Source organism: Pseudomonas sp. RL_105y_Pfl2_101 (assembly GCF_963970585.1).
Lineage (GTDB): Bacteria > Pseudomonadota > Gammaproteobacteria > Pseudomonadales > Pseudomonadaceae > Aquipseudomonas.
Map to the genome: position 1 here is coordinate 460,355 of NZ_CAXAPG010000001.1, position 56,575 is coordinate 516,929.

A 56,575-nucleotide genomic window follows, 5' to 3' on the forward strand; every position below is an offset into this window, starting at 1 on the left:
GCCATTTCATTGCGCCAACCTGCGCCCGTCTCTTTCTCCCGGAAAGAGACGGGCGCTCCTACCGCTGCTGCAGCCCAACTCGTACAAGGCTTTGCGGCATTCCCCCTCGTGACAATCGGCGTGACAAACACCGAAGTCACCAGCAACAGCGATGCAGATGATGGTGCCGCAGCCCACGGAATGGACTGCACCTGACTGACAGTCAGGCATGCCCCGGTCATCGCATAGCTGCCTTCACCCGACTCAGGATCTCGCGGCGCCGGTCTCGTCAGCCAGCCCAGCCTCCACCCGCCCACTTCTTCGGAAGTGTTCAGGAGGCCAGATCATGAGATGCCCAAGCTCCCGGTCGTAAAGAGCCGCCAGTCCCGCGTTAGTGGACAAACCCCACAGGTCGCAGGGGCCTTGATCCCTGATAACACTCAACATTCTTGGCGGGATGACGTGGGGAAGGTTTTAAAGGTTTGGCTTCGAGAGGAGTTTGAGCATGGCATTGGTAGGTAGACGGGATGGGCGGAATTTTGGCTATGGCCGGCAACTGAGTTATGCCGGGCCGCAGGCATTGCGAGATCTATTTGGTGGAGGGCATTACGGCACAGTCAAGGCGCACAGTGATCGCTGGCAGGCATTTGTACGCTGGTGTCGATCGGAGGAAGGGCCGGGATTTAACGATGCGCGGCAGATTGATCGGCAGACTTTGCTGGACTATGCCGGAGCTCTACGCCAGCAAGTTGAACAAGGTGAGCTCGCCATTGCCACCGCGCAAAACCGACTTTCCAGCGTCAACCGGGTCATGGCTGCTCTTCGCGGTGATCAGTATGTAAAAGTGCCGAGTCCGAGTAAGGCTTTAGGACTGCGGCGCACCACCGTTCGTACAACAGTTCCACAGGGTAAGGATCGTGATCAAGTGACACGCATAGTCAACGCACTCCGCGAACAGCATCCCCGTGCCGCGGCCATTGCGCAACTGGCGCGTGCCACGGGCATGCGTTTGCGCGAGACCATCTTGGCTGACCTTCCACGCCTGAGGCTTGAGGCTGAACACTGGGGCAAGATCAACATCCAGGACGGCACCAAAGGTGGCCGCTCTGGCGCATCGGCACCGCGCTGGATCAATGTGGATGAACATGTTCGCGAAGCGCTCAGATATGCCGAACAGGTCTCACCGCATGGTAGCCGCAACTTGCTAGCACCGAATGAAAGCTATCTCTCCTTCCAGCAGCGAATAGTTCGTTTAGCGCGGGAAATCCTCCATGAACACAATATCAAGGGCTTCCATGAGCTTAGAGCTGCTTATGCATGTGAGCGCTATCATCAAATCACTCATCATCCTCCTCCAGTTAATGGTGGTAGCGACCAGTTTGATCAACAATTGGATAATGAAGCCCGAGTAACAATCAGTTATGAGCTAGGTCACGGTCGTATCGAAATTGCTGCCGCGTATATCGGGAGTAAAAAATGAGCAAGAGTTTTGATATGGCGCTTTTTTTAGTTAGCGTGCTGAGTGGTTCGCAGGCCACCCGCAGACGACACCTCAAACAAGCCGCAGCCATTCAAAACGCAATTTTTCAACGTTGGAAGTTAGCCAATCCTTGGACATGGCGTCTCAAACACCTCCTGTGGTTCATGAATAATGCTCTGATAGGAAGGAGCCCAGCAACACGCTATCGCTATTGGTTAACAATCAAACTAATTGCACTTAAACTCGACAAGAAATTTCATAGATGCAGCCTCCTTTAAGATTGAAAACACAGCATTTTAAAAACAACTTTCTTGCACTGGTAAAAATGCAGCACAAAAGGCACCTACTACCTATTCATCTTTTGCTTAAATATGCTACAGTCAGTCAAGGGGTTTGAAAGAGGAACGACTAGAAATCGAACTCAGACACTCTAAAAGCAAGATACTATTTAATATGGAATTAGCCTTGCGCAGGCCTTAAATATGACTGTATATGTAGACAATGTTCGAATCAAGTGGGCGCAGAATGAATGGTGTCATCTTGTTGCTGACACGCTAGAAGAACTACATGAATTCGCTTTCCATTTAGGACTAAAACGCAAGTGGTTTCAAAGTTCCGCTTCTTACCCTCATTACGACGTCAAAGTAACCGTAAGAAACAAAGCAATTGAATTAGGAGCACTGCCAGGTTCGAGACGGCAAATAATAACATGCGCAAAAAAACTAAAAGAAGAACAACAAAAATACAAGCTAAACTTCACAGAAGCTCAATTTGAATTACCACTATAGCCACACAACCTTCAGCACTGCAGGGAGCTTTAATAGTGTTTATATTTGGGGAAACCATTGATGACATAATGCAAAAAACCTTTGATGCCATCTTAAAGGATGGAATTGAGGTAAATCCAACAAAAGGAAAAACCCAAGAACTTTCCGGTGTATTGCTAAAGCTAACAAATCCATTAGGGAGGCTGAGTCGAACCGAAGGAAAAGGTACGATCTACAGCTGTTTAGGCGAACTACTTTGGTACTTATCCGGATCAAATAGTTTGGCTCAAATCCAATACTACCTGAAAAATTATCATCAGTACTCCGATGACAACAAGACTATTTTTGGTGCTTATGGACCAAAACTTTTTGGCATAGAAGGTCAATTCCAAAATATTATAAATACCCTCAAGAAAGGTCCAGAAACTCGAAAAGCGGTGATACAGCTATTTTCAAATTCGGACATTCAGACATCACACAAAGATGTTCCATGCACATGCGTTCTACAGTTCATGATCAGAAATGAAAAACTGCATTTATACACGTGCATGCGTTCAAACGATGCTTACAAGGGATTACCACACGATGTATTCTCTTTTACAATGCTCCAAGAGTTGGCCGCACGCAAATTAGGTATACCTATTGGCGAATATAGCCACTACGTAACGAGTTTGCATATTTACATTGAAGATTTGGAAAAAATTAAACTTTATCAAAAGGAAGGCTGGCAAGAAAAAATCTTTATGCCTGAAATGCCCAATGGAGACCAGACAGAAAATGTCCTGCGCCTACTCAAACACGAAAGAGAACTAAGACTCAATAACGAAATAGCTTCTGCACACCACACTGAAGATTATTGGAACGACCTCACAAGTCTTTTACAAATATTCAACATATCAAAAAACAATAACTGCGATAGCAGGCTCACTCAAATCACATCTTCAATAAAAAACAATGAACTGAAAATTTTTGCAGCACGAAAAATAGGCTCTTCCCAAGCTAATGGAGGCAATTTTGTTTACCTTTGAACAAGATAAACCATCAAAAAATCCACAGCTGATAATTTTAGCTAGGATGATTCAGGAGCTTTCATACGAGTCATCCAAGCAACTTGAAATAATAGAGTGGGCCGCTCCGATCCCATATTTTGGAAACCCATCTAAAGCGTCGATTGCTACAGTTGGGCTCAACCCAAGTAACAGAGAATTTGTTTCATCTGATGGGCTAGAGCTTATGGAGAATGACAGGAGATTCCATACTCTAAACTCACTTTCTATAGAGAATTGGAAAAACCTAACTGAAACACAACTTGGATTAATACATAACTCCTGCACAGAATATTTTTTTAGAAATCCATATGATGGCTGGTTCAAGCCATTGGACCTCCTATTAAAGGGAACAAACGACTCTTTTTATAGTTCTTTGTTCCATGCATGCCATTTAGACCTGATTCCATATGCAACAGCAAAAAAATGGGCATTTCTAACATCAAAACAGCGCGAAACACTAATTCGCATTTCAGCTGAGTTCCTAGGAGAAGTACTAAAATATTCACCTATAAAGATACTGATACTAAATGGGAAAACAGTGATAGAAAGTTTCGAAAAAGCCACGCAAACTATTTTTGTCAAAGAAACGGTGGAAGACTGGGCCCTTCCAAGGAAAACCGGGATAGAAATAAAAGGTTTTAGCTACCAAGGAAAAATTTCGAAAATTTCCGGAATTGATATTGGAAGAGATGTGCACATTTTGGGCTACAACCATAACATCCAGAGTAGCTATGGCGTCACCTCCTCAGTGCGTTCCTCAATTCAAAAATGGATTACTTCTAAAGCAAGGGAGATATTAAAGTGAGAGAACAATATGAAGACCTCAAACAAGAATTAGGTCTAAAGCTCACGCGCGTAGAGCAAAATGGATTACTTCTACCTGGAATATCTGCCTTTGAGAATAAATCAACACTCGTAAAACAAATGATTGAGAGCATAAGACGCGTTGAATATGTTGCGGCTATAAGCAGGCGTGATATTAGCGCCGATAGAGCTGACCCGCGTAGCGAGCATTTTGACCCGATTCGCGCAGCAGTTTTAAAACGGCAATCTGGAGATATTGAGGAAGCCTGTTGGTTGGTTTTCTTAGCTACTCACTTTGGGAAAGCAAGCAGTACAGGCTGGCAATTAATAAAAGACGTTTATGGCGCCCTTGGAGGCAACCACACTTGGAATTGGGCCCGCGCTAGCTTTGATCCAACCGCTATGAGTAATTGGATTGGGCGCAACCAGATTACACTGAGAAGTGACGGTAGAAAATTTGGAAATCACCGGAAGTACGAATCCTTAGATCCTACAAAATCCAATTGGACAGGAGAGGTTATTGAAAGCTATGTAAACTGGGTAATGCAATATGGTTCGCATGTCGAACTTTTCAATAATGCATTGAACCAATTCAACGGGAATGAAAAACTCGCATTCCGGACACTTTACAGATCCATGAATGAAGTGAAACGATTTGGAAGAACCGGCAAATTTGATTATTTGACGATGATTGCTAAGGTTGGAATTTCAAATATAGATGCCGACTCAACCTACATGAGCGAAGCTACCGGCCCCTTAAAAGGCGCACGTTTGCTATTCGGAGGGAGGACCACAGCTAACCTTTCAGCAACCATATTAGAACAAAAAGTCCAAGAACTAGAAACCGTACTTGGTGTCGGAATGCAGGTTATTGAAGACTCATTATGCAACTGGCAAAAATCCCCAAGCAGGTTCATTAAATTTAGAGGCTAGCTAAACCATCCGACCAAGAATACTTGACCTTAAGTTTATTCATATGATTTCGTTTTACAATATTGAAATGTTGCATTTGACCTACGACAACACCAGGAGCAATACCAACAGACTTAGCAAACTTAATAATACTTCTATAGTTATCTGAGTGCGCCTCCATATTCACTCTAAACCTAGACGGAATGAGTGTTATGGCGGCAAACTCATTGGCCTCCCGCTCTTCCCGATCACATTCGAATTCCTCACCCTCTACAAAAGTAGAATCTTGACCATGAAGAATTAAGTGTCCAATCTCATGAAATAATGAAAACCAAAAATGATCATCCGATAAATATCTAAAGCTAAGCATTATTAGTGCTTTATCCTCGGACAAAAATTTTGCCATTCCACTAGCCGGACAACCTTCTGGCGTTCTAGATATAACGAGAATAACACCACAATTAGCCAATATAGCTTGAAGATTAGGAATGAACTCGGAAGGCTCGGGAATATTAGTAAGTGCACGTATACTTTCAATATTTTCTAGAAGTTCAGATTTATCCCATTTATTACACGATGCTTTAAGCGCCCTAATTTCGCCATATCGAATCCAAGCAGCTGTAGCACCAACTTTCTGATCGAATGACTTACTCGCTCTAAATCTCGAATCTTTTACAAACTCCGAGCTTTTATCTTTCCAAGCACTGATATCAGGAACACCAAAATAATCTAAACAGTCGATGACTTTTTTAGATTTACTCTCTGAGTTAGATATCCAACCAAAGGCCTGCATACTCTTCACGGGGAGTTCTAAAAGCCAACTCTCCTCCGATTGACTAACGTCTCTATATATACGAGAAACGTCCTCGCGATACTGACGCTCCCTAACAATCCAAAATTCAGGGTCAGGTCCAATTACTGCGGATAACCTATGCGCAAGTTGCTCTGTTATCTCTGCCGAACCATCAAAAAGCAATTCAACGGAGGCCAACTCACAGCCCATGCTATCGGCCAATAACTTCGGAGTTATTTCCCTGTCAGAAAGAATATCTAAGATAGTATCACCAGGGGGTGAAATCCAGCTTGGCTGAAACGCCTGACTATTCATCATCATTCCGTCCAATTTTAAGCAGTTTTATTCGACTAACCATATCCCAGTTTACATCACCAGAGGTCAGTATAGGAACTTTTTGATGAACGGCACTAAACATCAAATGGTGGTTATGGCTTAAGTTTACCAAAACTAATCCTGGAGGGGCGCCATCTATCTCAGTAGGCTTTCCTACAGGTAAATGAAGGATATTAGATGCAGCTCGAATATCTGCAAGCCTTTTAAATAGACTCTGGGCCACAGGAATGGGCAATTCACGACATGCGATGACCTCACTCGTACAGAGATCCCTGAGGTTTTCCGTCTCAAACGCCAATATCAACGCCATTCTTGCCGTTTCATCCATAGTCTTGCAGCGAAGGGTGGCGCAATGATACTGCTTTCGTGACAAATTCAACACTATTTCCTAACAACTTGAATTTGCTGACCTCGAAACGATTTTATTGCAGTTTTTCTTCCCGGTTCGATTCCATAGAACGCCATAACTATCTGATTTATTTATAGTTACTAGTTGGGGAGCGCCAAATTTTCCACCGACTTCCAGACCCGCAGAAAACCTAGCCTCCCCGAAACATACCGTTCGTCTGGTGCCGGTACCATACAAAACGAAGGCTCGCAGAAATGCGGGCCTTTTGTTTTTGCGCTATACGTAACAAGCGGCGTAATAAGCGCTACTTCAAAGGTGCGAACCCCATGGATTGGATGCAGTTTGTTTCGGCGCTAGTGTCCGCCCTCGCATGGCCAGCCGCGGTGGTAACGGTCGTTTGCCTGCTAAAAGATCCGATCCTAGGGGTCATTCCCAAAATCCGTAGCTTCAAATACGGCGAGCTTCATGTCGATCTCACCGAGGAGTTGAAGGCAGTCCAGGAGAGTCTCACGGGCAAGCTCCAGGAACCTTCTGGTGATGAAAAAGCTCCCCTTCCGACGCCTGTTGCTCTTCAACTTGCTGCAGTATCGCCACGTGGAGCCATCCTGCATTCATGGCTTGAAGTAGAGGCGACCGTAGACCTGTTGGCTAACGAACTGGGCTACGAGTTTTCGGCGAAAGCCAGCGCCGTAGTGAAGATGCGAGTGCTGCACGATGAGCGAGTCATCGACCCTTTGATCTACACAACCTTTCTACAGCTGTCCAAAGTTCGAAACGATGCAGTGCACCTGACGGATCGTGAGATGGAGTACCAGGACGCCGCGATGATGTGGGGATCCTGCTCCTGGCTGATAGAGCGACTGAATGCAGCGTTGCCTCCGAATTCCGCCGAAGCCTGACGGCGCAGTTCCCATTGCCGAGGATCGCTACCGTACGCCGCAGGCATCATCGTCGGGCTCATCATTGTGTTGATGATGCTTGCCTGCCCCCCACCTAGTGGTTTCTGTCTTTTCATGTTTACTCCTCGGCCGGTACTTTTGAGGAGCGCCTATTTTCGGATAAAAGACGTGGCCGCAAATCAAGCACACGAGTAACAAGAAGTACGGACATTCGCATCTCGTCGGAGATCTTCAATGCTTCTTCTTGAAGCATCGCTTCAAGCCCCAATACATCTATGCGCTCACCGGAATCTGGATGTTCCCATTGACGGTCTTGAGCCACCGTCACTAGCAGACAACCAGAGCGACACTCCTCTGAAGCCATGTATTTAGTCACCAGTTGCGACTTAATCGTATCTCGTAGATCACGCCCCGTACGTCCATCACCTAGCTTCAACTCAATCACCGCTTGTTGATCAGAAGCCGTAGCACGAAGCCTTATGTCGGTCTCTTTCTCGTCTGCTGTTACCCCTTCCTGATCTACGGTATATGCCTGATTAGCTGTATTTCGTAGTTCTCGCGCAATTTCACGACGCATTACTTTTTCTTCGGAAATTCCCGCCCAAGCAGCGCGAGGGGAATCATCACGTAGCAACAAATCTTCAATATCGTCGAGGCGGTCGACCAAGAGCGCAAACAACTCCGTTCGAGTTATCGGAGGGGCTTCGCCATTGCGAATGAGAGCGACCACCTCTGCCTCCGATAGCACAGCTACGTCCGCCTCTCGAGCAGCCCCCTCGCGGGCCATCAACAACGTGCGGTCTCGAATGCGAGCGAATAGAGGATCGTCAGCCATTTCGAGCTTCACGTTCCAAGCTTCAGGCCCCTTAGAATCCATAAGAGCGCTCAATAAAGCGTCACGTCCACGCTGAGCGTGATCCCGGCTGCTGGGAGAGTAGGCCCCCTCATGCGTAATATCTTCAAAAGGCCGCACATGCCTATAGGCAAGGCGCAGAAGCCTAAGCAATACCTGAGGACTATATTTAGGGGTACGAAGGTCAATATACATCTCATGGTAAGGTTCGCCAAAAAGGAGAGCCATCCAGTCAACACCCGATCCCAGCAGACCAGGTTCTAACTTGTTCAAGCCTTGCTCCAAGTGCTCAACACCTACCGCAGGATCCATCCACATTATTACTGGAAGCCATATACGAGCCGTTGCCGAACCAAGACCGCACGTCAGCTGGTTCGCCGCAACAGTGACGAAGTACTTAAGTAGTTTCTCGTCGCCATTCTTCAGAAGGACGTCGAGCACCCTCCGCATCAGCTCTGCGACTTCGTCGCTTTTCTCAAGCGTCTTGGGGACGATGTTCTCATCCATCCATGCTTTGAGTCGGGGTTGAAACAAGCCCGCGAGTGCTGGCGTGGCATGGGCTATATTTTCCAACAGCATAGAGTGACGCTTAGGCACGATTTCATTCAGCTCGTACGTAAGCTCCGCCCCCAAAACCTCATCAACTGCGACAGGCTGCGCTTCGGCAAGATTTGCCAACCAAGAGGGAAAGCCATTCAGTTCAAGAAGCGCGTAACGAGAGGCAAGCCTGGCTTCACCGATGGAAAGTGCCTTCGCCCAATTTGGATCCTCGGCCTCCGCTGCAATTCCGGCGAGGCCGAGTTGCCAGCGGGTTAGAAAAGTATCCCTCTCGTCTCTAGGTCGTTCGCTACGCATCGAGGGGCAGTCATTGCGCCATAGCGTCGTCATTGTCGAACGTAAACGGTCAGCAACTTCTTTGCTGAAATGCCGCTCAATGAAGCTACGGCTCCAACCTGACGCTCGACTCTCCTCGCCAGACCGGCTCATCGCGGTCCATAAATTCCAAGCCGTGCTACCGGCTCGATCAGGGCTGAAAGCGGTTTGGGGATTATTAGCAACCTCCATCCAAAACATAACCCAGGACTCATGATCTTTGGCTCGACGACGCTCACTTTGTCTTCGTCCTCGTTCAAATCTCAATTCCATGGCAATCAGTTCACGATTCAGCGGTGCTGGTTTGAGATGATCATTGATAGCTTTCGTAAGCGTCGGGGAGTCTGCGACGCGCTCCTGAACAAGGAGTAAATGATGTCGCCATTCGCTTTGTAGTGCGACTTCTAACATTAGGCTGCGTTGAGAGAGCGGCATTTGCAGATCTGAGAGATTATCCAGTACCCATGTCGCATCCTGAACAGCATTCAAGGCTATAGGCCCATAGAAATTGGCCTCCATGAAACGTCGTCGTGGGTCGTCCTGCTTGGTTAGGAACTTCATCAAAGTGTCATCTGCCCAGAATGCAGCCTCTCTCACTGATGATGACGCTTTCCCAAACGCTGCTCGTAAATGCGTAGCAGGCTTATAAGAGGTGTACTCATCCCGAGCGAAGCGCAGGGCCAGGACGGATGATTGAATTACCGTTTCTGAGCGGCAACCTTCGGTGAACTGGCGAAGACATACGGCGGCAAGGGGAGCGGCTAGATGTCTCTTCGGGGAGGCAATATGAGGCCACTTGACGCGCCATTCGAGCCCATTTGATAGGAGCTCAGTCAAGCTTTTGCGCAAGCTTTCGAGATAATCGGGAGTCAGAACAGCGTCAGCGATAGATTGCCAGAACCAGTTAAACTCATCCTCGCGCTGGGCAGACTCTCCGGCGCGCGCGAGAAGAACGCAAACCTGCTCCGGACTGATTAGATTAGGAAACAGCCGAATTATCCCGTTTCTTAGCAGACTGACATCCCATATATCTGGACTGTTCTGCATACATTGAATCACCTCCTCCGATCGGGGATCACGGAGGTTAATCAATACCTCCAGCGCATCCATTCGTTCGCCACTTTCGGATTCACGGTTCATAACCACGGAAAAGGCAATATCGGCCCCTTCAACCATCGGAACAGCCGCGATTACTTTCAGTAGGAGTTCTCTCACCTCCGGATTTTCAACATTGCTATGCCAGAGACGTAGAACCTCGGGCGCAAGGTCCTGGCTGGCGAAGCGGTGAACTTGGATCTGAGGAACGCGCTTTCCACGCCAACCACCCTGACCGTAGCGCCGGACATAGGCATCCAACGCCGCGATACGCTGTTGGCTCGAAAGCGATTCAGGGTCCGCATGATCAAGCAGAACATCTGGTTCACGATCACGGACTTCCGAGAATATGCTCTCGTGAGATGAGGCGAGCCACGCAGCAACTGGCTGCATGGACGGTTTTACAACCTTAAGACCGTGCAACGTCTCGACAAAAAGGAGCCGTTTTACCGCTTTGACTGACATGCCAAAGTCCAGCAATGATTTCAGTCGCTGAGCCGCCAGATACTCGATAACTGATCGATGATGGAACCTAACACGGCCATAACTGGCAAAACCGAACAAAGCACGCTCCAACAAAGTCTCGCGCTCGTCGGCCGACCAATCCATTAAGATCACTGAGGGGTCTAAAGCGGTGCCCGGTTCACCGCCCCTATCGGCCTCGGCACTGTGTCGTAACGTTAGCTTGCGAGTTAACAGCGCAGCAAGGGCGAGACGACCAGCACCCTCGATAGCCTTCTCATTCGGTAGCTGGGCCTTTTCTCTGCGGTCTATACGAGGCTTCAGTTTGACCGCAACATTATGAGCAACCTGCTCACGGTGGGTACGAATGCGACGATAGTCGCGCCAATCAGCGCAGAGCTCGATCAAATCTTGAGGTCGGCGAGCAAAGTCTTCAGCGTTTCGCCTACGAATATCCTTAAGCATTTCGTCTGCATCGGCTACGCCTTGGAGAGTTGCCACACTTCGAATCTGGTCATCAGATAGGGGAAGCAATGTGACATTTCTCCAAATCGGTACAGTCGTCTCCTTACCCTTCCCTTCACTGTTATGCGTACTCATCGCAATGTCGGCAAAATTTGCTGAGGAAGGGGTCGACTCCCTTTTTTTTGGAACGGGGAGAAGCTGTTGGACTAGGCGATAATCAATGGGAATTGGTCGGGTGGTGATCACGATGCGCACGCGACCAAGTTGCCCCATAAGCGCCTTGTTGAGGCGTTTCAACGCCACTTCGAATGAGCCCAGCGTTAGCTTCAACTCGTCGATAGAATCCAGAAAAATGGTAGCCACATCTGATTGAGAGGCTAGCCATGCATCAAAACGCAGCTCCTCTTCAACCAGCAATAGTTCTCGAAGCTGATTTTGGCAGAGTTGAGCCAGATCCAAGTAAAACGCCGCCTCACCGGCGTTCCATTTTGTAAGCTGCTCAGCGCGGCATTCGTAAGTCTTACCAGCCCCGGCTTCCGAAACAATTAGCACACGGTCGGACTTGAGCAACTCATCCCAACCAAACCTGCCGAATGAGGCTGCTCGGGATTGGAATGAAACGGGGTCAAAGGAGTTGAAAGCGTCGTCTGAAAGCTCCTCAAAGCTTCGGTGAGTTCTGTGCGACGTCAAATCTGGGAAATCCATAGGGGGAGTCTTTAGTCCGTTGATCAAATCATTGTGCCTGTCCTTGATGGCCATATGAAAGCAGACTGTATTGCTTGGGGTGCAAACAGATTTTGCAGCGGAACGCGGATCAGGAAATGGTGAATGTTTTTTCCATAGCTCAGCCTGAAGTCATTCCTTACCACGTATCAATTGAAGCAGTCGGGTAACGGGGAGGCGGCGTGGTTTTCTTGCGAACGCCGCCTTCAGTAGCTTGCTGCTAGCCAGTTCACCGAGACGCTGAGTCGAGCCGGATAAACCTCATGAATTGAATTAGGATAATCTTAGGGATAGAAAAATTCTGAATTACAATAATTCATCAATAAAATAAGTAGTTAAGTTTCGATTCGACTCCTGGTGCCGCACCATACAAAACGAAACCCTCGCAGAAATGTGTAGTGTTTCTGGGTGTTCACTTTTCCTCCACACCCTGAAAAACCAGTGGGAGCGAGCTTGCTCGCGATGAGGCCATCAACCCCACCGACAATCTTTCAGCCAAGACAACGGGCAGCCTCTCCTAGCCCAGCTCAACCAAACAGCATCTTTTGCCAGTGATCCTCACCCACAATGGCAATCGAAGCACCCGCCTCCCGCAGTTCCACTGCCTTCATGATCTTCGTTCCGTAGGTGCTGTGGCGCCACTGCTCATTACCCACGCTGCCGACCACCAGGTAATGCACCTTCTTACTCACCCCGCCCCCAATCAAACCGCCACGCTCCTCGACCAATGCTTGGCAAGTTTTGCGCGGCCCAAAGGCCATGACACCTGTAAATACAAACATCCGGCCATCCCAGACCAAGTCAGGGGCTGGTGAATTGAAGGGAAGGTCCGTTGGCGTAACGGCAACGGCTCCGCCGACCTGCGACCTCTCAATGCCCACGCCAGAAAAGCTACGCAGGATGTTAAGCAACTCTAGGGATTCGTCCGGGTCCAGAGCATCGTCCTGAAGCATGGATGCCAAATGTGAATAGAGCAGATTGATCACCGGGTCACTCAGATGCGCGAGATTGTTTTCCAACCATTGCCTTAGAAAAATCGCCTCGTTGGTGTTCACGACACCGTCAGCCGTAATCCCAGCAGCCAACCCCACCAAGGCATCGGCGGCGCGTCGATCGATGCGGGTGCGGTGGAAGAATTTACTGTTTTCGAATTCGTTGTGTAGGTCCATTACGAGGGCTCCTCTGGGTGTATTGGTTCGACACTGGCTCATCACCGGCTGAGGAAGTGTTGTGTTCAAACCTAGCACTCCTGTGCGCGGTTCCCATTTTTTCGAGCAAATAATCACCCGCCAGCATCGCGCCACGATTGCGCCCTCCCCATCCACCCGCTACTCTTCAACCGTCGCTGCCAATTCAGCGACCGGGCGTAGGAAACCCGAAGTAAATCAAGGCGCATCAGCTGCGTCTCGCTTACTATTGCAGGCGCTTTTTTTGTGTCTGCGATATGCGTTATGGCGGCTGTGCGCGGGACACCTTCGGGTGTGCCGGGTGCCTTGATTCCCGGTTTTCCTACCCCGTGCATGGCCGCCACCCAATCCCGTAGGAAAGGACGGTTGCGGCTCTCACAGTCAAGGAGCCAGACAATGCCAAATCCCAAAGACCTCAAAACCCCAGGCCTAACCCCCTTCTCCTACCACTCCGACCGCCCGCTATTCCGCGTCAACAGCGGCATCCCCATCGGCGAAGCCCTGTCCCACGCTTCCGACCTGCTCCACGTCGCCAAGGTCCTGGCCGAGGACGCGGCGATGATTCGCAGCACGGATCGGTATGCCTGGGCGTCGTGTTATTTGCAGGACATGAGCAAGGCCGTCATTGATGACGTGGTGAAGGTGCTGGAGGCGCCGGGGAGTCATCCGGCTTAAGCGCCGCTGCTGCAATGCTGCTCCGAGGGGGGCAGCATTGATTTTGAAGGGCTGCTTCAGCCCAGCGGGAGCAAGCTCGCCACGAATTCACTCCCTGTAAGTAGCACTGCTGATTCTGTCAGGTGCTTTTTTATTCCAACTCACACCTGACTCACCTCAAACACAAACGAAATCTCCCGCTTCTGGGCACTCCAGACGTACCGAATGTGCTTGCCCTGCGTCGGTATCGAAACCGCCGGCGGGCGAAACGCGGCCACGCATTCGTGGCCGGGCAGGCGGACGCTGTTGTACAGCAGCCCCCACGACAAGGTTTCACGCAGTTGCCGGGCGAACACTTGGGAGGGGCCGTAGGCGGTGGGGTCGGGGTTGTGGAGGTGGGGGTGGTCGTGGCGGATGTCGTGCAGGGGTTTGACGACCTTGTTGACGTAGGTGCGCATGGTCAACTCCAGGTCTGGCTCGTTGGTCGCGCCAAGGAATCGCGCCTGGTGGTAACAGGTCTCGGCAATGGCGGCTTCCTGGCTGCTGGCGGCGTAATACACGCCGAAGGTGCCGTCGCTGAAGCGGCTGCTTTTGCCGATGTGGGTAAACGCCGCCATCACCGGCGAGGAGCCGGGGCCGGAAATGCGGTCCTCGGGGCGTACCCGGGACAGCACGCCGGCTTGTTCCATCAGCCGATCGTTGGTCAGCGCTTCCAGGGCGTAGGCGGTGGGCAAGTCTTCAGGGTCGAGTACGTCTTCAAACAGCGAAATCGGCGGGAAGCTGCTGTTGACGATGCGATAAGCCCGTTTCCATTGCGGGTCCGCCAATGGTGGCACCATCAACCGCGTACTCCGTCGAGGTATCGCCGCACATCGGCGATGTCCACCACCCGCCCGGTCAGCATGTAGGACAGCGCCGACTGACCATTGAACGGTGCCGCGGTGTTCGGGCTGCTGACCCATTGATAGGCACGGTCCCGGCTATTGCTGAAGATGATGCTCAACGCCTTGTGGATGCCCATGAGGTAGGAAATGCGCTCGAGCGTATCGCGAGGCAGCTTCACGTTTTCCGGCAGTTGTTTGTATTTGTAGAAGGTCGTGTTTCCCACCTTGCCCAGCAATGTGCGCTGCTGTTCAACGCTGCAGCCCCAGAGCGCCATGAGGTTGAAGAAGAACTTCAACGCGACTCGACCCGCCCCCGGGGAATCCAGTTGTTGCTGCGCATTGAGAGTGATGGAGGAAGTCGCCATGGGGTTGGGCTCCTTTGTCGCGGAGTGGTGCTTAGAGGATAGTACAGATATGGATTATTTTTAAGTTTTTATTCGCAAGTGGAATCCACAGACGCCCTATTTGAACAATTCGGCATGACTTCCCAAGTCAACAAACGTAACCAGGTTCGGGCGTGAATGCTCATAAATCAACAGAAAGTCACCGCCAATATGCCACTCTCGAAATCCAACCCAGTTACCCGTCAAGGCATGATCCATGTATTCGCTCGGTAGCTGCTCACCCAAAAAAAGCATGACCATCACATGACGCACTTCATTCATATCGCGCCGCCCTGCCCGTTTGTAACGCTCCCAGGACTTTTTGAATTCAGACGTATATGCACATTGCTTCGGCAATTCAGCGCGTTTTTGCTTTTCTCCCGGTTTCGCCATCAGCCTCTCTCAGCATGTCGTCTATCGAGTTGAATCGTTGACGGATATCCCGTGCCTCAATCATGGCCCGGGCGGTCTTGTCCGAAGGCACTCGTATCTCGAATGGAAGCCCCTGAGTCTCAACAACCTGGCGCAGGAAAAGACGCATCGCGTCGCTAACACTCAATCCGCAGGCGTTCAAAACTTCAGTGGCACGGGCCTTCAAGTCCTCATCAATGCGGCAACGCACGTCGGTGGTTTTTAATAGTGCACCCATGAAATAAACCTCATTGCTAAATTTGTAGCTACATTGGCGCTACCTAAAAAACATTGTGGTGGGACTGCCGCCATGGGTCAACGTCAGGTGGATAAGCGGCCTTGCATGGATAACGGCAGGTTTGGCATCGCCTGTATTAAGGGGCGTATTTCAACCTGAGTTTCCAAGGACGGATATCAGAGCGATCAGCCATGATGTTGGGAGTGCTCCGAGACTCACGCAGGATTTTTCGCAAGACAGTCCATCTATGACCCTGCTAACTGATCCCGGCCAGCACCGACTGGGCAAAATCCCCAAATCCCGCATAAGCTCAACCATCGCCTCCCGGCGCTTTTCGGCACAAAATCGCGACAACCGTGGCAAGGTGCATGATGATAGCCAGCATGCACTCCCTGGCCCGGACCAGGTGCACAACAATAGCGAGCCCACTTAAGCAGAGGGCATTACCTCATGGATAGCAGAATCCTACGCAACCTTATGCGTATCGTGCAGACCGGCTCGTTGTCGGCAGCGGCCGAGCATTCGTGCCTCACGGTGCAGGCGTTGGCGGCGCAGTTGAACAAGGTCGAGGAACAGTTCGGTTTCCGGTTGTTCCGGCGCTCGAACAAGGGCCTGACGTTGACGAGCCAAGGCGCGGAACTGACCCCCTTCATGGATCAGGTGCTGGTTGCCACCCGGCAGTTGGAGGATAAAGTCGCGGCGCTCAAGACGCCGCGACAGCGCACGCTCAGGGTGGCGCTCAATACCACCTTGCCGGCGGACTTCAATCGACGAATGATCGACCGCTTGATCGCTGTGTTCCCCCAGTATCAGCTGGAATTCAGCTACGCCGAGTCGATGGAGAACCTGAGCAAGCTCAGGAATGAAGATTTTGACCTGGCGATCCTGATCGGGCAGCAACAGGGTGGTTTTACCAGCATCACCATGCCGGATGTGCAGGTGCGGGTGGTGGGCGCCCATTGTGGCGATGCAGACGATTCCCTTGGCTTGCTCGGTGACAAGTTTCAGGTGCGTCCGGCAGAAGAATGCCCGTACTCCCACAGCTTCCTGCGCTTTCTCGACGCTGGCCTGGGCGAATACGGGTCGAGCCAGCGCATGGTGTATTCCTGCAGTGAGACGCTGACGTTGTCGTTGATCACGCAGCTCGATGGCTTGGGGCTGGTGTCCCGGGAAGCCGCGCTGCGCAACGGCCTGGCGATTTTCCCGGATTTCGAGGACTTTCTTGACGTCCGCCTGGCGGTGAACAATCCGGAGTTGTCCGGCCAGGCACTGCACGACGTGGTGGACCTGACGCTACAGGAACGAACCGAGCGCGATGTACGCCGCCGTGCCCACCGCCACACTGAGAAACAGGTTGCGGCTGAAATACGCACATAACAGCGTCGGAATCGCGGCATAAAACTCAGGGCGGTCGAGTTGTATCTGCTGGTCCTTGATCAGCAAGGGAGTCAGGCTGATGGCAGCGACGATCGCCACTGGCAGGTATTCCAGGGCGCGGGCGACGAAGGGCGGCCAGTGTTCGGTATTGATCTGCAACGGCAGGGCGCGCGGCAGGAAGGTCACGGCCATCATCAGGACCACCACCAGGATCAGGAACGTTTGGTCAGGCATACGCCCACCCCGCAGCCAACGAACGTGGCAATGAAGACATTGAATGGCGAGCTGCCCAGCAGGCTCAGCCCGCCCATGCAGACGACAGCCGCCAAGGCAGCGATCAGTTTGTTGCGGGTGTTGCACAACGAAACCAGCACATAGAGCATCATCGCCGTCAGGGCATAGTCGAGCTGGTATTTGATGAGGTGCGCCGCGTATTGCGCACACACGGCGCCCAGCAAGCCACCCAGCACCCAGGACGTGTGACAGAACAGGTTGAAGCCGACCAGGTAGCGCACGCTCACCGGCGCCCCGCTGCCAAGCTTGACGCTGTGGAACGCGAACGACTCGTCCGTCAGCCCCGCCGCGTAGCACCAGCGTTCGAAACGGCTGAGCCCCAGCGCACGCAGGGCCTTGGCCATGTAGACCGACATCAGCATGTGCCGGGCATTGATCAGGAACGTGGTGAGCACGATGGTGGTCAGCGACGCGCCGCTGGAAATCAACGCCAGCGCCGCGAATTGCGAAGCGCCCGCGTAGACGAACAGGCACATCGCCACCGGCAACCACAAGGGTAGCCCGGCGTTGACCGCCATCAGACCGAACACAAACGAAACCGTGAAATAACCCGCTACCACCGGACTGGCTTCAGCAAAGGTACGCGAGGCTTGTGCTTCGACCGCCAGCGGCTGGCTGGAAGTCTTGTTCATAAATCCCTCTCGAAGGTGATTTCACCCCGGGGCTCACAGAACCCCTGGGCCGCCCAGAAACGCTTGCCGGCCAGATTAGCATCGTCGACGAAAAGGAACATGCGCAGCACGCCTACCCGTTTCATGTCAGCCGATGCGGCCTCGACCAGGCGCTGCCCCAGGCCTTTGGTGCGATGCCGTGGGCTGACCGCCAAGTGATTGATCGTGCCACGGGTACCGAGCATACCGCCGATCACGGCGCCCACCACGTCACCGCTCGCATCGATGGCCATGTACGCGGTGGTGGTGTCCTGCAACAACACACCGCGCAAGAATCGGGCGTCCTGCCATTCGCAGAACGACACCTCATCGAAACCGCGAAAGAACCGCTCCAGTCGCTCGGCATCCCGGACCAACGCCCGGCGCAACAGGACCTGCTGCGTCGAGTCGCCCATGGGTTCGAGCCGTTCAGCGAACAATGTCGAAAGCGGTCCCGGGCCGCGAGAAGGAAATGGCCAGGATCTGCCGATACGCCATGTTATGGCTATGGGTATTGCGAGCCGGCGTCACGTAATGACGCATGTCGCGATCCAGGAAGAACGTGGTGTCGAGGATGTCCTCGTAGGTAATCGCCGCCAGCTGTTCTTCCTGGGCGGTGTATAAACGGCTTTCGGCACCCGCCACATTGTGGCGGCCCCAGAAATGCACGCCACTGAACGGGTACCCGTCGCAGTGAATCCCTTCAGGGGTGATTTCCAGCTGCTTGCCCGGCTTGATCTCGATGCGGATCTGATGGATCTGGCACTGCCAGATTTCATCGTGCAGTTCCTGCGGCAGGACGTTCTTGTACACCTCGAAGTCCGTGTCGATCAGGCTGCGCATCACCGGCGAATTGATCACTTCGTTGGAGAAGTCCTGGAAGTGCCGCTCCAGTCCGCCGACATAACTGTTGTTGGCCTTGGACTGAACATAGGCCCGGTGTTCGAGCTGCGTGAGCGCGCGGGTCGTTGGGTTGTATTCGAAGTCGCTGTAGCGGCGAAAACGCATGCCTGACTCGGCCTGGCCGTAGTAACTGTCGGGCTCCATGTTTTCCCAGCTTTTGGTCAGCCGGACAAAGTCGCCGAAATGACCGTAGAGGTTGAAGTCCCCACCGCTAACGTTGACGTATTTGTCACGCCTCAGCGCTTCGCCCACTTCCCTGTTCAGAACGATCATTTTTCAAAGGTCTCCGCTGCATTGAGCGGCCTAATCTAGTAGGTGCAGGATTTACGTCCATGAGAAAGTATTTGAGGCATTTCAAGCGGCGCTTGAAACGGTGGATAAAGTCGCATTGGTACGACTTTTTCTTGGGAATACAGGCGGTTACAGCGGTGTTTTTTGCGCAGTAAGCCAAAAGGCCCCGAGTCTGGCGTCGCAACGCTATTCACTTCAGGCAGGCATGAATCAATCGTGGCGAGGGCGCTTGCTCCCGCTTGAGTGCGCAGCGCTCACACCAGAAGGGCTGCTGCGCAGCCCAGCGGGAGCAAGCTCCCTCGCCACGGTTTTATAGACTTACAACCTGATCAGGCATCAGAAGACGTTGATCGGATAATCCACAAACACCCGCAGCTCATTGCCGCTGACGTTGTACTCGCTGGACTTCTGCGACACTCGCAGCACGGAACTGCGCAACCGTACGCTCAAGTCCTTGGCCGGGCCGCTCTGGACCACGTACTTGAACTGGTTGAAGATCTCGCGCTCGGTACCGCCTTCGCTGGTGGAGGTGGTGATGTTATCGCCACGCACATAAGCGACGTTGTAGGTCAGGCCCGGTACGCCAAAGGTGGTGAAGTCCAGGCCATAGCCCAACTGCCAGCTGCGTTCGTCTTCAGCGTTGAAGTCGGACCAGTAGGAGTTGGCCAGGTAGATCGTGTTGCCGCCATCACCCACACGATTCTGCCCGCGCTGATAACCGCCGTAGGCATAACCCAAGTTGCTGTCGCCGGTGCTGCGCTGGTGGGCGAGCGTGAAGCTGTGCGGGCCCGTGGCGAAGGTGGCAGCCAGGCTCCAGATCTTGTTGTCGTCGCCGGTGACGTTGTTTTCACGAACGTAGCTGTTGTCCAGCTTGGTGCGATAACCGTTGAAGTCCAGGGTCAGGGACTGATCCTTGGCCAGCGGGAACATATAGTTGGCGTTGACGTATTGCTTCTTCAATACATCCTCGACATCCGAGGCGTAGAGCGAAGCCTTGAACTGCTCGGTGAACTGATAGCTGCCGCCCAAGACGTTGATCGACTTCAGGCCACCGCTGTCGCGGCCTTCGGCGCTCTTGCGCGATTCGGCGGTGAAACGGCCGGCATTGAGTTCCAGGCCCTTGATCTCCTTGGAGGTGATCAGCGTGCCGGTGTAGCTTTCCGGCAGCAGGCGCGAGTTGTCATAGCTGAGCACCGGCAGGGCCGGCATCTGGTCGCCGTAGGCCAGCACGGTGTTGGAGACGCGGAACTTGACCGCAGCCCCGAACTTGGACAGGTCATCGGCTGCGTTGCCGCTGTCGCCCCGCTTGAAGAAGTCGATGCCGCCCGCACCGCTGCGGCCTTTGCCGCCGTCCAGGCGCAGCGCGTACAGGCCGAACGCATCCACACCGACACCCACGGTGCCCTGGGTGAAGCCGGACGAGAAGGTAGCGATGGCCGCTTGACCCCATTCGGCTTTGTCTTCGTTGCCATCTTTGTAGTCGCGGTTGATATAAGCGTTGCGTAACAGCACGTTCAAGCTGCTGTCTTCAACGAACCCTTTGGACTGCGCCTGGTCGTTGGCCATGGCGTGTGTCGTGCTCAAGATCCCCAGTGCGATCAAACTAATGCGCTTGTTCAACATGTTTATTTTCCTTGTACGGGTTGATACGCACTGCGGCGGGCAACCGAAATGGCGCTTTTGCGCTCTTTTTCGGACTCTTGCTCCTGAAAATAATGAAAAGGCCCGCCCACGAGTGATCGTGTCGGGCCTTTTTATTATTTAAGAGTCATGGTTGTTAGCCACAGGCGTAAGGCGAATCCTAGTCGCGCCCTCAACGGTGTGTCAATTTCGTGAAACGTCTGTAATTAGGCAAAAAATGTCTAAGAACTGCTCACCGCGAACAGCCGTCCAGACCGCAGGCCGCTGATGACGTGGAGGCCTGAACTGGCAAGGCTTGCGTCAGCCATTGGGCGAATGCCTCGGGTTTGCCAAGCCAGGGGCCGATGTCGATCCGCGTGAACTGGCCGTCCAGCTCCAGGACCAAGGTCGGGAAACCCTGGCCGCCGACCTGGGCCAGCAAGGTACGACTGGCCTGGATATGCCCCTGCACATCAACCGCGCGCAATGCCGCCAGGAACGCCTGGGCCGGCAGGCCGATGGTTTGGGCGAGCTCCAGCAGGACGGTTTCGTCAGCGATGCGCCGGCCTTCAACGTAGTGTGCGGTTTGCAGACGCCCGAGCAACTCCAGGCCGTGGCCGCCGAGCTGTTCGGCAGCCAGGATCGCGGCGGTCGGCGGCGCCGAATCGAACACGGCGCTGAGGTCGCGCAGCAAACCCTCGAAATAGGCCTCGCCAAATGGCTGCCCGGAATACTCGGCGATACGCCGGTCGTGGGGCATCACGTAATTGCGCAATTGCGGCGAGACCTGCTGGCGATTGGCACCGGTCATCATGCCGCCGCCATGGGCAATGACCGGCAAAACGGTCCGGGCAGCCTGCACCAACGGCTTGGCGCCGTAGCACCAGCCGCACAGCGGGTCGTAGATATAGTGAACAGTGGTCATGGGAACTGCGCTGGCCATAGGGATTCGATGGCTGCAGGATAGTCTTGAGAGCGCTGCGGAAAAACGCTGGAACGGTTTTCAGTGTGTTTCGTGGATCGGTCGAATGCCGCGTGGGAGCGGGCTTGCTCGCGAAGACGTCGGTTCAGCTACATAGGCAGTGACTGACACACCGCCTTCGCGAGCAAGCCCGCTCCCACAGGGATTTGCGTCAATCCACAGATCCTTCGGACACAAAAAAAGCGCTGCCATCCCGGCCAGCGCTTTTTATCAATCCTTCGAAGTCTATCCTTGCATCACCCTTGCATCACATCCCACAACGCTTCCAGTTCCGCCTCGCTGAACAGGCCAGCGGGGTAACGCTCAACGATTATCCGGCGCGGATCAGGCTCTCTGATCTGACGCGTTCCGTTGGACTTCAACCACTGCGCCAAGGCTTGAAGCGACTCACCATTAACGGCCAAGGGATGGCATGTGCGCTCGCTTATCATATTCATTCCAGCGCCCTCTCCTGGTTGATGAGCGGTCAATTTATCCAAGGTTTATGACAAAACAACTCAGTTCTCTCCCCAGAACTGCCGAAGTACAGATACAAGAGCTATGCCAATGTATCCGCCACGCCAATAAACAGGCACAAAAAAACCCGCAACCCAATCAGGCCGCGGGTTTGCCAGGATGGATCCAAAAGCGCCGAGCTAGAGCCAGCGCAGTCGATATCACCCTGCTGTTACATCGCCACTCATTTTGCGCGTGGTGCGGGTTGCTGTTGGGTAAGGCAATGGATATTCCCGCCCCCCAGTAACAGTTCGCGCCCAGGCACCATGACCACTTCGTGCTGCGGGAACAGGTTCTGCAGGATGTCCCTGGCCGGTGCGTCCAGCGGATCGTCAAAACTTGGGGCGATGATGCCGCCGTTGACGATCAGGAAATTCACATAGGAGCCGGCCAGCCGCACGGTTGGGCTGCGCTCCTGGGACCCTTCCACCGCATCGACGCCGGCACATTCTTCTTCGGTGGCATACAACGGCCCCGGAATCGGCATTTTGTGCACGGTGAACGGGCGTCCCTTGGCGTCAGTGCTGTTTTGCAGCACGCTCATCGCCGCGTGGCAACGGCTGTAGTTCGGGTTTTGCGGGTCGTCGGTCCAGGCAAGCAGGACTTCACCCGGCCGCACGTAGCAACAGAAGTTATCCACGTGGCCGTCGGTTTCGTCATTGAACAGACCGTCCGGCAACCAGATGATCTTGTCCACCGCCAACTGCGCACTGAGCACCGCTTCGATCTCTTCACGGTTCAAATGCGGGTTGCGATTGCGGTTGAGCAGGCACTCTTCGGTGGTGATCAGGGTGCCTTCGCCATCCACGTGGATCGAGCCGCCCTCGAGCACAAAACCTTCGGTGCGATAACGCGGGCTGCGCTCGATTTCGAGGATCTTGCCGGCCACTTGCGCATCACGGTTCCACGGCGCATACAGGCCACCGTCGAAACCGCCCCAGGCGTTGAAATCCCAATCGACTCCGCGCACTTCGCCGTTGTCATTAATGACGAACGTCGGGCCTGTGTCGCGAACCCAGGCGTCGTCGCTGGACATTTCCACCAGACGGATATTCGGTACGTCGAGACGCGCCCGGGCATTTTCGTATTGGGCCGCAGACACCGCCACGGTCACCGGTTCAAAACGGGCGATGGCCTTGGCGACCGTTATGTGGGCGGCCTGCGCAGGCTTGCCGCCCAGGCGCCAGTTGTCCGGGCGCTCGGGCCAGATCATCCAGACTTGGGTCTGGGTCGCCCACTCGGCAGGCATGTGGAAACCATCCGCGCGGGGAGTGCTGTGCAACGTTGTCATGGGTCATCTCCTGGGCGATGGGCAATGCCGACTTTATAAACGATAAATATCGACTAATAAAGTCAGTAAAACTAACAACCATCAAAAAACAGCGCCAAACATCGACAAAAATCGATTTTATAAATCAGTGCGAAACCCTGTGAGTGCGAGCCTGCTCGCTCCCACAGGGGAACAGCTTGGCGTTCCAGATCGGTTACAGCCCCTCGTCCAAGACTTTCACCAGCATATCGACGAAGAAATCCACGCTCTGGCGCGAGGTGACCATAGGCGGTTTGATCTTGAGGATGTTCAGGTAATCGCCGGTCGGTTGCATGAAAATCCCCAACGCGCGCAGACGGTTGCACAGCGCCGCGGTTTCTTCAGTGGCCGGCTCCAACGTGTCGCGATCGCGGATCAATTCCACGCCCAGGTAAAAGCCGGAGCCATGCACCGCGCCGACCAATGGATAGCGGTCGATCAAGGCCTCCAGCCGAGCCTTGAAATGTCCGCCCACCACCCGGGCGTTTTCCCAGAGATTGTCTTCTTCCATGACATCCAGCACCGCCATGCCGATCTGACAACTGACCGGGCTACCACCGGCCGACGAGAAGAAATACCCCTCGGCTTCCAGCGCCTCGGCGATCTCCCGGCGGGTGATGACCGCGCCCAGCGGCTGGCCGTTGCCCATGCCCTTGGCCATGGTGATGATGTCTGGCACCACACCTTGCTCTTCGAAGCCCCAGAAAAACTCGCCCATGCGCCCGTAACCGACCTGTACTTCGTCGGCGATGCAGACCCCACCGCGCTCGCGCACCATCGCGTAGACCTGCTTCAGGTAACCGGGCGGCAGCGCGATCCCACCGGCGTTGCCGTACACCGGTTCGCAGATGAAACCGGCGAGCTGGCGCTTGTTCTCGGCGATTTTCGCCAGGTTGTGTTCGACGCTGCGCACGTAGTCCGGCGCAGTGTCGGGGCCACGGAATTCGCCGCGATAGGTGTTCGGTGCAGTCACCGGATGCACCCAGTCCGGGCGGCTGCTCAGGGCCTGGGGGTTGTCGGCGATGGACGTCGAGACCGCATCGGCCGCCACTGACCAGCCGTGATAGGCCTCCAACACACTGAGCATGTCCCGCCCGCCGCTGTAGGCCCAGGCCAGGCGGATCGCCAGGTCGTTGGCCTCGGTGCCGCTGTTGACCAGGAACACCCGGTCCATGTTGGACGGCGCCAACGCCAGCAGGCGTTCGGAAAATTCGGCGATCGCCGCATAGTGGAAACGCGAGTTGGTATTGAGCAGCGACCACTGCCGGGCAGCCACTGCCGCCATGCGTGGATGACCATGGCCCAACACCGCGACATTGTTGAGCATGTCCAGGTACGAGCGGCCCTGCATGTCGATCAGGTGATTGCGCCAGCCGCGCTCGATGCGCGGCGGGTCGACGTAGTAGTGCTTTTGCGAACGGGCAAAGCTCGCATCGCGACGGGCCAGCAGCACGTCGGGATCGATCTCCGGCTCGGCATCGCAAGCCAGCCCCAGCAGCACCGCTGGCGAAGGGCAAAGCGCCTGCCAGGCCAGTGCCCTGGAGGGCGTGCAGAACAGCGGCGGATTCACCTGGGCGCCCCGGCACAACTGGACCCGCAACGGCCCCGTCACTTCGCCCAGCACCTGCCCCTTGACCAGTGCCGCGCCGGAATGCAGCGGCGAGGTCACGCCCCACAGCCGCACGCTCAACTGGGTACTGTCCAGCTGCAATAAACCCTCGGCGGTCTTGTGCACGACCCCAGCGAAAGGGGATTCGAGCGGCGTCCCCAGCGCAACGCTCAACTCTACGTGCAGTGGATACGTATCGGGTTCGACGGCGCTGTCCGGCCGGGTGCGGGATAACCGGTATTGCCCATAGCGGCTGGCGGCCAGGCCATGAACGCCCGCGGCCTCGCTCAGCAGGCGCTGGTCGATCCCCGGCTGCTCCCAATTGCCGGCCTCGAAATGCGGGCTCAGTACACCCAGGTCAATCAGCGCAAACTCACGCCCCACCAGGGTCGGCAACAGCGGCGCAAAGCCTTCGCTGGCGATGGGCGGCAGGCTGTGGCCGACGGCGGTGAGAATCGCCGCTTCCATCAGTTCGAAGGGCACCGAGTGGGCGACCCGGAAAATCTCCCACTCATGCGCCAGGTTGTCGCGGCTGTATTGGTTGTCCGGGTCGATGGAAACCTGCTGCTCACCGCTGAGCACCAGTACCGCGGCGCGCGCCACGATCAGTGGCCACAGCGCCAACAGCTCTTCGTGTTGCAAGGGGTTGACCGCGTGGTAGGCCTTGATCGCCGGCAAGATAAAGAATGGATCGCCGTCGGCGTGGTGCAGCAGGGCCGCGCACGTCACCGACAAGTCAGTGACGCGCCAGGTGCGGATCAGGTCGCCGAAATCGATGACGCCCTGCAATTGCCATTGGCGCTGGGCATCGCGCTGCCAGACCACGTTGTCGTCGGTGATGTCCATGTGGATCGCCTGCACCGGCAGGCTGGCCTTGAGCGGCTGCAAGCGCCGCTCGGCCTGTTGCGCGACCTCGGCGATCAGTTGCCGCCGCTGATCGTCGTCGATGACAGGCAACAGGTGATCGACCAGGGCGGGGGCGTGGCGCGCGTCCCATTGCAGGGTACGCTCCAGGCCTGGGTGGTCGAATGTCGCCAGGGCCAGGTCCATTTCCGCGCACAGGCGGCCCAGGCCGGTCACCAACTCAGGCGGCAGGTGTTTGAGTTGCGTGAGGGACTGGCCGTCGATGTACTCCAGCAGTCGCATGTGAACCGCTTGCCCGTCGACGTCCAATGTCAGCAGGTCCAGGCCGTTGCTGGCGGTAATCACCCGCGGCACCTTCACCGCGTCGTGCCCGGCCAACTGCTTGAGGGCTGCGTGTTGGGCCTGGAGTTCCTGGACAGCGTAGTCGCCGTGGCAAATTTTCAACACAAAGCGCCCGCGCTCGCTGTCGACGCGGTAGTTGAGGTCCTGGTGGCTGCCAAGGGGTCGCAGGTCGCCGCTGAGTCCGTAGTTCAAGCGCAACAGCACCAACGCCTGCTCGGCGCTAATCTGTGGGCTTGGCAAACTGGCACGGTGAACCAACGTAGTGAGCAGCATACAACGACCCCTGAGGTGGTTTTGATCGGATGCCTATCACGCCACTGAGTCGGGGGATAAGCAACCCCCCCTGTTCAAAAATATGCACAGCTCTCCTGAGAGGCTATATGGGGAGGGGGTGTCCATAGGATATTCGCTTGCACCGCCCCCGCCATGCCTACAAGCTATGCTCTTACCGCTCGACTCTCTGGTCCAAAAGGCTTACTGGATGCGCATTCTCATCACTGGCGGCGCCGGTTTCATCGGCTCGGCTCTCATACGGCACTTGATTCTTGATACCGACCACCAGGTCCTGAACCTCGATAAGCTGACCTATGCCGGCAATCTCGAATCGCTGAGCAGCATCGATCACGACAGCCGCTACGAATTCGTCCAGGTCGATATCGTCGATCAACCCACTGTCAGTGCAGTGCTGGCACGGTTCAAGCCTGAGGCCATCATGCACCTGGCGGCCGAGTCCCATGTAGACCGTTCCATTGATGGCCCGGCGGACTTCATCCAGACCAATATCGTGGGCACCTACAGCCTGCTGGAAGCCACTCGAGCCTATTGGCAGGCCCTGCCCGAGCCGCAGAAACGCGCGTTTCGCTTCCACCACATTTCCACCGACGAAGTGTATGGCGACCTGCACGGTGTGGATGACCTGTTCACCGAGACCACCGCCTATGCCCCAAGCTCACCCTACTCGGCGAGCAAGGCAGCGTCCGACCACCTGGTCCGCGCCTGGCAACGCACCTATGGCTTGCCCGTGCTGTTGACTAACTGCTCGAACAACTACGGGCCGTTTCACTTCCCCGAGAAGCTCATTCCACTGGTGATTCTCAACGCACTGGCCGGTAAGCCCTTGCCGGTCTACGGCAACGGCCAGCAAGTGCGCGACTGGCTGTTCGTCGAAGACCATGCCCGTGCGCTGCTCAAGGTCGTCACAGAAGGCGCGGTCGGCGAGACTTACAACATTGGCGGCCACAACGAGCAGAAAAACATCGACGTGGTGCGCAGCATCTGCGCGCTACTCGAAGAATTGGCGCCACGCAAACCCGAAGGGGTCGAGCACTATGCCGACCTGATCAGCTTCGTCCAGGATCGCCCCGGCCACGACCTGCGCTATGCCATCGACGCCAGCAGGATCGAACGGGAACTGGGCTGGACGCCTCGGGAAACCTTCGAGACCGGGCTGCGCAAGACCGTGCAGTGGTACCTCGAGAACCTGCTGTGGTGCCAGCGTGTCCAGGACGGCAGCTATCAGGGCGAGCGCCTCGGCTCGCTCGACAACAAGGATGCGATTGCATGATGAAGGGCATTGTTCTGGCCGGCGGTTCCGGCACACGCTTGCACCCGATTACCCTTGGGGTTTCCAAGCAACTCCTGCCGGTTTATGACAAGCCGATGATCTATTACCCGATCTCGGTGCTGATGCTCGCCGGCATCAAGGACATATTGGTGATCTCCACCCCGCAGGATCTGCCGCAATACCGCAGCCTGCTGGGCGACGGCCAACAGTTTGGCGTGCAGTTCAGCTACGCCGAGCAGCCGACGCCCGATGGCCTGGCCCAGGCGTTCCTGATCGGCGAACAGTTCATTGGCAGCGACTCGGTGTGCCTGATCCTGGGCGACAACATTTTCCACGGCCAGCATTTTGGCGAACAATTGCAGACCGCCGTCAACCGGCAGAGTGGCGCGACGGTGTTCGGCTACTGGGTCAAGGACCCTGAGCGTTTTGGCGTGATCGACTTCGATACCGAAGGACGGGCAATGTCCATCGAAGAAAAACCCACCGCGCCCAAATCCAGCTACGCGGTGACCGGCCTGTATTTCTACGATAACGACGTGATCAAGATCGCCAAGACCATCAAGCCATCCAAACGCGGCGAACTGGAAATCACCGACGTCAACAATGCCTACCTGCAACGCGGCGACCTGCACGTTGAGCGCTTCGGCCGTGGTTTCGCCTGGCTGGACACCGGCACCCACGACAGCCTGCTGGAAGCCTCGCAATACGTGCAAACCATCGAACATCGCCAAGGCCTGAAAGTGGCGTGCCTGGAAGAAATTGCCTACCAGCAAGGTTGGGTCAGTCGCGAGCACGTTCTTGAGCGCGCCCAGTATTTTGGCAAGACCGGCTACGGCCAGTACTTGTTCAACATCGCCGGAGAAACACGATGAATGTCATCGCCACTCGCTTGCCGGAGGTCCTGGTCATCGAACCGAACGTCTTTGGCGACGACCGCGGTTTTTTCTACGAAAGCTTCAATGCCCGGGCGTTTGCCGAAGCGACCGGCTGCACTCTGCAGTTCGTCCAGGACAACCATTCACGCTCCGCCAGGGGCGTGCTGCGCGGCCTGCACTATCAGATCGAACAAGCCCAAGGAAAACTCGTGCGTGTCACGGCGGGGGAAGTGCTGGATGTCGCGGTGGACATCCGCCGCAGCTCGCCGACCTTCGGCCAATGGACCAGCGTACGCCTGTCGGCACAGAACCACCGGCAGATGTGGGTCCCGCCAGGGTTCGCCCACGGCTTCGTCGTGCTGAGCGAGTCGGCGGATTTCCTCTACAAGACCACTGACTACTACGCACCCTCGGCCGAACGCTGCATTCGCTGGGACGACCCGCAGTTGGCCATCGATTGGGAGCTCGAAGGCGCGCCGATCCTCTCGGTCAAGGACCAAAATGGCAAGGCCCTGCACGAGGCGGACCTGTTCCCATGAGTGCCCCCTTGCGCATCCTGATCATCGGTCAGAATGGCCAGGTTTCCCGGGCGCTCCAATCGCGCCTGAGCGGACGGGGCGAGTTGCTCGTACGCGGCAGCGACCAGCTCGATCTGGCACAACCGGATTCGCTGCGCGCGCCCATCGAAGCCCTGAGGCCCGGCCTGATCATCAATGCCGCCGCCCACACGGCCGTCGACCAGGCCGAAAGTGAACCGGAGCGGGCATTCACCCTCAATGCCACGGCACCGGGCATCCTGGCCCAAGCAGCGGTTGCGCTGGGCATCCCGCTGATTCACTACTCCACCGACTACGTCTTCGATGGCCTCAAGCCCACCCCCTACACCGAGGACGACGCACCCAACCCGCTGAGTGTCTACGGACGCAGCAAACTGGCCGGCGAGAATGCCATCCGCCAGGCTGGCGGCCAGCACCTGATCCTGCGCACCAGCTGGGTGTACTCCACCGAGGGCCGCAACTTCCTGTTGACCATGCAGCGACTGCTGCAGGAAAAACCGCAACTGCGGGTGGTCGCCGATCAGATCGGTGCTCCGACCTGGGCGGGCACCATTGCCGACAGCACCGCGCAACTGATCGAGCGCTGGCAGACCGGTCAACCCGGCGCCTGGGGCACCTATCACCTGACCGCCCGGGGCGAAACATCCTGGTTCGGTTTCGCCCAGGCCATCGGCGAAAACCTGCTCGAGCGACACACGCCGTGTGCGCTGCTGGAGCCCATTGCGTCCAGCGCTTACCCAACGCCGGCCCCTCGACCGTTGAACTCGCGCCTGGATTGCAGCCGCCTGCTCAAGGAATGGGCGGTGAGCCAACCCGACTGGCGAAGCGCATTGCAGCAGTGCCTTGCCGGACAAGCCCGGTAAGGTCTTACAAATAGTATTTGCGGGGTAACTAGGCATAATACGCCTGTCACCACAGGCGCCCCGTGCTCATGAACTCCACCCTTCCCCGCAGACCCCGTTGGCGCAGCCTGGCCTTGCTCGCACTGTGCCTGGCGCCGTTGCTGTGGCCGTTGGAGCACCTGGCCGAGCGTTATTACCGCAGCGAGCTGGCCGGGCAGAACCGCCAGACCTTGGACCTCTACGTCGCCAACCTGCTGGGCACACTGCACCGCTATGAGGTGCTACCCCAGATTCTCGGCGACCTGCCGGCCTTGCGCGCCGCCTTGTTGGTGCCAGACGATGGCGTGACCCAAGGCAATGCCAACCGGCTGCTGAAACACATCAGCGCCCAGACCGGCGCCGAAGTCATGTACCTGATGGACTCTTCCGGCAAGACCCTGGCCGCGTCGAACTGGGACAAACACGACAGTTTCGTCGGACGCAATTTCGCCTTCCGGCCGTACTTCATCGAAGCCATGGCCGGGCGCCTGGGCCGCTTCTTCGGCTTGGGCACGACATCGGCCAAACGCGGTTATTTCTTTGCCGCCGCCGTGCGCGACCGCGAAAAAGTCATCGGCGTGCTGGTGGTCAAGGTCGACCTCGACCACACCGAAAGCCTGTGGGGCAAGACTCCCGAACAACTACTGGTGACCGACCACAACGGCGTGGTCATCCTCACGTCGCGACAGGAATGGCGATTTCGCGCGACCCGGCCCCTCAATGACGCCGAGCGCAAGGCCATCAGCGCGGTGCAACCGTATCCGACCCGTGATCCCAAGCCGCTGAACCTGGATGCCAACGCCTGGCTGCCCCAGACCGAGTCCATCGAGGAAACCGGCTGGAGCGTGAGCATTCTCGCCCCGCGCACACTGATCGATCGTCCGGTGCGCACCGTGGTCGCCATCGGCGGCGCGGCATTGCTGGTCTTGATGTTGCTGCTCGGGTTGATGATGCAACGCAGGCGCCATTATCTGGATCGAATCGCCTTCGAAGCCAAGGCCCGCCAAGAGCTGGAGGGCCGGGTGGCCGAGCGCACCAGTGACCTGGAAGGGCTGAACCGACGACTGAAGCAGGAAGTGCTGGAGCGCGAACAGGCTCAGCAGGAGTTGGTCCGTGCCCAGGATGACCTGGTGCAGGCCGGCAAGCTGTCGGCCCTGGGCACCATGTCGGCGAGCATCAGCCACGAACTCAACCAGCCGCTGGCAGCGATTCGCAGCTACGCGGAAAACGCCGAGATTTTGCTCGACCACCAACGCACCGAAGACGCCCGGGGCAACCTCAAGCTGATCAGCGAACTGACCGGGCGCATGGCCTCGATCATCGCCCACCTGCGCGCCTTCGCCCGCCGCGACCGCCATGCCCCGGAAAGCGTCGCCCTGCAGCCGGCGCTGGACGATGCCCTGGCGCTGCTCGCCAAACGCCGACGCAGCATGGAAGTGGAACTGATCCGTGACTTACCGGCTGCCACGCTGTGGGTCGAGGCCGGCGAAACCCGCTTGCGCCAGGTACTCGGCAACCTGCTGGCCAACGCCCTCGATGCGCTCACCGAGAAAGGCCCTCCGCGCAAACTCTGGCTCAGTGCCCAGGCCACCGAAACTGGCGTCAACCTGTACATCCGCGATAACGGTCCGGGGTTTTGCATGGAAGCCTTGGGCCGCGCCGGCGAACCCTTCTATACCACCAAGACCCGCACCCAGGGCCTTGGCCTGGGACTGGCGATCTGCGACACCCTGATGCGCGCCTTTGGCGGCGAACTGTTGTTCGCCAACCACAAGGAAGGCGGCGCCCTGATTACCCTGAAGCTGCGCGCCGGCGCCCCCGGGGTGAGCCTGCAACCGTCCGAGGACCGAAGTGTATGACCATCGACAACCGGATTGAGGTGGTGCTGATCGACGACGATCCCCATTTGCGTCAGGCCTTGAGCCAGACCCTCGACCTGGCCGGCCTGAAAATCCTGCCCCTGGCCGAAGCCCAGGGCGTGGCCGCGCAACTGCCCCGTGACTGGCCGGGCGTGGTGGTCAGCGATATTCGCATGCCCGGCATGGACGGCCTCGAACTGCTGGGCGAACTCCACGCCCAGGACTCAGAGCTGCCGGTGCTGCTGATCACCGGCCACGGCGATGTGCCGTTGGCCGTGCAGGCGATGCGCGCCGGCGCCTATGACTTCCTGGAAAAACCTTTCGCCAGCGATCACCTGCTCGACAGTGTACGCCGGGCCCTGGCCTTACGCCGGCTGGTGCTGGACAACCGCAGCCTGCGCCTGGCCCTGAGCGATCGCCATGAACTCAGCGCCCGCCTGGTCGGCCAATCGACACCCATGTTGCGCCTGCGCGAGCAAATCGGTGCACTGGCCGCCACCCGCGCCGACGTGCTGATCCTCGGTGAAACCGGCGCCGGCAAGGAAGTGGTCGCCCGCGCATTGCACGATCTTTCCGGCCGACGCAACGGCCCTTTCGTGGCGATCAACGCCGGGGCCCTGGCCGAGTCGGTGGTGGAAAGCGAGCTGTTCGGCCACGAACCCGGCGCGTTTACCGGCGCGCAGAAACGCCGCATCGGCAAATTCGAATTCGCTAACGGCGGTACGCTGTTTCTGGATGAAATCGAAAGCATGAGCCTGGATGTCCAGGTCAAGCTGCTGCGTCTGCTGCAGGAGCGCGTGGTGGAGCGGCTGGGGGGCAATCAACAGATCCCGTTGGACATCCGCGTGATCGCCGCCACCAAGGAAGACCTGCGCCAGGCCGCCGATCAGGGGCGCTTTCGCGCCGACCTGTATTACCGCCTGAACGTCGCACCGCTGCGCATACCGCCCTTGCGCGAACGGGGAGAGGATGCACTGATGCTGTTCCAGCACTTCGCCGACGAAGCCAGCGCTCGCCACGGCCTGCCACCCCATGAATTGCAACCGGCACAACGGGCGCTGCTGCTGCGCCACAGTTGGCCGGGTAATGTGCGGGAACTGCAGAACGCCGCCGAACGTTTTGCCCTGGGCCTGGAACTGGCCTTGGACAACAGCGCGCCCGACGGCAGCCCCAGCGCACCGGTGGAAGTGGTCAGTGGCGGCTTGAGCGAGCAAGTGGAAAATTTCGAGAAAACCCTGATCGCCGCCGAACTGACCCGCCCCCACAGCTCGGTGCGCAGCCTGGCCGAAGCCTTGGGCATTCCACGCAAGACCTTGCACGACAAGTTACGCAAACATGGGCTGAACTTCGGCGACAGCAGCCATGGCTCGGCCGATGAGTCCGATTGAGTTATCGTCATTTCCCTCTCAAGCAAAAGGCCCCGTAATGAACCGCGACAGTCGTTACCTGGAATCAATCCTGCACCACGACATCCCCTTGACCCGGGACATGGGCCTCAAGGTACTCGATTGGCAGGCCCGGCAACTGCACCTGTCCTTGCCACTTGCAGCCAACGTCAACCACAAGAGCACCATGTTCGGTGGCAGCCTGTATTGCGGCGCGGTGCTCGGTGGCTGGGGCTGGCTGCACTTGGCCCTGCGTGAGGAAGGCATCGAAGACGGGCATATCGTGATTCAGGAAGGGCAGATCAGCTATCCGCTGCCGGTGACCCGCGATGCGACCGTCGTCTGCCAAGCGCCCGAGGAAAAGGTCTGGAAGCGCTTCCTGGCCACCTACCGGCGTTACGGCCGGGCGCGGCTGGCGTTGCAGACGCGGGTGATGAATACCGGGAGCGAAGACGTGGCAGTGCAGTTTGAGGGGCAGTACGTGTTGCACCGCTAAAACAGCGCATGCCCCTGTGGCCCGGCACCCTTGTGTGGGAGCAAGCTTGACTCCCACAACTCCCTCGCCACAAAGGATCGAGCCGGGCTTAAGAGCGGGCGAGTTCCAACAACTTTCCACGCCACGCCGCTTTCGCCGGCAACGCCAGGAACGACGTATTCAACAGCGACTCACGCGGTGGGTAACTGAACGGTTCGCCGCTCAAGTCCAACACCTCGCCACCCGCACCTTCCAATACACCCTGGGCGGCGGCGGTGTCCCACTGGGAGGTCGGCGCCAGCCGTGGATAGCAATCCGCCGCGCCTTCGGCCACCAGGCAAAACTTCAACGAACTGCCAATACTGGTCAGTTGCAGCTCACCCAGGCTCCCGCTCAAGCCATTCAGCAGGCGTTCCTGCTCAGGGCTGGTGTGCCGGCGACTGGCAACCACGGTGAAGGCTTCTCCCGGCGCCAAGACCTCACGAACCGCGATAGGCAAAGGCACGCCCCCCTTGTCGCCACGCCAGGCACCCAGCCCTGCGCCGCCGACGTAAAAGCGCCCATTGGTGGGCATCGACACCACGCCAAACACCACACGGCCCTGCTCCACCAACGCGATGTTGACGGTGAACTCCTCGCTGCCGGAAATGAATTCCTTGGTGCCATCCAACGGGTCCACCAGCCACCAGCGATGCCAGCCGGCGCGCACGCTTTGGGCAATATCGGCGTCTTCTTCGGAGAGGATCGGAATATCCGGGGCCAGCGCCATCAGCCCGGCCACGATCACATCATGAGCGGCCATGTCTGCGGCGGTCACCGGCGACTCGTCGGCCTTGTGGTTGACCTGCACGTTGGCGCGCCAGAACGGCAGGATCGCCTCACCGGCCTGGAGCGCCAGCTCGACCACAGGGGCCATCAACGGATGGGGGAAAGTCATGACAGGAACGCTCCACGCTGGGTCAACAGGTCACGGGCCAGGTAGAGCGCCGCCAACGCCCGGCCTTCCGTGAACTGCGGGTTCTGTGCCAGGGCCGACAGCTCACGCAGGTTGACCTTGTCCACGCGCATCGGCTCGGGCTCGTCACCCTCAAGCCGCTCTTCATACAAGTCAGTCGCCAGCACCACCTGGATCTTCTGGCTCATGTAACCGGGGGACAGCGACAGTTCGGTCAGGTGTTCCAACTGACGCGCACCGAAACCGGCCTCTTCCTTGAGCTCCCGTTCGGCCGCCGCCAGCACGTCTTCACCTGGCTCGATCAAGCCCTTGGGCAGGGACAGTTCGTAGGCGTCGGTGCCACCGCAATACTCTTCCACCAACACCGCGTGGTCGGCATCGAGCATCGCCACGATCATCACCGCGCCGTAGCCCGCCCCCTTGCTCGCCAGACGTTCATAGGTGCGCTCCACACCGTTGGAAAACCGCAATTTCAGTTCCTCCACGCAAAACAGACGAGTGGTAGCGACAATCTGGCGATCGAGTATGGTGGGTTTCTGGCGCATAAACGGCTCCCTGGGCGATAGCGAGCTACTATACCCGGCCTATTCTGATTGTTTGTGTCGGATATCCGATTACCGCTGGAGAAGTTTTATGGCTTTGCTGCCCTGGCATGAGATCGATACGGTTCTGCTGGACATGGACGGCACGCTGCTGGACCTGCATTACGACAACCATTTCTGGCTCGAACACCTGCCCCAGCGCTACGCCGAACTGCATGGCGTGAGCCGGGCGATGGCCGAGATGGAGCTGCAGCCGCTGTTCGAGCGCAACGCCGGCCAGTTGCAATGGTATTGCCTGGATTTCTGGAGCACCGAATTGAAACTGCCGGTGCGCGAACTGAAGCTGGAAACCGCACACCTGATCGCCTTGCGCCCGGACGCCGATACCTTCCTGGCGGCGATCCAGCAGGCTGGTAAACGCGTGGTGATGATCACCAACGCCCACCGCGATTCATTGTCCCTGAAGCTGGAACGCATCGAGTTGGCCCCTTACTTCGACCGTTTGATCAGTTCCCACGACTACGGCTTTCCCAAGGAAAACCCGCAGTTCTGGGACGCGCTGCAAGCCGACTTGAATTTCGACCCGGCCCGCAGCCTGTTCATCGACGACACTCTGGCAGTGCTGCGCAGCGCCCGGGACTTCGGCGTGGCGCATTTGCTGGCCGTGAGCGAACCGGATAGCCGCAAAGGGCCGAAGGAAACGGGGGAGTTTGACGCGTTGGGGGATTATCGGGACTTGATTGCCGGGCTTTGAACCGCGCCGCATTCATCGCGAGCAGGCTCGCTCCCACAGTTGGATCGGGGCACGGTTGGAGAAATAGGCCGGCTTTAAGGCCGCCTCGCGGCGGACGTTGATCCCGGCGCCCCGTTAACCACGCTGGCCGAACGCAGGCACTGTGGAGTGGCCATCCCGGCATGGATGCCGGGATGGCCGCGCTGAGCCATGGAAGGCCCTTCGCGGCGGGCCCACGGAACAACGCCTTCGTTCGAGCACACCGAGCCTAGGCGAGGTGCCGAGTGGTGGGCCAAGAGCGTTTTGGTGACTTTTGACTGGGCCGGCTTCCGGGCTCTTCAAAAGTGACCCGTTGTAAGAGCGCAACCATAAGCCGCCATTACCGCAGCAATGGATATGCACTCGATCAACAACATCCTGGCTGTCAGGCCTGAAGGTTACTCGGGATACGCAACACCTGCCCCGGATAGATCTTGTCCGGGTGCGACAGCATCGGTTTGTTGGCCTCGAAGATCTTGTTGTACTTGTTCGCGTCGCCGTACTCGGCCTTGGAGATGGCGCTAAGCGTGTCGCCCTTCTTCACGGTCACGAAACGCGCCGACTGTGCCACCGGGCCAGTCACCGTGATCTGGTCGTCAACGCTGCCGACACCGGCGATATTGCCCACCGCCAACAGGATCTTTTCCTTCTCTTCCTGGCTCGCTACTTCACCGGTGACGATGACTTTGTCACCGTCAATGGTCGCCTGGACATTTGGATTACCCAGGCCAACCTTTTCAATATGCGCTTTCAGTTGTTCGCTGGCATTGGCATTGCCGGGGGTCAGCAGGTCGATCAGCTTTTCCCCCGCTTCCTTCACAAAACTAAAAATACTCATGGCGCACGCTCCTTGATTTAAGTGTCCAGACGCAAAGACTAGACCAGGCGAAACGAACCTGGTTCCCAACCGACCAATGACCCCGCTACGCGCAAGCGCTAGAATCCGAACCTTCCTGCGCCCTGGAGCGAAGATGGACATCAAGCAGCTGAAATTTCTGATCGCGCTGGACGAAACCCGTCACTTCGGCCAGGCCGCCGCACGCTGTCATATCACGCAGCCGACCTTGTCGATGCGCCTGCGCAGCCTTGAAGAAGAACTCGATCTGCCGCTGGTCAACCGCGGCCAGCGCTTTGAAGGTTTCACCGCGCCGGGGGAACGGGTGCTGGCCTGGGCACGCACGGTGCTGGCGGCCTATGACGGGCTGCAGGCCGAAGCGGCGGCCTGTCGTGGCAACCTGGTGGGTACGCTGCGCCTGGGCGTGGTGCCGTTGTCGGATTTCGCCCCCCTGGCAATGATGCAGCGTTTACATGCCGAGCACCCGAGCCTGCGTTTCGAACTGTCCTCCCTGAGCTCCGAAGGCATCCTTGAACAGCTGGCCAACAACCGTATCGACCTGGGTGTTTCCTACCTGGAACGCCTGGACAACGAACGTTTCGAAGCCCTGCCCTTCAGCCACACCCGCATGGGCCTGCTCTACGACCAGCGCTTTTTCTTTTTCGGTGAACAACCGCTGAGCTGGGAAGCACTGATCGAAGTCCCCCTGGGTATGCTCACCAGCGGCATGCACTTTCGCCAATCCATCGACCACAACTTCCACAGCCGCGGCCTCATGCCTCAACCGCTGTTGCAAACCGATGCGGTGCATCAATTGTTACAAGCTGTGCACGGCGGACTGTGTTGCGCGGTGATGCCCCTGGACAGCGGCCTGAATGTGCTGACCGAAGACTTGCGCATCCAGCCCATCGACAGCGCGCAGACGTTGGTCCCCCTGGGCCTGATCATGCGACGCGGCGCCCCACGCTCGGCCTTGGCAGAAGCCTGTTTTGCCCTCTACCAGAAATCATCGACACCATCTTGATCGACGTCATCTATTGAGAGATCAGTAATAGCGATTAGACGTGGCAGATTGCCGCATTTAGTCTTATCACTATTCCTACTTTCAGTGATACCTATGAACGACAAGCCTCCGGTCAGTCCAGCGCCAGCGATGGAAACGTCCGCGCCAGCCGCCAGCCAGAGCTATCGCTACTGCAATCTGGACCACTCCCGTTCGGACAGCACCGCGCTGGCCGAGGAGGTGGCGCTGGCGATTGCCTATAACGGCATCAGCCAGGCAGTCATGCTGGTCACCCCCACCGACCTTGAAGACTTCATCGTCGGCTTCAGCCTCGGCAGCGGCATCATCGAAGACGCAGCGGATATCTATGACCTGCAACTGAGCGGCACGGGGGCTGCGCACCATGCCGAGGTGACCATCGCCAACCGCGCCTTCTGGAACCTCAAGCAGCAACGCCGGCAGTTGACGGGCACCAGTGGCTGCGGGTTGTGCGGTGTGGAAGCGGTGGAACAGGCATTGCCAAACCTCAAGGTCCTGCCCGGCGCACCGCTGCCACCGGCGCAATGGCTCGATGGCCTGCGTGACCGTATCAGCCAGTTCCAGCCCCTGGGCCAATACTGCGGCGCAGTCCACGCCGCGTTGTTCATGAACGCCCAGGGCGAATTGCTGCTGGGGCGCGAAGACATTGGCCGACACAACGCCCTCGACAAGCTGATCGGCGCATTGATCCGGCAGCAGATCCCGGTGGCCGGCGGCGTGGCGATTGTCACCAGCCGTTGCAGCCTCGAACTGATCCAGAAAGTCCTGCGGGCCGGCATCCAGACCCTGGTCAGCCTGTCGTCACCCACCGGCCTTGCGGCGCAGTGGGCCCGCCAACACAACCTCAACCTCATCCACCTACCGCAAAAAAGTGCGCCGCGGGTCTACAGCCCTGCGATGGAGAAACAAGCGTGAGCAATCATCAACAAGCCGACCAGAAACCCGTACCGCGCTACAAGCCCTACAAAGGCCCAGCCGGTGGCTGGGGTGCGCTGATCAGCGTCGCTCAGGCCTGGTTGACCAGCGACAATGCGCTGAAAAACATCCGCATGATGCTCAAGACCAACCAGAATGGCGGTTTTGACTGCCCGGGCTGTGCCTGGGGGGACTCGCCGGAGAGCGGCGTGGTCAAGTTCTGTGAGAACGGCGCCAAGGCCGTGAACTGGGAAGCCACCAAGCGCCGCGTCGATGGTGCATTTTTCGCCAAGCACAGCGTGAGCTCGCTGCTGGAGCAGAGCGACTACTGGCTCGAGTACCAGGGTCGCCTGACCGAGCCCATGCGCTACGACGCCGAAACCGACCGCTACAAACCCGTCAGTTGGGAAGTGGCGTTTGACCTGATCGGCAAGCACCTGCAAGGCTTGTCCAGCCCCAATCAAGCCGAGTTCTACACCTCGGGCCGGGCCAGCAACGAAGCGGCCTACTTGTATCAGCTGTTCGTGCGCGCCTACGGCACCAACAACTTCCCCGACTGCTCGAACATGTGCCACGAGGCCAGCGGCGTAGCGCTGTCCCAGAGCGTGGGCGTGGGCAAGGGCACGGTGACCTTCGACGATTTCGAGCACGCCGACGCGATTTTCGTCTGGGGCCAGAACCCCGGGACCAACCATCCGCGGATGCTCGAACCACTGCGCGAGGCGGTGAAACGCGGCGCCCAAGTGATCTGCATCAACCCGCTCAAGGAGCGTGGCCTGGAACGTTTCCAGCATCCACAGAGCCCGATCGAAATGCTCACCAACGGCAATAAGCCGACCAACACCGCCTATTTCCGACCGGCCCTGGGTGGCGACATGGCGATCTTGCGCGGCATGGCGAAGTTCCTGCTGCAGTGGGAGCGCGAAGCGCAGAACACCGGCGCGGCGGCGGTGTTCGACCACGCGTTCCTCAATGAGCACAGCACCAACGTGCTGGGTTACCTGGCTGCCGTCGACGACACACCGTGGGAACAGATCGTCGAGCAATCGGGCATGACCTTGCTCGACATCGAGCAAGCGGCACGCATGTACGCCAAGAGCAAGAACGTGATCATGTGCTGGGCGATGGGCATCACCCAGCACCGTCATTCGGTGGCGACCATCCAGGAAATCGCCAACGTGATGATGCTGCGCGGCAACATCGGCCGGCCGGGCGCAGGCCTGTGTCCGGTGCGCGGCCACAGCAACGTCCAGGGCGATCGGACCATGGGCATCAACGAGCGTCCGCCAGCGGCGTTCCTCGATTCGCTGGAGCGGCGTTTCCAATTCAAGGTACCGCGTGAAAACGGCCACAATGTGGTCGAGGCGATCCACGCCATGGCCGCCGGCCAGGCGAAGGTGTTCATCGCCCTGGGCGGCAACTTCGCCCAAGCCACGCCAGACAGCCATCGAACGTTCCAGGCCCTGGCCAATTGCGACTTGACGGTACAGGTCAGCACCAAGCTCAACCGCAGCCATCTGGCTCACGGCAAGGAAGCGCTGATCCTGCCGTGCCTGGGTCGCACCGACATCGACCTGCAAACCGAAGGTGCACAAGCGGTGACCGTGGAGGATTCCTTCAGCATGGTGCATGCCTCCATGGGCCAGCTGCAGCCGCTGTCGAACCAGATGCGCTCAGAACCGTGGATCATCGCCGGCATCGCCGCCGCCACGCTGGGTCGCCGTCCGGTGAACTGGAACTGGCTGGTGGCCGACTACAGTCGCATCCGCGCCCTGATCGCCGACACCGTACCCGGCTTCAAGGACTTCAACGAAAAGCTGAAGAACCCCGGTGGGTTCTACCTGGGCAACAGCGCCAGTTCGCGGCGCTGGAGCACCCCTTCGGGCCGCGCCAACTTCATGCCCAACCGGTTGCCGACCGACCTTGTGCATGAACGCACCCGGGCCACCGGTCAGCTGCCCGACCTGATCATGCAGTCCATGCGTTCCCACGATCAGTACAACACCACCATCTATGGCCTCGATGACCGCTATCGCGGCGTGAAGGGCCAGCGTGACGTGTTGTTTGCCAACGAAGCAGACATCATTCGCCTGGGCTTCAAGCCGGGACAGAAAGCCGACATCGTTTCGCTCTGGGATGACGGTCGCGAGCGCCGGGTCAAGGGCTTCACCCTGCTGGCGTTCGACATTCCTGCCGGCCAGGCTGCGGCCTATTACCCCGAAGTGAACCCGCTGGTGCCACTGGAAAGCACCGGTGACGGCAGCTACACCCCAACGTCGAAATTCGTCGCGATCCGCCTGGAAGCGGCGAGCGAGAATGGACTGATCCTGGCCAAGTCGGCCTGACACAACGAACGAGGAGATTAGGATGTGTGGGAGGGAGCAAGCTTTGCTCCCACACTCACATCTTTTCGAACACAAAAAAAAGGCCGTTTTCCATAGAAAACGGCCTGTCCGAAGTAGCTAAAGACCGACCAATTCACCTTAAGTTCCCACAGAAAAACAATAACTTAGCGAATTGTGCACAAGTCGTGTTACTCGTCGGATTTCTATTGTAACCAAGCGAAGCCAGCCTCAGGATCGCGCCGTCATCCCTTTGAGGCTCCTCTATGAAGTTCTCCTCCATTCTCTTGTTGTCCCTTAGCCTGGCCAGTGGCATCGCGTCTGCCGGTGGTACTGCCGAAGCAGGTGTGGGCGGCGCATTAGGCGGGGTTCTGGGTTCCGTCGTTGGCCAGTCCCTGGGCGGCAACACCGGCTCCACTATCGGCGCGGCGCTGGGCGGTGCGGGCGGCAGTGCAGTCGGTGCAGACAAACGCAGCCGCGGCGAAGCCGCTATCGGCGGCGCGCTGGGCGCAGCCGGCGGTAATGTGGTCGGTCGTAGCGTCGGCGGTACCACGGGCAGCCTGATCGGTGCGGCAGCGGGCGGCGGCGCTGGTGGCGCCCTGGGTAACTACATGGGCAAGGACGATGACGATGATCGTCGTTATGACGGTCGCCGTGGTGACCGCCGCTACTACCGTGATGGCCACCCAGGTCGCGGCCATGCCTACGGGCATCGCAAAAAGCATCATCGCCACTACCGCGACTAACGGCTGACGGATACCCGCCGTTTAAAGATCGCAGCCTCCGGCAGCTCCCAGAGCTGACAGGAGGCTGCGATTTTTTGTTTCAGACCACCAACCGTTCCAAAGCCCCACGTAGCCGCTCCGGAATCGCCACCGGCCGATTCGAGGCCCGGTCCACGAATACGTGAACAAAACGCCCCGCCGCGCAGGCCTCCTCCTCGCCCGCCTTGAACACCGCCAGCTCGTACTGCACCGAACTGCTGCCCAGCTTGCCGACCCGCAGGCCGATTTCAATCCGGTCCGGAAAGGCGATCGAGGCAAAGTAGTCACAGGCTGAACTCACCACGAACCCCACCACCTCTCCGTCATGGATATCCAGGCCGCCGACTTCGATCAGGTAGGTATTCACTGCGCTATCGAAAAAGCTGTAGTAGGTGACGTTATTGACGTGACCGTACACATCGTTGTCGTGCCAACGCGTGGTGATGGGTTGCAAGTGTGGGTATTCGTTGCGTTGGGGCATCAAGTGCTCTTCATGGTTGTTCAATGGTTTAGAGGATGGCGGCTTATCGGTTAGCGAATCCCTTGCCCTGAGCTGCCAGCTCGCCGATCAGGCGCGCGGGCTTCCACTGGTCGCCCTGCTTCGTTTCGAGCGCCAGCAGGCGTGCGTGGATATCCTCCAGCCCCTGCCCGTCGGCCCAGGCCATCGGCCCGCCCTTGTCCACCGGGAAGCCGTAGCCGTTGAGGTAGACCAGGTCGATATCGTGGGCCGACTCGGCAATGCCTTCCTGCAGGATTTTCACCCCCTCGTTGACCAGCGCCAGCAAGCATCGCTCAAGGATTTCCTCCGGGCCGATCTCGCGACGCTGGAAACCCAGCGCTTCACTGACCCCTAGTACCAGCGCATCGACCTCGACATCATGCTCGGCCTGTCGACTGCCCGGCTCGTAGTGATAGTACCCATTGCCGCTTTTCTGGCCGAACCGCCCCAACTCGCACAACCGGTTGTCCACCTGCACCTCGGGCGCGTCCTGGCCCTTGCCCGCCAGCTCACGGGCGCGCCACTCCAGATCGATGCCAACGACGTCGTACATACGGAACGGTCCCATGGCGAAACCGAAGCCCTGCAACGCCGCATCCACCTGATGGGGGAACGCCCCCTCCAGCAGCATCTTGCGCGCTTCCAGCACATAAGGATGAAGCATTCGGTTGCCGATGAATCCATGGCAATTGCCCGATACAACGCTGACCTTGCCCATGCGCCTGCCCAGCACCAACGCCGCGTCCAGCACCGCTGTGGAGGTGTGTGCGCCGCGAACGATTTCCAGCAACTTCATGATGTGCGCCGGGCTGAAGAAATGCAGGCCCAGGACCTGGGCTGGCCGGCGGGTGACAGCCGCGATGGCATCGATGTCCAGCGCCGAGGTGTTGCTCGCCAGGATGGCCTTGGGCTTGAGCAGGCCGTCCAGCTCACGAAAAATTTTCTGTTTGAGCTCGAGGTTTTCGTAAACCGCTTCGATCACCAGGTCCACATCGCGGATCGCCGCGTAATCATCCGCCCGTGTTACCCGGGCGATCCGCGCGTCAGCCTCGACCTGGTCGATACGCCCCTGGCGCACGCCATGGGCATAGGTCTCGGCCACGGCCACCAGTGCCTGCTCGAGCATCTGTGGATTGTTGTCGACCCACTGCACCGCCACGCCCGAGTTGGCCAGGCACATCACGATGCCCCGGCCCATGGTGCCTGCACCTACCACCGCGGCACGCTGAACATCGAAAGGTGTCTGGCTCATGTTTGCTCTCTTGTTGGCGACCCGAAGACAGCCTTCACCTTAGTCAGCCAGCGAATATTTTTGAAATTTATTCGTGTGATGAAGGGCATTCAGCGGATGGATACAGCTCACAGGTGCGCTTGGGTCCACTGGCGAACTTCAGCGTATGGATACGCTTCCAGTGCGGCATACCCACCGATCTTCCGTGCCTTCAATCGGGTGAACAGCGGCACGCTGATTCCGCACAGGAAGCGGGTCAGGCGCTCTGCTGACGGCACGCTGCCGCTGTGCTGCTCATGCTTGTGGATAAAGTCGCCACACAGCGCCTCGAAGCTTTTATCCACAAGTGCCGGCAGCGAAGGTGGTTCCGGCAGGCGAGCGACATGCCCGTGGCACACCGAGCAATGACCACACTGGCGTGGCGCATTGTCGTCGCCGAAATATTGCGCCAAGCGATAACCCAGGCAACGGTCGGTGGCGAACAACTCGAGCATGGCGTGGATCCGTGCGATTTCACCCTGCTCGTGCCGGGTGAAATAGACGTGTAGCTCCGCGCTCAAGACCTGCACATCCAGGTCCGCGTCCAACACGCTGTACACCTCGGTCATCTGTTTGCTTTCCAGCTCGATCCAGCCCTTTTCCTGGAAAAAATCCAGCGCCTTGACCACACGATTACGCTCAGCGTGATACTGCTGGTACATCCCGTCGAAATTCACCGTGGCCCAGGCCCGGGCGCGACTGGAGGTCTGGATGATGGCCGAGACGAAGTCCCTTCGCTCGCCTTCGAAGCGCTCCAGCAGTTCTTGCGGCTCAGTCAGGAACTTGAAGCGGTACTCCGCGAAATAGGCATAGCGCGGCGCGATCAGCCCGCGTAGCTCCAACTGGACCAGCAGCGTCTTGAGTGGCAGTTGCCGGATGTTGCTCTGGTCCGCCAGTGGTCCCAGCAAGAACTCCCATTGCCCATCGGGGCCGGCGGCCTTCAGTTCATCGAGCACGCAACGAATGCCTGCAAGCTCCGGCGTATCGCCATACACAAAGTTTTCCAGCACGTTGAGACTGTCGCGGTTGGCCAGCACCAGGCAATCGGAAGGCTGCCCATCCCGCCCGGCCCGGCCGATCTCCTGGCTGTAGTTCTCGATGGACTTGGGCAGGTCGAAATGCACGACATTGCGGATGTCACTCTTGTCGATGCCCATGCCGAAAGCGATGGTCGCGACGATGCAATTGGATTGCCCGCCCATGAACCGCCGCTGGATGGCTTCACGTTGTTCATGGGGCAAACCGGCGTGATAGGCCTCGGCCTCTATACCGTGCCGGCCCAGGTGTTCGGCGATCTGCTCGGCGGTTCGCTGCAAGGTCACGTAGACGATGCTCGGCTGCCCGGCACGCTCGCCCAGCCATTGCACCAGCCGTGCGCGCTTGTCGGCACCCCGCACGGGCTCGACCAGCAGATTGAGGTTCGGGCGGTAGAAACCGGTCGTCACCACATCGACGGCGGCGATGGCGAATTTCGCCTGCATGTCAGCGATGACTTTGGGTGTGGCGGTGGCCGTCAGCAGCAATACCTGAGGAACATTGAACTCACGCTGGTAGTCGGGAAGCTTGAGGTAGTCAGGTCGAAAGTTATGCCCCCATTCCGAAATGCAGTGGGCCTCGTCCACCACCAGCAACGAAATCGGCACCTGCTGCAAGAAATTGCGAAAGCGCTCATTCTTCAGGCGCTCCACGGAAATCATCAGGATCTTCAACTCGCCCGACCGGGCTCGCGCCATGGCATCGTTGGTTTCGTCACGGCCCTGGGCCGAATCGATACTGGCCGCCGCGATGCCGTGGCGCTTGAGGAACGCCAACTGGTCCTGCATCAGCGCCAGCAACGGTGAGACCACCAGGGTCAGGTGCGGCAAGAGCAGGGCCGACAATTGATAACACAGGGACTTGCCCGAGCCGGTGGGGAAAATGGCCGCCGCCGACCGACCGGCCAGCACGGCGCCGATGGCCGCCTCCTGACCGGGACGAAACTGTGGATAACCGAAAACCTGTTCCAGGGTGCTGTGCATGCGCGGTCGCTCCTTTGACTGCTGCGATGCCCAAAGCCTAGTGGGACAATGCAGCGAGTCGAGAAAAGGTCGGGGTCAAAAACGATACGGGATGATACAGCCTGGTGCCTAACGTTTGGTTCAGGAAATAGACCACGGGAAATGCGAAGAAATCTACCGCCTCGCTGCCTTGGTGGTTGGTGGCGCGGCGAGCCTTACCGGGCGACCAAAGCAATACTCAGCAGACGGTTCCGAGACTGCTGTGAGACCTTTCTTCTTTTCCAATGGGCTGCGATTTCCCCCTAAACTTTCCTACCATACAGACACGCGCCAACCTCCCGGAAACCTCGCCATGCACTTCGCCCCAGACTTCCCCGACGATCACGCCATGCGCCAGCTCATGGAACTGCTGCACGAAGAGATCGGCCTACCGGAACGCAAGACCATCCGCCTGGACACGGCGATCAATCTCGACTTGGGTTGCGATGGCGCGGATGCCCGGCATCTGATGGAGGCATTGGAGGAGCGGTTCGCCATCGAGCTCATCGACTACGACGCCTACCGCTATTTTCAGCCTGAGGGTTTTGATGTGTTTCAAAAGCGCAGGACCAAGGGCCGTGGGAACAAGATGCCACTGAGCATCGGCATGCTTTACAAGGCGATCAAGGCACAACGATGGGATACGCGGGAAGTAGAAGGGGCCTAGTCAACCTGGACGGCATAAGTGGCATTATTCTGACTGTAGTTCTCTATTTCAGGTGCAATAATGGCAGTTACTCTAGGTCGACGTTCATAAGCCTCGCAGGAGGATGGCGCCAGCCCCCGCCTACGACATGCACCCCTGTGCCACACGCCAATGGGCTGAAACTCAACATCACCGATGCGGACAACGCTCTGGATCTGGAGCTCGCGCTAGAGGCGGCTGGGTATTTTCGGGTCAACCACGCGGATGCCCTGGACATCATTGCACGGCTTCAAGAGGTGGTTAGTCAGGCCCGTACTGGCTGGGGCATTGGGACTGTCCAGGCGTGAGCAGGACAATATGGCGTCCGCGTTACACCTTTCACACACAAAATAGTTGCCACAAAAAAGCCGCCCTGATCAGGGCGGCTTTTTCATTCGCTAACCAAGCCTTACAGCTGTGGACCCGCCGCCTTGATCGCGTCGCTCACGTCGAACTTCTTGAAGTTCTCGGTGAACAGACCGGCCAATGCCTTGGCCGCTTCGTCGTAGGCCACTTTGTCGGCCCAGGTGTTGCGCGGGTTCAACAAACCAGTCTCGACGCCTGGAACCGCCAGCGGCACGTCCAGGTTGATGATGTCCAGGTGTTCGGTTTCAGCACCAATCAGCGCGCCGCTCTGGATCGCTGCGATCACCGCACGGGTGGTCGGGATGTTGAAGCGCTTGCCAACGCCGTAGCCGCCGCCGGTCCAGCCGGTGTTGACCAGGTAGACCTTGGAGCCGAAACCACGGATGCGCTTGATCAGCAGCTCAGCGTATTCACCGGCCGGGCGCGGAAAGAACGGGGCGCCGAAGCAGGTGGAGAAGGTCGACTTGATACCGCTGCCCGAACCCATTTCGGTCGAGCCCACCAGTGCGGTGTAGCCGGACAGGAAGTGATACGCGGCTTGTTCTTCGCTGAGGATCGACACCGGCGGCAGTACACCGGTCAGGTCGCAGGTCAGGAAGATCACGGCGTTTGGCTCGCCACCGAGGTTTTTCGGTGCGCGTTTTTCGATCAGCTCACGCGGGTAGGCGGCGCGGCTGTTCTGGGTCAGGCTGTCGTCGGCGTAGTCGGCTTTCTTGGTGATCGGGTCGATGACGACGTTTTCCAGGACGGCGCCGTGCTGGATGGCTTTCCAAATGACCGGCTCGTTCTTCTCGGACAGGTCGATGCACTTGGCATAGCAGCCGCCTTCGATGTTGAAGACCACGCCCACGCCCCAGCCGTGCTCGTCGTCACCGATCAGGTAACGGCTTTCGTCGGCGGACAGGGTGGTCTTGCCGGTGCCCGACAGGCCGAAGAACAGGGTCACATCGCCCTCTTCGCCCATGTTGGCGGCGCAGTGCATCGGCAGCACGTCAACAGCTGGCAGCAGGAAGTTCTGCACGGAGAACAGGGCTTTCTTCATTTCACCGGCGTAACGCATGCCGGCGATCAGCACTTTCTTGGCCGCAAAGTTGATGATCACGGTGCCATCGGAGTTGGTGCCGTCGCGCTCAGGCTCGCAGACGAAATTCGGCGCGTTGAGGATCTGCCATTCATCCTTGCCGCCGGCGTTGTATTGCTCGGGGTTGATGAACAGGCAACGGCCGAACAGGTTGTGCCACGCGGTCTCGGTGGTCATCTTGACCGGCAGGTAGTGCGCAGGATCGGAGCCTACATGTACGTGGGATACAAAACGCTCGCGCTCGCCCAAGTAGGCTTCGACGCGGTTCCACAGGGCGTCGAACTTGTCGGCCGGGAACTTGCGGTTGATCGGGCCCCAGGCGATGGCGTCCTGGGTGGTTGGCTCTTCCACAATGAAACGGTCGACTGGCGAGCGACCAGTACGATGACCGGTACGAACAACCAGCGCGCCAGTATCGGCAAGCTCGCCTTCACCGCGATTCAGGGCTTCTTTGACCAGATCATCGACACTCAGATCGGTGTACACGGCGTTATTGGCTTGCGTCATGAGATTCCCCATCGGCCCGTGGCCGAGTGCTCCAAACGTTTTGTAGTAGGAAGTCGCGCACTACTACCCGAAAAAAGTGGGCCGGATTATGCCAGAAAACCCCAAAAAGAGTAGGGCCCTCCCGTCAGTACGGCGTAAACCCGGCGTTTGCCAGGAGATTTACCTGCGCTGAAACGTTTTAGTGACGAGTATCTGACGGTGTGTCGACACCCGCACCGGCGAACAACTGCGCGATGTCCGCCGCGTCGAACAGGTAGCGCTCGTTGCAAAACTGGCAATCGATCTCGATGGCGCCGCCATGCTCGATCACCAGTTGCTGCGCATCTTCCAGACCCAGACTGACCAGCGCATTGGCGGAACGTTCACGAGAGCAACTGCATTGGAAGCGCAACGGCTGTCCGTCGAACAAACGTACCTGCTCCTCGTGATAGAGGCGATGCAGCACGGTTTCGTTGTCCAGGCTCAACAGCTCATCGGCGCTCAGGGTGCTGGCCAGAGCGGTGACGTGCTGCCAACTGGCGTCACGTTCTTCCGGGTCGCGCAGGCGATCGGCAGGCAATTGTTGCAGCAGCAAACCACGAGCGCGCCGCCCGTCGGCGTAGAGCCAGAAGCGGGTATTGGTCTGTTGGGACATGACGAAGTAGTTGGTGAAGCATTCAGCCAGGGTCGCGCCATCGAGATCGACGATGCCCTGGTAGCGCTTGCCATGGGTAGGGTCGACCGTCAGGGCCAGCACGCCGTCGGGCATCATGTCGGCCAGGGTCGCGTCGGGCGCGATCTGCTCGGCGTGATAACGGGCCAGGCCACGGATCTCACGTTCGCTGGAGCACTCGATCATCAGCAGCGGCACCGGCCCTTCGGAGCGTGCCTGGAGAATCAGCAAGCCATCGAACTTCAAGGTGCCCACCAACAACGCCGCAGCCGCCATCAGCTCGCCGAGCAATTGTGCGACCGGCTCCGGATAGGCGTGCTTGGCGAGGACTTCGGCGTAGCTACGCTCCAACGCCACCAGCTCGCCACGGGCGTCGCTGTCATCGAAGATGAAACGTTGGGTGTAGTCGGTATCCGGTAAATCAGTCATAGGGTCTGGTATCTGAGGTGATGACAAATGATGGCAGGCATTTTATGGGCATTCAGGGTGGGTTCCAAGCAAGGCTTGGGTTTGTCTGACAGGAAGGTACTGAAGCTTGCTCCCGCTGGATCGGAGGTACTGGCGTAGGAGCTGTCGAGTGCAACGAGGCTGCGATCTTTCCCCAGACAATTGAATCTCAAGCGAAAGATCAAAAGATCGCAGGCTTCGCCAGCTCCTACAGCGCCCAGCGGGATGACGGTGCTTTATTCACTGTTGCTGCCATGAAACTTGAACAGGTCCCGGCGCTGCTTCTTGCTCGGCTTGCCGTCGGTGCTGACCCCCAGGGCGCCGGCCTTGCGTTGCGCGGCAGCGGTTTCACGCTTGGCGATGCTGGCTTCGGTTTCGCGATACAGTGCCTGCGCTTCAGGCGCGCCGCGACGCACGATCGACAGGGCTTCGACCACCACGGTCTTTTCATCGAAGCCAATACGGATGACAAACTCATCGCCAACGCGTGGCTCCTTACCCGGCTTGCAACGCTCTCCCCGGTGATGGACCTTGCCGCTTTCGATGGCGGTCTTGGCCAGGGCCCGTGTCTTGTAGAATCGCGCCGCCCACAACCATTTATCGAGACGGACCTTGTCGTCCTCTTCCTTTTTTTGTGCCACTGCCATTCCTCTTTTCTGCCAATAGCCGCAACTGTACTACCGTTTTTGACGAGCGCACGAATCCGGCCCTACGGATAGAATGCCCGCCAAACCGCGTCCACACCCATGGCTTGGCTCGGAATCGGTCACAAGCACAAACAAGTGCGTAGATAACTGTCGCCATTTTGTGATTATTCTGCGTGAATACCGCGATTCGCGGAGTCCACGATCCGATGTACTGATCGCAGGTTTTTTTATTGAAGACTTTTGACCATTTGACCGTTGTCGGTCTGCGCGAGTGGGTGGCGCTCCCGGATCTGGGAGTCGTGGGCCTGCGGGCAAAAATCGACACCGGCGCCAGCACCTCCAGCCTGCATGCCACTGACATCGAGCCGTTCGAGCGCGATGGCGAAAAGTGGGTGCGCTTCACTGCGCACCTCGGCACCGTGGTGCAGTTGCGCCATCGCCGCTGCGAAGCCCCGCTGGTGGCCCGCAAGACAATAAAAAGCTCCAACGGCCACGCTCAGGTCCGCTACGTGATCAGCACCACGCTGGCACTGGGTGATCGGGTCTGGCGGGTCGAGTTCACCCTTGCCTGCCGCAAGTCCATGCGATACCGCCTGTTACTGGGTTCCAAAGCCTTGATCGACGGCCAACTGGTGGTCAATCCGGGTATCAAATACGTTCAAGACAAGCCGGCATTCCCGGCGTCCACTACCTCTGCCACAGGTGTTGCATGAAGATCGCTGTGCTGTCGCGTAATCCGCGTCTGTATTCCACTCGTCGCCTGGTTGAAGCCGGGACCGAACGAGGCCATGAAATGGTGGTGATCGATACCCTGCGCGCCTACATGAACATTGCCAGCCACAAACCGCAGATTCATTACCGTGGCAAGCCGCTGGAAGGGTTCGATGCGGTGATCCCGCGCATCGGCGCATCGGTGACGTTCTATGGCTGCGCCGTTTTGCGTCAGTTCGAAATGATGGGGGTGTTTCCCCTCAACGAGTCGGTGGCTATCGCCCGCTCCCGGGACAAGCTGCGCTCGCTGCAGTTGCTGTCACGGCGCGGGATTGGCCTGCCGGTAACCGGTTTTGCCCACTCCCCCGACGACATTCCCGACCTGATTGCGATGGTCAACGGCGCACCGCTGGTGATCAAGGTGCTGGAAGGCACCCAGGGCATCGGCGTGGTCTTGTGTGAAACCGCGACGGCGGCGGAGTCGGTGATCGAGGCGTTCATGGGCCTGAAGCAGAACATCATGGTCCAGGAGTACATCAAGGAAGCCGGTGGCGCGGACATTCGCTGCTTCGTGGTCGGCGACAAGGTGATTGCCTCGATGAAACGCCAAGCCAAACCCGGAGAGTTCCGCTCCAACCTGCATCGCGGCGGCAGTGCCAGCCTGATCAAGATCACGCCGGAAGAACGCATGACCGCCCTGCGGGCCGCAAAAGTCATGGGCCTGGCCGTGGCAGGTGTAGACATCCTGCGCTCAAACCACGGGCCGCTGGTGATGGAAGTCAACTCTTCGCCAGGCCTGGAAGGGATCGAGACCACCACGAGCAAGAACGTGGCAGGGATCATCATCGAGCATTTGGAAAAGAATGGCGGGCCGAACATGACCCGGACCAAGGGCAAGGGTTAACGCAACACAAAACCCTTTGGGAGTGTGCCTTTGTGGGAGCCGAGCTTGCTCGGCTCCCACAGGTTCTCTGTCTGACTTGAGAGAGACCGCTACACCGCATCCCGAGGCAACATCAAACCCAACGGCAATCGCACCCGAGCTTCCAGCCCGCCACCGACGCGGTTACGCAGCTCGACGTTGCCGCCGTGCATCGAGGCGATGCGCTTGACGATGGCCAGGCCCAACCCCGTACCCTTCCCGCCCCGGGCACGATCGCCGCGGGTGAAGGGGTTGAAAATGGCTTCCAACTCAGAGGAATCGATGCCGGCACCACGGTCCAAGACGCTCAGCACCACGTAAGGCGCGCTGGTGTCGCCAGAAACATAGGCCGCGACTTCGACGCCAGTGCCTGCGTGATTCAGAGCATTGCCGATCAGGTTGTTCAACAAACGCTTCATCGACACGCGGCGCAACGGGAACGCTTGGATTGGCTCCAGGCGCAGGTGTACTTTCTCATCGCTCTGGTTATAGGGCGCGGCCACCTCCCGCACCAACTCACTGAGGTCCACGTCCTCCACAGACTCGTCACGACCGTCGCGAATGAACGCCAGGAACTGGTCGAGAATCGCGTCCATGTCCTCGATGTCGCGGACCATCTCATCGGTCAGGTCGGTGTGCTCGCCCATCAACTCCAGCGACAACCGAAGCCGGGTCAGCGGCGTACGCAGGTCATGGGAGACGCCGGCGAGCATCAGTTCGCGCTCGCGCCCAGCCTGTTCGACATCCTCGGCCATCTGGTTGAAGGCACGGTAGACCTCGGTCATCTCGCTGGGCGTATCGCTGATGGGCAGCCGCACGCTGCGCCCCTGGCCCAGTTGGCGGGCGGCGTAGACCAGACGTTTCAGAGGCTGGTTGAGCTGGCTGACGAAGATCCACGCCGACGCCGTCGACAGCAGGCCGATGGCCAGGAACCAGCCGAGCACGTTCCAGATTTTCTGGCCGCGCAGCGGATGCGGGTACAAGGGCACTTTCAGCCAGCCATCCCCCAGGCTCGGGGCCCGCACCCAAAGCGCCGGCGGCGAGTGCATGCGCAATCGCACCTCGGTATCGGCGCCCAGTTCGGCCTGCATCTGGCGTTGATAGATCTCGCTGTAGGGCCAGTGCTGCTCGCCCTCCGGCACGCCGGCACCGACGACGCGGATCAGCGTTGCCGCCTCGGCAATTTTCGCCCGGTTGGTTTCGTCCGCCGCCCAATAGGCCCGCAGGGTCAAGGCAACACCGTGGCTGTACTGCCGGTCCACGAGAACGTCTTCGTTCATCAGCAGGTACACCAGCGTCAATGCCTTGGAGAAGAGCACGACGATCAGCACCAGCCAGAGGGTGCGGGAGAAGAAACTCTGGGGGAACCAAACGGGGGTTTTCATGAATAACCGCTACACACTTGCAGGAGCGAGCGATGCTCGCACAATGACAGACCGCGAGTCGCCTGGAAGAAGACATTTCAACCGGCCAAACCACCCGCTCCTACAAATCGCCGATCACTTGCTGGCGGCGCCATCCGGTACGAACACATAACCCACTCCCCAGACGGTCTGGATATACCGCGGTTTGGAAGGATCGGGTTCGATCATCCGGCGCAGGCGGGAAATCTGCACGTCAATGGAGCGTTCCAGCGCATCCCATTCACGACCACGGGCCAGGTTCATCAATTTGTCGCGGGTCAGCGGCTGGCGGGCATTCATCACCAGGGCCTTGAGCACCGCGAACTCACCCGTGGTGAGCATGTGGACCTGATCGCCGCGCTTGAGCTCGCGAGTGGCCAGGGACAGTTCATAGTCGCCGAAGGTCACGCTTTCATCTTCGCTACCCGGCGCACCAGGCACCGGCGCCGACTGACGACGCAGTACCGCCTTGACGCGGGCCATCAGCTCGTCGGGGTTGAACGGCTTGGCCAGGTAATCGTCGGCGCCCAGTTCAAGGCCCTTGATACGGCTCAATTCGTCGCCCTTGGCGGTGAGCATGATGATCGGGATCTGGTTGTTGGCGCCGCGCAGGCGGCGGCAGGCTGTCAGGCCGTCTTCACCGGGCAGCATCAGGTCGAGCACCACCAGGTTGAAAACCTCACGGGCCAGCAGTCGATCCATTTGCTCGGTGTTCGGTACGGTGCGGGCGCGGTAGCCCTTGCTGACGAAAAAGCGTTCCAGCAAGCTGCTCAGCCCCGGATCGTCGTCAACAATAAGAATTTTTTCGCCTTCAGCAGTTTGTGCGGTGCTGCTCATAGGAAGCTCCTTTGATCTTGGCGCGCATTATGGCCTAGCTGCCGTTATACGCACCGTGTGCATTGTTAGCAGATTTTTCCTCTAGCTCCACAAATCCGGGTATCAAACCTACAGACCACGACGCCCCCGAAGGACGGAACGCTGGTTATAATGCGCGGCCTTTTGTGCCAGGGAATGTCGGATCATTATCCCGGCGTATCGTTTTTTCCCCTTGGCCCGGCAGCACTTTTTGAATTTCGCGGGTCAACAGGCAGCCTGTTGACCCAGGCAGCGGCGCACGCCAGGCCGCTCAACCAGTCTCGCCGAGCCCTGTTTGCGCGGTGGCGAGCCTGATTTCACAATTTGTCAGGTGGTTTTATGGACAGCATCAACAGCCGCATCGCCGAGGAACTCGGCGTACGCCCACAACAGGTCGAAGCGGCCGTCACGCTACTCGATGAAGGCTCTACGGTGCCATTTATCGCCCGCTACCGGAAAGAAGTCACCGGCAGCCTCGATGACACCCAATTGCGTCATCTGGAAGAGCGTCTGCGCTACCTGCGAGAACTCGACGAACGGCGTATCAGCATCCTGGCCAGCATCCAGGAGCAGGGCAAGCTGACCCCGCAACTTGAGCGCGACATCAAGTTGGCCGACACCAAGACCCGCCTTGAAGACTTGTACCTGCCCTACAAGCAAAAGCGCCGCACCAAGGGCCAGATCGCCCTGGAAGCCGGCCTCGGCGAACTGGCCGACGGCTTGTTCAACGACCCGACCCTGGCCCCGGAAACCGAAGCCGCGCGCTTCGTCGATGCCGAAAAAGGCGTGGCGGACGTGAAAGCAGCGCTGGAAGGCGCCAAGTACATCCTCATGGAGCGTTTCGCCGAAGACGCCAACCTGCTGGAAAAACTGCGTAACTTCCTCAAACAGGAAGCCATTCTCAGCGCCCGGGTGATCGCCGGCAAGGAAGAGGAAGGCGCGAAGTTCCGCGACTACTTCGAACACGACGAACCGCTCAAGAGCATGCCGTCCCACCGTGCCCTGGCGATTTTCCGTGGCCGCAACGAAGGCATCCTCAGCTCCGCACTGAAAGTCGGTGAACAATTGCCCGGCACCATGCACCCGTGCGAAGGCATGGTCGGCCAGCAGTTCGGCATCCAGAACCAGAATCGCGCCGCCGACAAATGGCTGGCCGAGGTGGTGCGCTGGACCTGGAAGGTCAAGCTCTACACCCACCTGGAAACCGACCTGCTGGGCGAGTTGCGCGATAACGCCGAGACCGAGGCGATCAACGTGTTCGCCCACAACCTGCACGACCTGCTGCTGGCCGCCCCGGCCGGCCCACGCGCCACCCTGGGCCTGGACCCGGGTCTGCGCACCGGTTGCAAGGTGGCCGTGGTGGACTCCACCGGCAAGCTGCTGGACCACGCCACGGTCTACCCGCACGTGCCGCACAACAAGTGGGACCAGACCCTCGCCGTGCTCGCCGCGCTGTGCGCCAAGCATTCGGTGGACCTGATCGCCATCGGCAACGGCACCGCCAGCCGCGAGACCGACAAGCTGGCCGCCGAGCTGATCAAGAAATACCCCGCCATGAAGATGACCAAGGTCATGGTCTCCGAGGCCGGCGCTTCGGTTTACTCAGCGTCGGAACTGGCCTCCAAGGAGTTTCCGGACCTCGATGTATCGATCCGTGGCGCGGTGTCCATCGCCCGGCGCCTGCAGGACCCGCTGGCGGAGCTGGTGAAGATCGACCCCAAATCCATCGGTGTCGGCCAGTACCAGCACGACGTTTCCCAATTGAAACTGGCCCGTGGCCTGGACGCGGTGGTGGAAGATTGCGTGAACGCCGTGGGCGTGGACGTGAACACCGCGTCGGTGGCGCTGTTGGCGCGAATCTCCGGGCTGAACGCCACCCTGGCGCAGAACATCGTCACCCACCGTGACGAACACGGCGCGTTCAAGACCCGCGCCGCGCTGAAGAAAGTCCCGCGCCTGGGTGAAAAGACCTTCGAACAGGCCGCCGGCTTCCTGCGGGTCATGAACGGCGATAACCCGCTGGACTCGTCGGCGGTCCACCCTGAAGCCTACCCGCTGGTGCAAAGCATCGCCGCCCAGACCGACCGCGACATCCGTTCGCTGATCGGTGACGCCGGGTTCCTCAAACGCCTGGATCCGAAGAAATTCACTGACGAAACCTTCGGCCTGCCCACCGTCACCGACATCCTCCAGGAGCTGGAGAAACCGGGCCGCGACCCGCGCCCTGAGTTCAAGACCGCCGAGTTCCAGGACGGCGTCGAAGACCTCAAGGACCTGCAACCGGGCATGATCCTCGAAGGTGTGGTAACCAACGTCACCAACTTCGGTGCCTTCGTCGACATCGGCGTGCACCAGGACGGTCTGGTGCACATCTCGGCCTTATCCGAGAAGTTCATCAA

53 protein-coding genes and 1 pseudogene (1 of these 54 only partly in view) are annotated in these 56,575 nt (G+C 58.1%); 25 read left to right on the plus strand and 29 right to left on the minus strand.

The annotated features are described in order from the left end of the window. Positions 1-484 precede the first annotated feature (484 nt). From AACY31_RS02015 to AACY31_RS02040, 6 genes are all read left to right on the plus strand, one after another. Positions 485-1,459 (plus strand): integrase domain-containing protein, encoded by a 975-nt coding sequence (locus AACY31_RS02015; RefSeq protein ID WP_339503765.1) that lies wholly within the window; start codon positions 485-487, stop codon positions 1,457-1,459. Further along, positions 1,456-1,737 (plus strand): hypothetical protein, encoded by a 282-nt coding sequence (locus AACY31_RS02020; RefSeq protein ID WP_339503767.1) that lies wholly within the window; start codon positions 1,456-1,458, stop codon positions 1,735-1,737. Before AACY31_RS02015 ends, AACY31_RS02020 begins: the two co-directional genes overlap by 4 nt. A gap of 204 nt (positions 1,738-1,941) precedes the next feature. Continuing rightward, positions 1,942-2,247 (plus strand): DUF4031 domain-containing protein, encoded by a 306-nt coding sequence (locus tag AACY31_RS02025; protein ID WP_124318768.1) that lies wholly within the window; start codon positions 1,942-1,944, stop codon positions 2,245-2,247. A 68-nt stretch (positions 2,248-2,315) separates the two neighbouring features. Further along, the gene (locus tag AACY31_RS02030; RefSeq protein ID WP_339503769.1) at positions 2,316-3,254 is read left to right on the plus strand and encodes a thymidylate synthase; all 939 of its coding nucleotides are present in this window, start codon (positions 2,316-2,318) and stop codon (positions 3,252-3,254) included. Then, the gene (locus AACY31_RS02035; protein ID WP_339503771.1) at positions 3,241-4,080 is read left to right on the plus strand and encodes a hypothetical protein; all 840 of its coding nucleotides are present in this window, start codon (positions 3,241-3,243) and stop codon (positions 4,078-4,080) included. Before AACY31_RS02030 ends, AACY31_RS02035 begins: the two co-directional genes overlap by 14 nt. Further along, entirely contained in the window at positions 4,077-5,012 is a 936-nt protein-coding gene (locus AACY31_RS02040; RefSeq protein ID WP_339503773.1) for an alpha-glutamyl/putrescinyl thymine pyrophosphorylase clade 3 protein, read from the plus strand. The genes AACY31_RS02035 and AACY31_RS02040 overlap by 4 nt, the downstream gene beginning before the upstream one ends. Here AACY31_RS02040 and AACY31_RS02045 read toward each other — a convergent pair. Together AACY31_RS02045 and AACY31_RS02050 are read right to left on the minus strand one after the other, a co-directional pair. Next, the gene (locus AACY31_RS02045; RefSeq protein WP_339503775.1) at positions 5,002-6,099 is read right to left on the minus strand and encodes an ImmA/IrrE family metallo-endopeptidase; all 1,098 of its coding nucleotides are present in this window, start codon (positions 6,097-6,099) and stop codon (positions 5,002-5,004) included. The two genes, AACY31_RS02040 and AACY31_RS02045, sit on opposite strands and share 11 nt — an antisense overlap. Beyond that, positions 6,092-6,499, minus strand: a complete 408-nt coding sequence (locus AACY31_RS02050) for a hypothetical protein (RefSeq protein ID WP_339503777.1) — start codon at positions 6,497-6,499, stop codon at positions 6,092-6,094. The genes AACY31_RS02045 and AACY31_RS02050 overlap by 8 nt, the downstream gene beginning before the upstream one ends. A gap of 296 nt (positions 6,500-6,795) precedes the next feature. Here AACY31_RS02050 and AACY31_RS02055 point away from each other — a divergent pair, with 296 nt between their 5' ends. Continuing rightward, complete coding sequence (locus AACY31_RS02055; protein WP_339503779.1) at positions 6,796-7,368, plus strand: hypothetical protein; 573 nt, start codon at positions 6,796-6,798, stop codon at positions 7,366-7,368. Positions 7,369-7,486: 118 nt separating this feature from the next. Here the strand turns inward: AACY31_RS02055 and AACY31_RS02060 are convergent, their stop codons facing one another. Next, positions 7,487-11,821: a hypothetical protein gene (locus tag AACY31_RS02060; RefSeq protein WP_339503781.1), complete on the minus strand. Its 4,335-nt coding sequence runs from the start codon at positions 11,819-11,821 to the stop codon at positions 7,487-7,489. Between the two features lie 545 nt (positions 11,822-12,366). Then, positions 12,367-13,008 (minus strand): BRCT domain-containing protein, encoded by a 642-nt coding sequence (locus AACY31_RS02065; RefSeq protein WP_339481454.1) that lies wholly within the window; start codon positions 13,006-13,008, stop codon positions 12,367-12,369. A gap of 414 nt (positions 13,009-13,422) precedes the next feature. Here AACY31_RS02065 and AACY31_RS02070 point away from each other — a divergent pair, with 414 nt between their 5' ends. Further along, positions 13,423-13,701: a DUF3077 domain-containing protein gene (locus AACY31_RS02070; protein ID WP_339503783.1), complete on the plus strand. Its 279-nt coding sequence runs from the start codon at positions 13,423-13,425 to the stop codon at positions 13,699-13,701. Between the two features lie 140 nt (positions 13,702-13,841). On the opposite strand, the gene AACY31_RS02075 is transcribed toward AACY31_RS02070, so the two are convergent. From AACY31_RS02075 to AACY31_RS02090, 4 genes are all read right to left on the minus strand, one after another. After that, the gene (locus AACY31_RS02075; RefSeq protein WP_339491369.1) at positions 13,842-14,519 is read right to left on the minus strand and encodes an RES family NAD+ phosphorylase; all 678 of its coding nucleotides are present in this window, start codon (positions 14,517-14,519) and stop codon (positions 13,842-13,844) included. Next, positions 14,519-14,929: an MbcA/ParS/Xre antitoxin family protein gene (locus AACY31_RS02080; protein ID WP_339481446.1), complete on the minus strand. Its 411-nt coding sequence runs from the start codon at positions 14,927-14,929 to the stop codon at positions 14,519-14,521. Before AACY31_RS02080 ends, AACY31_RS02075 begins: the two co-directional genes overlap by 1 nt. A 96-nt stretch (positions 14,930-15,025) precedes the next feature. Further along, complete coding sequence (locus tag AACY31_RS02085; RefSeq protein WP_339481445.1) at positions 15,026-15,340, minus strand: type II toxin-antitoxin system YafQ family toxin; 315 nt, start codon at positions 15,338-15,340, stop codon at positions 15,026-15,028. Then, a complete protein-coding gene (locus AACY31_RS02090) occupies positions 15,306-15,596 on the minus strand; it encodes a type II toxin-antitoxin system RelB/DinJ family antitoxin (protein WP_041475661.1) in 291 nt (96 codons plus the stop codon). Before AACY31_RS02090 ends, AACY31_RS02085 begins: the two co-directional genes overlap by 35 nt. Positions 15,597-16,046: 450 nt before the next feature. Between AACY31_RS02090 and AACY31_RS02095 the strand changes: the two genes are divergently transcribed. Further along, positions 16,047-16,973, plus strand: a complete 927-nt coding sequence (locus AACY31_RS02095) for a LysR family transcriptional regulator (protein ID WP_339481444.1) — start codon at positions 16,047-16,049, stop codon at positions 16,971-16,973. On the opposite strand, the gene AACY31_RS02100 is transcribed toward AACY31_RS02095, so the two are convergent. The 9 genes from AACY31_RS02100 to AACY31_RS02140 all read right to left on the minus strand — a co-directional run bounded on the left by AACY31_RS02100 (position 16,890) and on the right by AACY31_RS02140 (position 26,605). Further along, positions 16,890-17,207, minus strand: coding sequence for an AzlD domain-containing protein (locus AACY31_RS02100; RefSeq protein ID WP_041475660.1), 318 nt, complete (start codon positions 17,205-17,207; stop codon positions 16,890-16,892). The genes AACY31_RS02095 and AACY31_RS02100 overlap by 84 nt on opposite strands. Beyond that, complete coding sequence (locus AACY31_RS02105; RefSeq protein WP_339481443.1) at positions 17,186-17,899, minus strand: AzlC family ABC transporter permease; 714 nt, start codon at positions 17,897-17,899, stop codon at positions 17,186-17,188. Before AACY31_RS02105 ends, AACY31_RS02100 begins: the two co-directional genes overlap by 22 nt. Beyond that, on the minus strand, positions 17,896-18,333 hold the full coding sequence (locus AACY31_RS02110; RefSeq protein ID WP_339481442.1) for a GNAT family N-acetyltransferase: 438 nt from the start codon (positions 18,331-18,333) through the stop codon (positions 17,896-17,898). Before AACY31_RS02110 ends, AACY31_RS02105 begins: the two co-directional genes overlap by 4 nt. Before the next feature lie 13 nt (positions 18,334-18,346). Then, positions 18,347-19,093, minus strand: coding sequence for a 2OG-Fe dioxygenase family protein (locus AACY31_RS02115; protein WP_339481441.1), 747 nt, complete (start codon positions 19,091-19,093; stop codon positions 18,347-18,349). Positions 19,094-19,447: 354 nt separating this feature from the next. Beyond that, on the minus strand, positions 19,448-20,734 hold the full coding sequence (locus AACY31_RS02120; RefSeq protein ID WP_339491371.1) for an OprD family porin: 1,287 nt from the start codon (positions 20,732-20,734) through the stop codon (positions 19,448-19,450). 250 nt (positions 20,735-20,984) lie between these two features. Further along, positions 20,985-21,656, minus strand: coding sequence for a DsbA family protein (locus AACY31_RS02125; protein WP_339481439.1), 672 nt, complete (start codon positions 21,654-21,656; stop codon positions 20,985-20,987). A gap of 293 nt (positions 21,657-21,949) precedes the next feature. Continuing rightward, positions 21,950-22,150 carry a hypothetical protein gene (locus tag AACY31_RS02130; protein WP_025211311.1) on the minus strand — a complete coding sequence of 67 codons (201 nt, stop codon included), beginning with the start codon at positions 22,148-22,150 and terminating at the stop codon, positions 21,950-21,952. Between the two features lie 242 nt (positions 22,151-22,392). Continuing rightward, on the minus strand, positions 22,393-23,499 hold the full coding sequence (gene aguA, locus AACY31_RS02135; RefSeq protein WP_339491372.1) for an agmatine deiminase: 1,107 nt from the start codon (positions 23,497-23,499) through the stop codon (positions 22,393-22,395). A gap of 193 nt (positions 23,500-23,692) precedes the next feature. Further along, positions 23,693-26,605: an aminotransferase gene (locus AACY31_RS02140; RefSeq protein ID WP_339503785.1), complete on the minus strand. Its 2,913-nt coding sequence runs from the start codon at positions 26,603-26,605 to the stop codon at positions 23,693-23,695. A gap of 208 nt (positions 26,606-26,813) precedes the next feature. On the opposite strand from AACY31_RS02140, the gene rfbB reads away from it, so the two are divergent. The 7 genes from rfbB to AACY31_RS02175 all read left to right on the plus strand — a co-directional run bounded on the left by rfbB (position 26,814) and on the right by AACY31_RS02175 (position 33,949). Further along, the gene (rfbB, locus tag AACY31_RS02145; protein WP_339481433.1) at positions 26,814-27,896 is read left to right on the plus strand and encodes a dTDP-glucose 4,6-dehydratase; all 1,083 of its coding nucleotides are present in this window, start codon (positions 26,814-26,816) and stop codon (positions 27,894-27,896) included. Next, complete coding sequence (rfbA, locus tag AACY31_RS02150; RefSeq protein WP_339503788.1) at positions 27,893-28,768, plus strand: glucose-1-phosphate thymidylyltransferase RfbA; 876 nt, start codon at positions 27,893-27,895, stop codon at positions 28,766-28,768. Before rfbB ends, rfbA begins: the two co-directional genes overlap by 4 nt. Then, positions 28,765-29,310, plus strand: a complete 546-nt coding sequence (gene rfbC / locus AACY31_RS02155; protein WP_339481430.1) for a dTDP-4-dehydrorhamnose 3,5-epimerase — start codon at positions 28,765-28,767, stop codon at positions 29,308-29,310. The genes rfbA and rfbC overlap by 4 nt, the downstream gene beginning before the upstream one ends. Beyond that, on the plus strand, positions 29,307-30,191 hold the full coding sequence (gene rfbD / locus AACY31_RS02160; protein ID WP_339481429.1) for a dTDP-4-dehydrorhamnose reductase: 885 nt from the start codon (positions 29,307-29,309) through the stop codon (positions 30,189-30,191). The genes rfbC and rfbD overlap by 4 nt, the downstream gene beginning before the upstream one ends. Before the next feature lie 68 nt (positions 30,192-30,259). Beyond that, positions 30,260-32,068, plus strand: a complete 1,809-nt coding sequence (locus tag AACY31_RS02165; RefSeq protein WP_339481428.1) for a sensor histidine kinase — start codon at positions 30,260-30,262, stop codon at positions 32,066-32,068. Next, on the plus strand, positions 32,065-33,456 hold the full coding sequence (locus tag AACY31_RS02170) for a sigma-54-dependent transcriptional regulator (RefSeq protein WP_339481427.1): 1,392 nt from the start codon (positions 32,065-32,067) through the stop codon (positions 33,454-33,456). The genes AACY31_RS02165 and AACY31_RS02170 overlap by 4 nt, the downstream gene beginning before the upstream one ends. Positions 33,457-33,493: 37 nt before the next feature. After that, a complete protein-coding gene (locus tag AACY31_RS02175) occupies positions 33,494-33,949 on the plus strand; it encodes a YiiD C-terminal domain-containing protein (RefSeq protein WP_339481425.1) in 456 nt (151 codons plus the stop codon). A gap of 88 nt (positions 33,950-34,037) precedes the next feature. Here the strand turns inward: AACY31_RS02175 and cysQ are convergent, their stop codons facing one another. After that, the gene (gene cysQ, locus AACY31_RS02180; protein ID WP_339481423.1) at positions 34,038-34,865 is read right to left on the minus strand and encodes a 3'(2'),5'-bisphosphate nucleotidase CysQ; all 828 of its coding nucleotides are present in this window, start codon (positions 34,863-34,865) and stop codon (positions 34,038-34,040) included. After that, entirely contained in the window at positions 34,862-35,428 is a 567-nt protein-coding gene (gene nudE, locus AACY31_RS02185; RefSeq protein ID WP_339503790.1) for an ADP compounds hydrolase NudE, read from the minus strand. The genes cysQ and nudE overlap by 4 nt, the downstream gene beginning before the upstream one ends. An 88-nt stretch (positions 35,429-35,516) precedes the next feature. Here nudE and yrfG point away from each other — a divergent pair, with 88 nt between their 5' ends. Then, the gene (yrfG, locus tag AACY31_RS02190) at positions 35,517-36,179 is read left to right on the plus strand and encodes a GMP/IMP nucleotidase (protein ID WP_339481419.1); all 663 of its coding nucleotides are present in this window, start codon (positions 35,517-35,519) and stop codon (positions 36,177-36,179) included. Positions 36,180-36,257: 78 nt separating this feature from the next. Here yrfG and AACY31_RS02195 read toward each other — a convergent pair. Further along, positions 36,258-36,370: pseudogene (locus AACY31_RS02195) on the minus strand (nucleoid-structuring protein H-NS); the annotation flags it as partial. Between the two features lie 212 nt (positions 36,371-36,582). Next, positions 36,583-37,035, minus strand: a complete 453-nt coding sequence (gene lysM, locus AACY31_RS02200) for a peptidoglycan-binding protein LysM (protein WP_339481417.1) — start codon at positions 37,033-37,035, stop codon at positions 36,583-36,585. 133 nt (positions 37,036-37,168) lie between these two features. Between lysM and AACY31_RS02205 the strand changes: the two genes are divergently transcribed. The 4 genes from AACY31_RS02205 to AACY31_RS02220 all read left to right on the plus strand — a co-directional run bounded on the left by AACY31_RS02205 (position 37,169) and on the right by AACY31_RS02220 (position 42,077). Further along, on the plus strand, positions 37,169-38,056 hold the full coding sequence (locus AACY31_RS02205; protein ID WP_339481415.1) for a LysR family transcriptional regulator: 888 nt from the start codon (positions 37,169-37,171) through the stop codon (positions 38,054-38,056). A gap of 93 nt (positions 38,057-38,149) precedes the next feature. After that, complete coding sequence (gene fdhD / locus AACY31_RS02210) at positions 38,150-38,989, plus strand: formate dehydrogenase accessory sulfurtransferase FdhD (protein WP_339481414.1); 840 nt, start codon at positions 38,150-38,152, stop codon at positions 38,987-38,989. Continuing rightward, entirely contained in the window at positions 38,986-41,334 is a 2,349-nt protein-coding gene (locus tag AACY31_RS02215) for an FdhF/YdeP family oxidoreductase (RefSeq protein ID WP_339481413.1), read from the plus strand. The genes fdhD and AACY31_RS02215 overlap by 4 nt, the downstream gene beginning before the upstream one ends. 263 nt (positions 41,335-41,597) lie before the next feature. Further along, positions 41,598-42,077 (plus strand): glycine zipper domain-containing protein, encoded by a 480-nt coding sequence (locus AACY31_RS02220; RefSeq protein ID WP_339481412.1) that lies wholly within the window; start codon positions 41,598-41,600, stop codon positions 42,075-42,077. A gap of 79 nt (positions 42,078-42,156) precedes the next feature. On the opposite strand, the gene AACY31_RS02225 is transcribed toward AACY31_RS02220, so the two are convergent. The 3 genes from AACY31_RS02225 to AACY31_RS02235 all read right to left on the minus strand — a co-directional run bounded on the left by AACY31_RS02225 (position 42,157) and on the right by AACY31_RS02235 (position 45,882). Continuing rightward, positions 42,157-42,576, minus strand: a complete 420-nt coding sequence (locus tag AACY31_RS02225; protein ID WP_339481411.1) for an acyl-CoA thioesterase — start codon at positions 42,574-42,576, stop codon at positions 42,157-42,159. A gap of 43 nt (positions 42,577-42,619) precedes the next feature. Continuing rightward, positions 42,620-43,846: a 3-hydroxyacyl-CoA dehydrogenase gene (locus AACY31_RS02230; protein WP_339481410.1), complete on the minus strand. Its 1,227-nt coding sequence runs from the start codon at positions 43,844-43,846 to the stop codon at positions 42,620-42,622. A 107-nt stretch (positions 43,847-43,953) separates the two neighbouring features. Beyond that, the gene (locus tag AACY31_RS02235; RefSeq protein ID WP_339481409.1) at positions 43,954-45,882 is read right to left on the minus strand and encodes a RecQ family ATP-dependent DNA helicase; all 1,929 of its coding nucleotides are present in this window, start codon (positions 45,880-45,882) and stop codon (positions 43,954-43,956) included. A 331-nt stretch (positions 45,883-46,213) separates the two neighbouring features. On the opposite strand from AACY31_RS02235, the gene AACY31_RS02240 reads away from it, so the two are divergent. Further along, on the plus strand, positions 46,214-46,567 hold the full coding sequence (locus AACY31_RS02240) for a DUF1493 family protein (protein WP_339481408.1): 354 nt from the start codon (positions 46,214-46,216) through the stop codon (positions 46,565-46,567). Positions 46,568-46,994: 427 nt separating this feature from the next. On the opposite strand, the gene AACY31_RS02250 is transcribed toward AACY31_RS02240, so the two are convergent. The 3 genes from AACY31_RS02250 to AACY31_RS02260 form a co-directional block, all read right to left on the minus strand. Continuing rightward, entirely contained in the window at positions 46,995-48,539 is a 1,545-nt protein-coding gene (locus tag AACY31_RS02250; protein WP_339481406.1) for a phosphoenolpyruvate carboxykinase, read from the minus strand. A 178-nt stretch (positions 48,540-48,717) separates the two neighbouring features. Beyond that, positions 48,718-49,620 carry an Hsp33 family molecular chaperone HslO gene (hslO, locus tag AACY31_RS02255; RefSeq protein ID WP_339481404.1) on the minus strand — a complete coding sequence of 301 codons (903 nt, stop codon included), beginning with the start codon at positions 49,618-49,620 and terminating at the stop codon, positions 48,718-48,720. 254 nt (positions 49,621-49,874) lie between these two features. Beyond that, positions 49,875-50,279, minus strand: coding sequence for an RNA-binding S4 domain-containing protein (locus tag AACY31_RS02260; protein ID WP_339481403.1), 405 nt, complete (start codon positions 50,277-50,279; stop codon positions 49,875-49,877). Between the two features lie 236 nt (positions 50,280-50,515). Here AACY31_RS02260 and rimB point away from each other — a divergent pair, with 236 nt between their 5' ends. Together rimB and rimK are read left to right on the plus strand one after the other, a co-directional pair. Continuing rightward, positions 50,516-50,998: a retropepsin-like aspartic endopeptidase RimB gene (gene rimB / locus AACY31_RS02265; protein ID WP_445261512.1), complete on the plus strand. Its 483-nt coding sequence runs from the start codon at positions 50,516-50,518 to the stop codon at positions 50,996-50,998. Further along, positions 50,995-51,900 carry a 30S ribosomal protein S6--L-glutamate ligase gene (rimK, locus tag AACY31_RS02270; protein ID WP_003196697.1) on the plus strand — a complete coding sequence of 302 codons (906 nt, stop codon included), beginning with the start codon at positions 50,995-50,997 and terminating at the stop codon, positions 51,898-51,900. Before rimB ends, rimK begins: the two co-directional genes overlap by 4 nt. An 89-nt stretch (positions 51,901-51,989) precedes the next feature. On the opposite strand, the gene AACY31_RS02275 is transcribed toward rimK, so the two are convergent. Both AACY31_RS02275 and ompR read right to left on the minus strand, forming a co-directional pair. Next, positions 51,990-53,303 (minus strand): ATP-binding protein, encoded by a 1,314-nt coding sequence (locus tag AACY31_RS02275; RefSeq protein ID WP_339481402.1) that lies wholly within the window; start codon positions 53,301-53,303, stop codon positions 51,990-51,992. Positions 53,304-53,417: 114 nt separating this feature from the next. Beyond that, positions 53,418-54,158, minus strand: coding sequence for an osmolarity response regulator transcription factor OmpR (gene ompR, locus AACY31_RS02280; protein WP_339481400.1), 741 nt, complete (start codon positions 54,156-54,158; stop codon positions 53,418-53,420). Positions 54,159-54,515: 357 nt separating this feature from the next. On the opposite strand from ompR, the gene AACY31_RS02285 reads away from it, so the two are divergent. Beyond that, positions 54,516-56,575 carry the 5' portion of a Tex family protein gene (locus AACY31_RS02285; protein WP_339481398.1) on the plus strand. Its footprint extends 265 nt past the window's final position, so the window shows 2,060 of its 2,325 coding nt (coding positions 1-2,060); its start codon is at positions 54,516-54,518; its stop codon lies beyond the right edge, outside the window.

What these genes read in the sequence shown, in the direction of transcription:
- AACY31_RS02015 (WP_339503765.1), top strand. Translation starts at nt 485, where the DNA reads ATGGCATTGGTAGGTAGACGGGATGGGCGGAATTTTGGCTATGGCCGG.
- AACY31_RS02020 (WP_339503767.1), top strand. Translation starts at nt 1,456, where the DNA reads ATGAGCAAGAGTTTTGATATGGCGCTTTTTTTAGTTAGCGTGCTGAGT.
- AACY31_RS02025 (WP_124318768.1), top strand. Translation starts at nt 1,942, where the DNA reads ATGACTGTATATGTAGACAATGTTCGAATCAAGTGGGCGCAGAATGAA.
- AACY31_RS02030 (WP_339503769.1), top strand. Translation starts at nt 2,316, where the DNA reads ATGCAAAAAACCTTTGATGCCATCTTAAAGGATGGAATTGAGGTAAAT.
- AACY31_RS02045 (WP_339503775.1), bottom strand. Translation starts at nt 6,099, where the DNA reads ATGAATAGTCAGGCGTTTCAGCCAAGCTGGATTTCACCCCCTGGTGAT.
- AACY31_RS02055 (WP_339503779.1), top strand. Translation starts at nt 6,796, where the DNA reads ATGGATTGGATGCAGTTTGTTTCGGCGCTAGTGTCCGCCCTCGCATGG.
- AACY31_RS02060 (WP_339503781.1), bottom strand. Translation starts at nt 11,821, where the DNA reads ATGGATTTCCCAGATTTGACGTCGCACAGAACTCACCGAAGCTTTGAG.
- AACY31_RS02065 (WP_339481454.1), bottom strand. Translation starts at nt 13,008, where the DNA reads ATGGACCTACACAACGAATTCGAAAACAGTAAATTCTTCCACCGCACC.
- AACY31_RS02070 (WP_339503783.1), top strand. Translation starts at nt 13,423, where the DNA reads ATGCCAAATCCCAAAGACCTCAAAACCCCAGGCCTAACCCCCTTCTCC.
- AACY31_RS02075 (WP_339491369.1), bottom strand. Translation starts at nt 14,519, where the DNA reads ATGGTGCCACCATTGGCGGACCCGCAATGGAAACGGGCTTATCGCATC.
- AACY31_RS02080 (WP_339481446.1), bottom strand. Translation starts at nt 14,929, where the DNA reads ATGGCGACTTCCTCCATCACTCTCAATGCGCAGCAACAACTGGATTCC.
- AACY31_RS02085 (WP_339481445.1), bottom strand. Translation starts at nt 15,340, where the DNA reads ATGGCGAAACCGGGAGAAAAGCAAAAACGCGCTGAATTGCCGAAGCAA.
- AACY31_RS02090 (WP_041475661.1), bottom strand. Translation starts at nt 15,596, where the DNA reads ATGGGTGCACTATTAAAAACCACCGACGTGCGTTGCCGCATTGATGAG.
- AACY31_RS02095 (WP_339481444.1), top strand. Translation starts at nt 16,047, where the DNA reads ATGGATAGCAGAATCCTACGCAACCTTATGCGTATCGTGCAGACCGGC.
- AACY31_RS02100 (WP_041475660.1), bottom strand. Translation starts at nt 17,207, where the DNA reads ATGCCTGACCAAACGTTCCTGATCCTGGTGGTGGTCCTGATGATGGCC.
- AACY31_RS02105 (WP_339481443.1), bottom strand. Translation starts at nt 17,899, where the DNA reads ATGAACAAGACTTCCAGCCAGCCGCTGGCGGTCGAAGCACAAGCCTCG.
- AACY31_RS02110 (WP_339481442.1), bottom strand. Translation starts at nt 18,333, where the DNA reads ATGGGCGACTCGACGCAGCAGGTCCTGTTGCGCCGGGCGTTGGTCCGG.
- AACY31_RS02115 (WP_339481441.1), bottom strand. Translation starts at nt 19,093, where the DNA reads ATGATCGTTCTGAACAGGGAAGTGGGCGAAGCGCTGAGGCGTGACAAA.
- AACY31_RS02120 (WP_339491371.1), bottom strand. Translation starts at nt 20,734, where the DNA reads ATGTTGAACAAGCGCATTAGTTTGATCGCACTGGGGATCTTGAGCACG.
- AACY31_RS02125 (WP_339481439.1), bottom strand. Translation starts at nt 21,656, where the DNA reads ATGACCACTGTTCACTATATCTACGACCCGCTGTGCGGCTGGTGCTAC.
- AACY31_RS02130 (WP_025211311.1), bottom strand. Translation starts at nt 22,150, where the DNA reads ATGAATATGATAAGCGAGCGCACATGCCATCCCTTGGCCGTTAATGGT.
- aguA (WP_339491372.1), bottom strand. Translation starts at nt 23,499, where the DNA reads ATGACAACGTTGCACAGCACTCCCCGCGCGGATGGTTTCCACATGCCT.
- AACY31_RS02140 (WP_339503785.1), bottom strand. Translation starts at nt 26,605, where the DNA reads ATGCTGCTCACTACGTTGGTTCACCGTGCCAGTTTGCCAAGCCCACAG.
- rfbB (WP_339481433.1), top strand. Translation starts at nt 26,814, where the DNA reads ATGCGCATTCTCATCACTGGCGGCGCCGGTTTCATCGGCTCGGCTCTC.
- rfbA (WP_339503788.1), top strand. Translation starts at nt 27,893, where the DNA reads ATGATGAAGGGCATTGTTCTGGCCGGCGGTTCCGGCACACGCTTGCAC.
- rfbC (WP_339481430.1), top strand. Translation starts at nt 28,765, where the DNA reads ATGAATGTCATCGCCACTCGCTTGCCGGAGGTCCTGGTCATCGAACCG.
- rfbD (WP_339481429.1), top strand. Translation starts at nt 29,307, where the DNA reads ATGAGTGCCCCCTTGCGCATCCTGATCATCGGTCAGAATGGCCAGGTT.
- AACY31_RS02165 (WP_339481428.1), top strand. Translation starts at nt 30,260, where the DNA reads ATGAACTCCACCCTTCCCCGCAGACCCCGTTGGCGCAGCCTGGCCTTG.
- AACY31_RS02170 (WP_339481427.1), top strand. Translation starts at nt 32,065, where the DNA reads ATGACCATCGACAACCGGATTGAGGTGGTGCTGATCGACGACGATCCC.
- AACY31_RS02175 (WP_339481425.1), top strand. Translation starts at nt 33,494, where the DNA reads ATGAACCGCGACAGTCGTTACCTGGAATCAATCCTGCACCACGACATC.
- cysQ (WP_339481423.1), bottom strand. Translation starts at nt 34,865, where the DNA reads ATGACTTTCCCCCATCCGTTGATGGCCCCTGTGGTCGAGCTGGCGCTC.
- nudE (WP_339503790.1), bottom strand. Translation starts at nt 35,428, where the DNA reads ATGCGCCAGAAACCCACCATACTCGATCGCCAGATTGTCGCTACCACT.
- yrfG (WP_339481419.1), top strand. Translation starts at nt 35,517, where the DNA reads ATGGCTTTGCTGCCCTGGCATGAGATCGATACGGTTCTGCTGGACATG.
- lysM (WP_339481417.1), bottom strand. Translation starts at nt 37,035, where the DNA reads ATGAGTATTTTTAGTTTTGTGAAGGAAGCGGGGGAAAAGCTGATCGAC.
- AACY31_RS02205 (WP_339481415.1), top strand. Translation starts at nt 37,169, where the DNA reads ATGGACATCAAGCAGCTGAAATTTCTGATCGCGCTGGACGAAACCCGT.
- fdhD (WP_339481414.1), top strand. Translation starts at nt 38,150, where the DNA reads ATGAACGACAAGCCTCCGGTCAGTCCAGCGCCAGCGATGGAAACGTCC.
- AACY31_RS02220 (WP_339481412.1), top strand. Translation starts at nt 41,598, where the DNA reads ATGAAGTTCTCCTCCATTCTCTTGTTGTCCCTTAGCCTGGCCAGTGGC.
- AACY31_RS02225 (WP_339481411.1), bottom strand. Translation starts at nt 42,576, where the DNA reads ATGCCCCAACGCAACGAATACCCACACTTGCAACCCATCACCACGCGT.
- AACY31_RS02230 (WP_339481410.1), bottom strand. Translation starts at nt 43,846, where the DNA reads ATGAGCCAGACACCTTTCGATGTTCAGCGTGCCGCGGTGGTAGGTGCA.
- AACY31_RS02235 (WP_339481409.1), bottom strand. Translation starts at nt 45,882, where the DNA reads ATGCACAGCACCCTGGAACAGGTTTTCGGTTATCCACAGTTTCGTCCC.
- AACY31_RS02240 (WP_339481408.1), top strand. Translation starts at nt 46,214, where the DNA reads ATGCACTTCGCCCCAGACTTCCCCGACGATCACGCCATGCGCCAGCTC.
- AACY31_RS02250 (WP_339481406.1), bottom strand. Translation starts at nt 48,539, where the DNA reads ATGACGCAAGCCAATAACGCCGTGTACACCGATCTGAGTGTCGATGAT.
- hslO (WP_339481404.1), bottom strand. Translation starts at nt 49,620, where the DNA reads ATGACTGATTTACCGGATACCGACTACACCCAACGTTTCATCTTCGAT.
- rimK (WP_003196697.1), top strand. Translation starts at nt 50,995, where the DNA reads ATGAAGATCGCTGTGCTGTCGCGTAATCCGCGTCTGTATTCCACTCGT.
- AACY31_RS02275 (WP_339481402.1), bottom strand. Translation starts at nt 53,303, where the DNA reads ATGAAAACCCCCGTTTGGTTCCCCCAGAGTTTCTTCTCCCGCACCCTC.
- ompR (WP_339481400.1), bottom strand. Translation starts at nt 54,158, where the DNA reads ATGAGCAGCACCGCACAAACTGCTGAAGGCGAAAAAATTCTTATTGTT.